This is a genomic window from Acinetobacter sp. AOR41_HL, assembly GCF_027854645.1.
Lineage (GTDB): Bacteria > Pseudomonadota > Gammaproteobacteria > Pseudomonadales > Moraxellaceae > Acinetobacter > Acinetobacter nosocomialis.
In genome coordinates this window covers 57,672-115,342 of record NZ_JAKTHZ010000003.1, presented here as the reverse complement: position 1 = coordinate 115,342, position 57,671 = coordinate 57,672, and the positions used below count along the sequence as shown (strand labels likewise).

The window sequence follows — 57,671 nt, the reverse complement described above, 5'->3', positions numbered from 1 at the left end:
ACTAAATAGTCAGCCCCTTGATCGGCTGCAGGCTGTAAAACCTCTTTTAATGCATTTAAACAAACAGGACTCATTTGCTGTCCTGCTTCTACACAAGGAACAAGCTCCAGATTGGTTAAAGTCATGACTTTAACACCCGCTGGAACAGCAAATTTTTCCACAACATCTTTAATGAGTTGCCCACGAAAAGTAGCAGGCGTTGCCAACACTGCAACTACTTTAGAACGGGTTTGTAATACGGCAGGTTTTAATGCCGGTACTAAACCAACAATGGGAAAGTGCTCGCCATAATGTTCACGTAAATGGTCAAGACTAAATGCTGAGGCAGTATTACATGCCACGACTGCAATTTTACAACCTTGGCGGTATAACCAGTCGACAGCGCGAGCGGTAAGCTCTCTAATTTCTTCATCAGAACGAGGGCCATAAGGAACATAGGCTGTATCGGCATAATACACAATATGTTCGTTTGGCAAATATCTGGCAATTTCTGCTGCAACTGACATACCTCCAATACCTGAATCAAAAATACCAATTGGGGCATCTGCCGATGCTTTAGGCATAGATTCTAATTCGGTAAATAAAGGCTGTATGGCTGTCATGGCAGTACTAGAGAGTGTCAGAAAATTTCACTCTATAAAGCTTAAACCTCAAGTGCCTAATTGCAAGTGCAAATTACCACTTTTTAACTGCAAAATGGTTTCGCCTTTATCATTTTCGACCAATGTTCCATAGTTCACGAGATGATAGAAAGCCTGACGTTGAATAAGCGCATTAATACCAAATCGGACATGCACGTATGGGCGTAATTCTCCTGCATATTCGCGCATAAAAATCGGGTGTTCTGCATCAACTAAAATCACATCTTGATTGGTGGTAGTCAGTTGCAAAAACTGATCACCTGAAATTTCAACCTGATCGACCTGATTGACCAATAAAGGTTCATCTTCAACTTCGATTTCAATTTGTTCTACAGGGGTTTTCAGGTAGAATTTACCCTCTTCTTTCCATAGGACTTTGGTAAACAAATCCAATAGGGCTTGGCGCTTGATTAATTGACCTTCGTGCCACCATTCTCCATTGGCTTTAACCGTTAAATCCATTTTACCGCAATGCTTTGGATGCCATTGCTCTAAAGGTGGGATTGACCTTTTGTGACTTTGCTGTACACCTTTTAAGTATTGTGCAATGTTCATTAAGTTTTTATCATCAGATAACGGTATTTTTCCCATATCCGATGGGGAATTATTTTGATTTACCATAGTTTATGCCTTGCTGACGAGAAAATATGACGACTCAGCCAATTGGCTAGATCATGGTTTAAAACTATACTAGCCAAAACGATAAAAGGCACAATAGCATATTTGCGCCTATGGATTAAAACTCACGGCAGCACCGGATGATCTGACATTACGGTTGCCACCTTTAAGTATTGAGGAGTCCTACATGGAACACATCGAACGCGAATCGATGGAGTTTGACGTTGTCATCGTAGGTGCAGGACCTGCAGGTCTATCTGCTGCGATTAAGATCCGTCAATTAGCGATTGAGAATAACTTACCCGATCTTTCAGTTTGTGTAGTTGAAAAAGGCTCTGAAGTAGGTGCGCATATCTTATCTGGTGCTGTACTTGAACCGCGTGCTATTAATGAACTTTTCCCAAACTGGAAAGAAGAAGGTGCGCCTCTTAACGTGCCTGTAACTGAAGACAAAACTTTCTTCTTGCTTTCAGAAACTACGTCTAAAGAAGCACCTCACTGGATGGTTCCAAAAACCATGCACAATGACGGTAACTATGTTATCTCGCTAGGTAACGTTGTTCGCTGGTTAGGTCAAAAAGCTGAAGAATTAGAAGTTTCTATTTTCCCTGGTTTTGCTGCATCTGAAGTGCTTTACCATGAAGACGGTACTGTAAAAGGTATTCAAACTGGCGACATGGGTATTGGTAAAGATGGCGAACCAACGCATAACTTTACTCCGGGTTATGAGCTTCACGCTAAATACACCCTCTTTGCTGAAGGTTGCCGTGGTCACTTAGGTAAACGCCTAATTGCAAAATATAATCTTGATAAAGATGCTGACCCTCAGCACTACGGTATCGGGATTAAAGAACTTTGGGAAATTGACCCAGCAAAACATAAGCCGGGCTTAGTGATGCACGGTGCAGGTTGGCCATTATCTGAAACTGGTTCGTCTGGTGGTTGGTGGTTATATCATGCTGAAAACAACCAAGTGACTTTGGGTATGATTGTGGACTTGTCTTATGAAAATCCACACATGTATCCATTTATGGAAATGCAGCGCTGGAAAACTCACCCACTTATTAAACAGTATTTAGAAGGTGGTAAGCGTATTTCTTACGGCGCACGTGCTGTAGTGAAAGGCGGTTTCAACTCATTGCCTAAATTGACTTTCCCAGGTGGTTGCTTAATTGGTGATGATGCAGGCTTCTTAAACTTTGCAAAAATCAAAGGCTCACACACTGCCATGAAATCAGGCATGTTATGTGGTGAAGCTGTATTTGAAGCGATTGCTGCTGGTGTAGAAAAAGGCGGTGACCTTGCGATTGCTCGTGTTACTGAAGGTGAAGATTTATTCGTTAAAGAATTAACTTCATACACTGACAAATTTAACAACAGCTGGTTAAAAGAAGAGCTTTATAACTCTCGTAACTTTGGCCCAGCAATGCATAAATTTGGTCAATGGATTGGTGGTGCATTTAACTTTATCGACCAGAACGTCTTTAAAGTTCCATTCACTTTGCATGATTTGAAACAAGACTTCGCTGCATTGAAAACTGTTGATGCAACGAGCTTTAAGCCAAACTATCCAAAACCAGATGGCAAGCTTACATTTGATCGTTTGTCTTCGGTGTTTATCTCAAACACTGTACATGAAGAAAATCAGCCAGCTCACTTGAAGCTTACTGATCCTTCAATTCCAGTGAATGTGAACTTACCAAAATGGGATGAGCCTGCTCAGCGCTACTGCCCTGCTGGTGTTTATGAAATCATGGAAAATGATGATGGTTCTAAACGCTTCCAGATTAACGCAGCAAACTGTGTTCACTGTAAGACTTGTGATATTAAAGACCCATCTCAAAACATTACATGGGTAACGCCTGAAGGCGGCGGTGGTCCGAATTACCCGAACATGTAATTCCTTAAAAAAACTCCCCTCAAATGAGGGGAGTTTTTTTATTAGAATATCTTCGATTTTTTACTAAATACCATAACTGTTGGCCCAATGGCTGTATGTGCAGCACCATAGTCCTGATGAATCTCAATTCGGTAATCATCACATTGATAAATATATTTATTGTTCTTTTGCACCCAGCCTTTTTGGGGCACCTTAAAATTTTTGAGAATTCTACTTTTAAAAAGATCTAAATCCGTCTCATAACTTGCCATAGGGCCATCAAGAAAACTTAAACTAAATGAAGTAATCACTTCACTATCCAGATCGTAAGCAATATGATCAATCCAAGTCACGCCTGTTTTTTTGATCTGGGCATCAACCCCATCGGCAAACTCTAAATGGTAACTATCTCCTCCTAACACCACTTGCCTTACTGAAGGGTGAAGCTTTTGAAACTCACGAATATTTTGCCCAACCTTTAAACCTGCGACATTCATAGTTTGTATAGGAATTTCACAGGTTTTTGCATATGCGATTGAATTAAATAAGGCACAAATAGCAAGCCCTAAGCATAGATGAGAACTTTTCATCTTTACGTCCTGAAATGAAGTGTATTCAGTGTTTTAGTTTTTATTAGATTCAAGAACATGGAGCTAAAGCTTTAGATATTTGCTTTAACCCTTTTTCACCAGATAATGAAATTCTTTATGACCATTTTCATCTAAGCGTTCTTCTTGTAAAAGCAACTCGTGACCTAAATGCATACAAAATTTAGGAATATCCCACGAAGTCGAATTGTCTGTTGCGAAGACCTCAACCACATCTCCAGACTTAGATTTACGAATGGCTTGATGTAACATCATGACAGGTTCCGGACAACGTAAACCACGCGTATTGAGTTGTACAGTAGGTGAAATAGGTTGTTCTGACATAACAAACTCGAACAAATAGAATTTTCACATTTTAGCATAAACCGATCACTGACTTATGAACTGTAACTGGTGTTTACATAACAATATGTGTTTTGTCTTTTACTTTGTTTTATAGATGCATAAGGGCCTTTTCTTCGGTATGATCAATGTATTCATTTGATACATTGAGTCTTTAGGAAAGATCATGCAAGAGGAACCGAGTCCGTCGTGGGGAATGCGAGGCTTACGAAAGTGGTTAGGTACAGCGCCCGAAACCCGAGATGAATTATTAAAACTAGTCCAAAATTCACGTCGTTTTTTAGAACCTGATACTGTTGCCATGCTTGAAGGTGTTCTTGACCTTCCTGCTACAAAAATTCGTGAAGTTATGACGCCACGAACAGCAATGATCAGTATGCAAGAAGATGATCAGTTACTTGATATTCTTCACGTATTGGTTGAGTCTGCTCACTCACGTTTTCCAGTTTTCTCAGCTGACCAACCCGATAACGTCGTCGGTATTTTATTGGCAAAAGATTTACTGCCATTTTTGACTGAACCGAATACCAAATTAGATATTGGCTCGCTTATGCGCCAGCCATTATTTGTGCCTGAAAGCGCACGTTCAGATCAAGTTCTTCGTATGCTTAAACATACCCAAACCCATATCGCAATTGTCATTGATGAATATGGCTCTACGGCTGGTCTTGTTACGCTTGAAGATATTCTTGAAGAGATCGTTGGTGAAATTGAAGACGAACATGATACTGCTGATGAAGATGCACAGTACATTGTTCCAGATAACGACCATACTGTAGCGAATGCATGGATGGTGCAGGCACTTACACCAATTGAACACTTCAACACTGTTTTAGATGCTGATTTTTCTGACGATGAAGTAGAAACTGTCGGCGGTTTATTGCTTCAAGAAATTGGTCTAGTCAGTGATTTACAAGGTCAGACAGTTGAACTTGGAAAATGGTTATTTACGATTGTTGAAGCAGATGCCCGCACTATTCATCTGATTCGAGCTGTACGTCAATGAGAGCATACTTTGAAAAGCTGTTAGATTCTTCGCAACAACAAAAACAGCTTCCTTTAATTTTTCCATTGCTCATTGCTTTATTTTCAGGTGCCTTGTTCAGTTTTGCACTGGCACCTTATTATTGGTGGTGGCTGGCAATTTTGTCTCCTGCCCTACTCTATGCGACATTGCATAAACGCTCAGCTAAACAAGCATTTGCGATTGGCTGGAGTTATGGTTTTGGTTTATGGTTTGTAGGGGCTTTCTGGCTCTATACATCTATCCATGTATATGGCGATACCAATGCCTTTTTAAGCGTATGTATGATTGCTGTTATGGCTCTTGTGATGGGGTTATTTACAGCATTTCAAACTTGGGTTTATCGACGCTTCTTCCCTGAAACACCGCTGACTTTCGCCCCTCTCTGGATTGTTTTTGAGTGGGCTAAAACTTGGGTGTTTACAGGTTTCCCATGGCTATTTGTAGGGTACGCTTTTACCGAACGTTTACTTGATGGCTATGCACCGCTATTTGGTATTTATGCAATTTCTTTCGTGGCAATTGTACTAGCATGTGCTTTAGTTGAAGTTCTGCGTAAGCGTATTTTCTGGGTTATTCCTTCTGCCCTATTAGTTTTAGGTGCATGGGGAGCATCATATATTCAGTTTGTACAACCTAAAGCGGCTAAACCACTGAGCGTTTCGCTTATTCAAGGTAACATTCCACAAGATTTAAAATGGCTAACCGAGTATCAAGTTAGAACATTAGAAATTTATGCAGGTTTAACTCAATCTGAATGGGGCCGTGACCTCATTGTATGGCCTGAGTCTTCAATTCCACTCTTCCAAACCGACATTGAACCGTTTTTGGATGCCATGGATGCACAAGCGAAAAAGAACCATACTGCTTGGGTAACCGGTATTCCTTATTGGGATGTTGCAAAATCACATCAAGTCGGCAGTCCTCTGTATTACAACAGTATTATGGCGTCTGGCAGCGATTCAAGCGGCCTTTATAAAAAGCAGCGTCTTGTGCCGTTTGGTGAATATATTCCGCTTTCAGGTTTACTCTCTTGGGTATTACCAGCCATGCAAAATGATATTAGCATGAGCGGATTTACACGTGGTGAGAGCAACCAGAAACCACTCTTAATTAAAGGGCATGCGCTTGCTGCTGCAATTTGTTATGAAGTGGCATATCCAAACCTGACACGACGTAATGCAGAAGATAGCGACTTCTTGGTGACTGTATCTAATGATGCTTGGTTTACAGGTACTGCTGGCCCATGGCAACATTTACAAATGGTACAAATGCGCGCGAAAGAAAATGGTCGCTGGTTTATTCGTGCAACCAACACAGGTGTAACAGCATTTATTGATCAAAATGGTCATATCACTGAACAAGCACCGATTGATAAAGAGTTTGTCTTGAGAGGTGATTTACCGGCTATGCAAGGCCAAACTCTCTATAACCGTTTAGGTGATTATCCAATTTTAGGATTTGCAGTATTACTGTTGGTTTTAGGTTGGATCTATCGTCCACGTAAAGTTGATGTGTCTTATAAATCACGTCGCTAAGTTATAATAGCTTTGTACCCAGAGGAACTTCAAACTCTGGGATACAAAGTGCTACATCCCCATCTGCGTTATGAAACCCTGTCACTAAGCATTCTGACTGAATAGGCCCTATTTGCTTTTTAGGGAAATTCACGACCGCAACCACTAATTTATCAATCAAGTCCTGCGGTTGATAAAGTTTAGTAATCTGGGCACTCGATTTACGTACACCCAATTCTTCACCAAAATCTACATGCAGAATATAAGCAGGTTTACGCGCCTTTTCAAAAACCTCAGCTTGAATAATTTTACCTACACGAAGCTCTACTTTTAAAAAATCATTCCACTCGATTTGTTCCATTTACTTTTCTCATATTCTTAAATATCTGATTTGAAGCATATAATATGTACAAATAAAGAAACACCCTCTTTTTATTTTCAGCTCTCAAAATTCATGTTAAATTAAATCTGCTGATTCAAAAGCCGTAAACGTTTACGTCAATCAACGTGCCAACATACCTCCAACAATGCTTGGAGCTATTTATTCAAAATATTTTTATATTTTGAATGGCACGGGCGTTTGTTGGTTTACGGAGTTAGAATGAAAAATTCAAAATCTTTATCTAGTTTTAGAAAACTTCCAAATCGCTATACCTCTATCGTTTTACCCTTTCTTTTATCGATCATTATGACTTTTGTGGTTTCAATGATTAGTACATTACGAAGTTTGGGATTAGAAGAATTTTCCCTATATATATGGATGTCGGCATGGGCAATTTCTTGGATAATCGCTTTTCCAACATTACTTTTAGTCTTACCGATCGTCCGTAAAATCACGACACTATTGGTACAGCCTGCTTAAAAAAAAGACGTAGATTTAATATCTACGTCTTTTTCAAAAATGAAGTTAGCTATCAGTATTAAAAAGCGCTAGATAACTGCAAAGATAAATAAGCAACTAGACTTGATAAAAAAACCATTGGTACATAGCGATAAGCTTTAAAAACTAATTGCTCATATTTAGATGATATTTGTTTCGCTTGCCATATGCTTGCTTTTAATGCAGTGAAAAAGCTCACCATTAACCATGCACTGACAATACTTAATGCGAAGAAACCAATCATGATTTGGCTGCTACCTTCTGTACTCAGCCATAGTTTTAATGAAACTTCAGAAATTGGTAATAATGCTAAAATCAATAGGACAGACTTAAGCATCGCCCAATGAAACTGATTCAGTTCATCAAGTACGAGAAATGCTTTCATTTAATCTCTCCCATAGTTTTATAAAGTGGTTTTTATTTATTATGCAAAGCTTTTATTTAAATATATAGCTTATTTTCTCTCATATTTTAACTTTCTTGTAACTATTAAATATGGGAATAATTCTTATTTTAAATCTCAAAATTAGATATTAACTTTTTTACCTTATTTTCAATTAGTTATTATATTTTTGTGATTAAGAAAGATTATCAATTCGGATTATCGTTTTATCATATCAACCGAATCGATAATCTCTCTTATATTTTAATTAAGGTTGGTAGTAAATATCGGCATCGTTGCCCTCACCACCTTCTTTACCGTCTGCACCAAATGAATATAAGTCAAAAGGATGACCGTCTTTTCCTGGAATGACATATTGAATATCATTTTTCCAACTGTCTTTAGGATAACCACCTTTCACATAACCACCTGGCATCCAGTTTTTTGCTGTAGCAGGTTGATTAATAAGTGCATCTAGTCCGCCTTCTTGCATAGTTGGGAAATGTCCGTTATCGAGCTTGTACTGATCTAAAGCACCCGCTACCCCCTTCAACGTAATTTGAGTGGTATCGATTTTAGCTTTTTCACTACGACCCATGACGTTCGGCACAATTAAAGCCGCCAACACACCTAAAATAACAATCACGACCATGACTTCAATAAGGGTAAAGCCTGAGGCACGTTTCATTCGAGCACCGCTCGAACGTGCCGAAAGTCTGAAAGCTACGCTTGAGGTTTTTTGAGCATCCTTAACGTGCTCTTTTTGTTTCATGACCATCTTCATCATTATCTCTAATATCAAAGTTATTAAATCATATTGTTCATATTTACGATTGGCAGCATAACCGCAATTACAATAACCAACACAATGCTTGCCATTAATACCAGCATAAGCGGTTCAAGTAATGCCAATAAGGTTGAAATAAATGTCGTCACCTCACGGTCTTGCATAGTTGATGCACGTTCCAGCATACGGTCAAGCTCACCTGATGCCTCACCACTTCGAATCATTTGTACCATCATTGGTGGGAAATAACCACTGCGCTCCAATTGCGTACCCAAGTTACCACCTTCGGTAACACGCTCAGCAGCATGGGCAATAGAGTCACGGATGACCCAGTTATTGGTCACAGCAGCACCAATTTTTAGAGCATCCACCAACGGCACACCCGAACGAGTCAAAATAGATAAAGTACTGGCAAAGCGTGCAGCATTAATACCACGAGACAGTTTACCGAATAATGGCAATTTGAGTGTTAAGCGATCAAAAGCATAATGACCAGCCGTTGTTTTTAAAAACCGTACAAACGCAACAACGCCTATAACAGCAAAAAGGATGATAAAAACCCACGCATGGCGAATAAAATCACTCGCTTTCATTAAAGCGACTGTAATCCATGGTAAGGCATCTTTGCTTTGATCGAAGGTTTTTACAATCTCTGGAACCACATAGGTCATTAATCCCATCACAATACCAAATGACATCAGCATTAAAATGATCGGGTAAATCATGGCACCTTGAACTTTCTTTTGCATGGCAAAACGGTTCTCAGTGTAGTCTGATAGCTGATCTAAAATAAGATCTAAGTGTCCTGAACGCTCACCTGCCGCAACCGTTGCAATATAAAGGTCAGGAAAACGACCTGACTGTTGCATGCCTTGCGCAAGTGAGTGCCCTTCTAATACTCTTGAACGAACCGAGAGTAAAAGATTTTGCACATGTGCTTTTTCACTTTGTCTGCTCACGGCGCGTAAAGCTTCTTCTAGAGGAATTGCAGCAGCAACCAAAACGGAGAGTTGTCTGGTCATCAGTGCTAAATCATAAGCACTAAACTTTTTCTGGAATAACCCGTGGCTTTGATGCTTATCTTTTTGCTCAACAGGGTCAACGCTAATCGGAGTCCATGCTTTATCGCGTAATTGTTGGCGAATCTGACGTGCTGAGTCTCCTTCAAGCACCCCCTTTTGCTGCTTCCCTGAAGCATCAATAGCAGTAAATTGATATGCAGGCATGGTAATGTTCTAATTTTCCAAAAATAATAGTCGCTGCTGTTGCATCTATGCTACGCAATCATTCATATTCATTCTATAGCCTGTGTAGAATACCCAAGTCCTCTTCACGACGCTATGCCGTTTTTTAAAATTGACGAAATGAGCCTCTATGACCATAACGCCAAAGCCTGATTCAGTTGTTTATCGTGTGCGTGTTGCCGTACCTGTGCATCTGTACGACACTTTTGACTATACACTCACCAAAGCACAATATGAACGGGCTCAAGTAGGTTCACGCGTCGCAATTTCATTTGGACGGCAAAACCTGATTGGTATCATTACTGAAAAAGTTGACCCACAAGAATCATTTACAGGTAACTTTCAGCTTAAAGCCATTTCTGAACTTTTAGATGATGAGCCTATTTTAGATGAACAAGTTTTAAATTTATTGACATGGTCAGCACAATATTACCAATTTCCGATTGGTGAGGTCATGCAAACTGCTTTACCTGCGTTATTACGTCAGGGTAAACCGATGGATGTTTTATTTCATCTATGGAAAATCATTCCATGTGACAATGTTGAAGCTCTGCTAAAACGCTCAATCAAACAACAAGACGCTTATCAAATTTTAAAATTACACCCTGCTGGAACTACAGAAAATATTCTTAATTTGAGTGGTGTAGAAACTGCGACACTTAAAGCACTTCAAAAGAAAGGTCTCGTAGACTGTACGCTTGAGCCTCATGACTTTAGCCCAGCACCCGTACAATTGGCGCAAATGCCACTCACGCTAAATGATGACCAAAAGAAAGCCACTCAGCACGTCATTAATACACAGCATCAATATCAAGCGTTTTTGTTAGATGGTTTAACGGGAAGTGGTAAAACTGAAGTTTACCTGCACATCATGCATGAAGTGCTAAAGCAAGGTAAGCAAGTATTGGTGTTAGTTCCTGAAATTGGTTTGACCCCTCAAACCATTTCGCGCTTTAAGTCTCGTTTTAACTGCGACATTGCTTTATTACATTCGGGCTTAAATGACTCTAAACGCTTACAAGCATGGCAACAGGCACAGACTGGAAAAGCCTCTATTATTTTAGGGACGCGTTCAGCCATTTATACACCACTGCCACGTTTGGGCCTTATCATTTTAGATGAAGAACACGACCTGTCTTATAAACAGCAAGAAGGCTTCCGTTACCATGCCCGTGATGTCGCGCTTTATCGAGGACATTTACAAGGCTGTCCTGTTCTTTTAGGTTCGGCAACCCCAAGCATTGATAGCTATCACTTAGTCGAAACTGGCAAGTTAACTGCACTTCAGCTGAACCAACGTGCAGGCCATGCACTTTTACCAAAAATGCATTTGATTGATCTTAAAATTGTCAAAAAACAACATGGTATTAGTCAGCCTTTAATCGAACAGATTAAAAATACCTTAGCAAGAAAAGAACAGGTTTTAATTTTTTTAAACCGACGTGGTTATGCACCTGTTCTGGTCTGTGAAAGTTGTGGTTGGCAAGCGAATTGTCCGCATTGTGATGCGCATTTTACGTTGCACACTCAGCCCTACTCTTACTTACATTGCCACCACTGCGGCACAGTTCATCGCTTGCCAGATCACTGCCCTGAATGTCAGCAAAAGAGCCTCAAAACTTTAGGTGCCGGAACAGCCAAGGTTGAAGAGCATTTACAAGAATTATTTCCAGATCATGATGTGATTCGGGTCGATCGTGACAGCACCAGCCGAGTCGGTAGCTGGCAAAAAATTTATGATCGCATTCAGCAAAATAAACCTTCGATTTTGCTTGGTACGCAAATGTTGGCAAAAGGTCACCATTTTCCGCATGTGACCTTGGTTGCTATTTTAGACATCGATGCAGGTTTATTGAGTGTCGATATTCGAGCACCAGAGCGTACTGCTCAATTGATTGTACAAGTGGCTGGTCGTGCAGGTCGTGGAGAACATAAAGGCCATGTTTATTTACAGACTTTAAGGCCAGATCACCCTTTATTAACCACGCTTATTGAAAAAGATTATCGGGCAGTCGCGAAACAAACATTGGCTGAACGTAAAGTTGCATTACTGCCGCCTTATCGCTATGCCGTACTTATACGCGCTGAATCGAAAGATCGCGATTATACCTTGCATTTTTTAAATGAAGCTGCCGAGCAACTTCGCCAAATTGCAGGTGATATTGTTGATATCTGGGGGCCAATTCCAGCACCAATGGAACGTAAAGCGGGACGTTACCGCGCACATATGGTGATTTTGTCTGCTGACCGCGCTCGTCTGCATTTTTATTTAAGACAATGGTGGGCTCAGTTGGTTCATGCACCAAGACAGCATCAACTCCGACTCTCTATTGATGTTGACCCGCAAGAATTTAGTTAGATGATTTGAATATCATGGTGTGAAGAAACCTTTTTGGCTTTACACTTAAAAAGATCAATACATTCGGGGTAATGAATGTCATTCCTACTGCAAGCAACTATTTTTCTTGGAGCTTCTCTGATTTTAGTCCCTTTGGGTAAACGCTTGGGGATTGCAACAGTTTTAGGTTATTTATTTACGGGCATACTTCTTGGCCCAAGTGTTTTAAATATTGCCCATGACCCTGAAGCCATTATGGAATTGGCTGAGTTTGGGGTCATCTTACTTATGTTCCTGATTGGCTTAGAGTTACGTCCACAGCGCTTATGGGAAATGCGTGACTCTATTTTCGTGATGGGAAGTTTGCAAGTGGTGATTACGGGCATAATTCTCATGCTCACCATATTCCTGCTATTTCAACAACACCTCGCTGCGAGCTTTGTGATTGGTTTTGCGCTTGCGCTATCTTCTACGGCTTTTGTATTACAGCTTCTGTCTGAAAAACAACAGCTCAATACGACTTATGGCCAGCAATCATTTTCAATTTTACTGTTCCAAGATATTGCAGCAATACCTTTACTAGCAGTCATTCCCCTCTTGGCAGGAACCGAATCTACCCATCATGGTATTGCTTATTTTGCTGCCATCATCGCAACATTTAGTGGACTATTCCTATTTAGTCGTTATGTGATGCGTCCATTTTTTCGTTTTGTCGCAAAAAGTGGTGCGACCGAACTGATTACGGCTGTAGGGTTATTTATTATTCTTGCTGTTGTGCTACTTATGGACACTTTAGGAATTAGCACGACACTAGGCGCTTTTCTCACTGGGGTACTTTTAGCCGACTCAGAATTTCGTCATGAACTTGAAGCAAGTATTGCTCCGTTTAAAGGGCTATTACTTGGTTTGTTCTTTATGACTGTGGGCATGACCACACAACTGTCTTTATTTATTGAAATGCCTTGGCTCATTATTGGCGGAGCGATTGGCTTACTGGTTATAAAAACCCTCGTGTTGACCGCTATTGCCCGCTATAAAAAATATAGTTGGAACAATAGCCTGCTGCTTGGAACATGTTTAGCGCAAGGTGGTGAATTTGCATTTGTCATTTTAAGCCTTGCTAAAAGTGAAAAAGTTTTAACTGATGCTTTATTAGAACCTGTTACCCTGATTGTGACATTGTCGATGGTCCTTACCCCAGTGATTTACTGGATTATGGCAACTAAAATCATTCCTTTGTTTAATAAAGAACGCCCACCTGAATATGATGAAATTCCGCAACAAGATAATCCAATTATCATTGCTGGGTTTGGTCGCTTTGGACAAATTATTGCGCGTATTGCCCGCTTGCAGCACTTAGGTTTTACTGCCATCGACAACAACCTTCACCAAGTGGACTTTGTGCGTCGATACGGCGGTAAACTCTACTATGGAGATGTCACCCAACCTGACTTACTTCGCTCGGCAGGCATAGAAAAAGCCCAAGTATTTATTCTCGCAATAGACGATGTCGAAGACTCTATGAACGTTGCACGGCATTTAAGATTGAACTATCCACACATAAAGTTACTAGCACGTGCACGTGACAGACACCATGTACATCTATTAAGAGACTTAGGTGTTGAACATATTTGGCGTGAAACCTATTTATCATCATTAGGTATGGCTTATCGCGCTTTACGCGAACTTGGTATTTCCGATGAACAAGCCTATAACAATATCGAAATCTTTCGAGATTATGATGAGAAATTACTCATTCAGCAGCAAAGCATTTATACCGATGAACAAAAGGTTTTTGAAACTCATCGTAATGCGCTGGCTGAACTTGAACATCTCTTTGAAAGCGATGCACAGCAAGCCACATCAAGACATGACGTGAATTTAAAGCGTCATTTACAACCAAATCGTATCGACATTACACGAGATCACGAAGAATAACTTGAGATTTCGCAAAATGGCTATATTAAGGACTTATTCACATTGCCTAAATGATTGCGACAATCGGTACAAGAGTTACCGATGTCCTGCTTGCAGCCACGCTGCATTCCCTAAGCTTGATTAAACCGAAGTTGTTATAATCTGCTTAGGGCCCTGGAGAATATTATGTCTGATTTACGCCAACGCTTTTATATAGAGGACTTTCCTGTTCGCGGTGAAGTAGTTCATCTGGAAGAAGCATTACAAACTATTTTAGCTCAACGCGACTACATGCCTGCGGTTAAGATTCTATTAGGCGAGATGTTGAGCGCGACTGCATTACTTGCAAGTACTTTAAAAATCAAAGGCCGTATCAGCTTGCAAATCCAGGCTAGCGGCTCTTTCAAATGGGCCATGGCTGAATGTAATCACTTAGGTGAAGTTCGTGCTTTAGCAGATTACGAAACAGATCCACGTTTTGTTGAAGCAACTGACAGCAGTACAGTCCTTGGTGCTTTAGTTAATCCAATTTTATTTATTAACATCGAACCTGAGCATGGTGAGCGTTATCAAGGGATCGTACCTCTTGACCAAACAAACTTAGCTGGCTGTTTGATGCAGTATTATGATTTATCTGCTCAAATTCCAACTCGTATTGTATTGGCAAGTACAGCTAAACGCTCTGGTGGTTTACTCATTCAGTTGTTACCTCGTCATGATGAGGAAGAGCAAAAACTGGTTGATGAAGATTTATGGCCACGTTTAACCATGCTGACTGAAACGCTCAAGCCTGAAGAACTAACTGAGCTTTCAGCGAATGAAATTTTGTATCGTCTCTATAATGAAGAAGAAGTACGCTTGCCAGAGGTTGAACATTTAAAATTTGGCTGTACTTGCTCTAAAGAGCGCTGTGCTAAAGCACTCATTCAAATTGGTGTTGATGCTGTTCATGAAACATTGGAAGCACAAAACCCGATTCAAATGGATTGCCAGTTCTGTAATACTCGTTATGAATTCACTGCCGAAGAAGCATTAGGTCTGTTTGGTGAACACTTGAGTTAATCCCTTACTTTATAAAAAGGCGGTCAAACCGCCTTTTTATTTATCTATAATTTTTGATGATAATTTTCAGCATGTTATTTTAAATCAGTTAATATGAGCTTACTTGATAACCCAATAAATAAGATGCTTATATTTCATGAATTATTTTGATTATTTTCTCTTTATTTTCAGTGTCATTATTATGATTGCGACCCCTGGCCCTGTCATGATCTTGGTGGCAAGCGCCGGACTGAAAGGCGGATATAAAAAAGCACTGGAAACCATTTTTGGTACAAATCTCGCCTCACTGGTTTTAATTTTTATTTCGGTACTCGTACTTAAAGGAGTACTCGGTATTAATGAAAGCTATTTAAATATTATTCGTATTTTAGGCTGTCTCTATATTGGCTATTTAGGACTTAATATTCTCAAAGAAGTCATCCAAGCCCCTCATCCGGAAGCAATACAAACCGTTTCTGCCCAAAATGGTGGTTTTAAAAAAGGCTTTTTAGTGGGTATTTCAAACCCTAAAGATATTATTTTCTTTTCAGCTTTCTTTCCTCAATTTGTCTCTATTTCACCTAACCTAAATTTCAGTTTGACCCTTCTTACACTGACATGGATTGTTTTAGATTTTTTAACCCTATCTTTAGTTTATGTATTCTTCCGTCGCCTTTCTAACAGCCACTTATACCCTAAAATACTCGGCTTATGCGGCCTATTGCTTTTATTAATTGCCCTATACGGTTTATATCAAACTTTCATATAAAGAATGAGAGGCATAGTCCTAATTGACTTATGTCTCTTCCACCTAGTCTCCCATTTTTGTAAGAGAACAACTCTTATACAATCTAGCTCATTGAAAGCCTTAAAAATTGTTTCATAATGAAATAAACAACACCATCGTGATAAAACATTATGGCCAAAAATTATTATGAAGAATTAGGGGTTAAACGAGAAGCCTCTGCTGATGAAATTAAAAAAGCATATCGCAAATTAGCTCGTAAATATCACCCCGATATCAGCAAAGAAAAAGATGCAGAAGAAAAGATGCAGGCTATTAACGTCGCCTACGACACCTTAAGTAATGCCGAAAAAAAGGCTGAATATGACCAAATGTTAGACCACCCACAAGGTTTCAACGGCTTTGGCCAAGGTGCAGCTCAAGGTGGATTTGATGGTGCACGCTTTTATCGTCAAGGCTTCTCAGGCGGCGGTGAACAAGCTGACTTTAGCGGCTTTGAAGACTTATTTGGTCGTTTTGGTGCAGGCTTTGGTGGTGGACAGCAACAATACCAAAGGCAACAACGTAGTTATCGGGGTGAAGATCAACATGCCAGCATAGAGGTCGATCTTGATATTGCCTATCATGGGTCAACACAACAGATTACCTTGCAAATTCCGACTGTGAATGTTTATGGTGAGCCTGAGGTACAGCGCAAAACCCTACAGGTGAAAATACCTAAAGGGATGAAGGAAGGTCAACAAATTCGTCTAAGCGGACAAGGACAAAGTGGCATCAATGGTGGTGCCAACGGCGATCTTTATATCGAGATTCAATATAAAGATACAAATCGTGTTCATGTAGAAGGCAGTGATGTATATTTAACTGTAGATGTAGCGCCATGGGAGGCCGCATTAGGTCAAGGTATTGAAGTAAAAACACCTGCAGGACCTTTACATGTCAATTTACCAAAAAATGCAAAACAGGGACAACAGCTACGTTTAAAAGACAAAGGGATACCAAATAAAACGCCAGGCCATCTTTATTTAATTTTAAATATTGTATTCCCACCTGTGCATTCTGAAAAAGAAAAAGAAGCCTATCAGCAATTGGCAGAAGCCTTTGCTTCATTCGAACCTCGTTCATCTCATTAGGGAGCAAGATCATGACAACCATCCATTATCGAGAAATTGTATGTGACGGCCACACCTTTAGTGCTGAAGTCGTTGATGAACAATGTACATTTGATCTGCAACAATTTGCTCAAGCCTGTGGTCAAAGCCCGGACTGGATTCTAGAGCTCATTGAGTACGATATTTTAGCGATTGATACTCCACCTGAAAAACATCAGTTTATGGGTGAAGATGTTATTCGCGCTCGTAAAGCCTATCGTTTGCAACGTGACTTTGATGCAAGTTTGGCAGCAGTTGCGGTGATGTTAGATTTGATTGATGAAGTGCAACAACTTAGAAAACAGTTGAAGCATTTCCATTAAGATTTTTTCTTCTAAATAATCTTTAAAGTAGGTATGAACTAACGTGATGGGCGGCATGGATGCCGCCTTTTGGACTGCGGTAACATGGATGTACCGTCAGTCCAATAAAGGGGTTTTGTTACTTTTGCCCAGTCAAAAGTAAGGATATGCCTATACAAAAAATATCTAATTAATCCATATATTTGAGGCAGTACTAACAAATCAACTTTACTGATCTTTGAAAATTCCTATTACTTCAACCGAGTAATCTTCTCCACTTCCTTCAAAGTCTGCTTAATCGGTTCATATTCCAAAAACCAGAACAAATTCATACGCTCTTGGCGGTGCTGCTGAGCCAATAAATCAATAACGCTTTTCTCACCACGCCCCACTAAATGCTGTCTATAGAAGTAGTACAACAATAAAACTGTACTGAGCAACATGACACCGAGCATAATCCAGAAACCCACTGGCGACTTAAGCCCCGGAATAAACTCAAAGTTCATTCCGTAAATACCAGTTAAAAGCGTAAGTGGTGCAAACACAGCGGTAATAATGGCAAGAATACGCATATTTTCATTGGTCTGGTTTGCAATCGCTGAGAAATGCAAATCTATTGCCGATTGAATCGCACTCCGTAAACGTAAAGTATGTTTTTGAATACGCTCGACATGACTCATTAAATCATTCAAACGAACTAACAGAAGATCTTGTGAACTATGCGTACGCTCACCAATCACATGATGATAATTTTCTACAATTTCATCCCGAAACTCTTGTAGGGTTTCGATTTGTTCTTCACACAAGTTTTCGACCTGCTGAAAGGCCATGTTTTCATGAAACAGTTGATGCCATTGTTTAAAACGACGATTGCCCTGTAATAGTTGTTGTTGCCAGTGCTCGACCCTTCTGGTTAAAGGCGAACGAATATCAAGATAACCATCCACCATGCTATTGAGCAGACGTAAACATAAATCTACAGGCGAATTAGGCAACTTACGGGTTTTATTTTGTTCTTCTAAGGTTTTACATAAAATATTTTCAAGACGCTGAATATAATTTTCAATCGACTTGTTGCCCTGCTCACGTACACTAATCAGAACTTTAGGGGTAAAAATAAAACTAATTGGCGTGGTAGCTAAGCCAAACACACTCTCGTGTGTTTCTCCATTTTTAATTTCATCATCAGGTGTAACAAGCTTTTTGAAAATGAGCAGGTCATATTCTTCAAGCGTATCAAAGGCACAAGGATGCTCAATATTGGCAATATCTCGCATATGAAATTCATTAATTGCGACATCTGAAAGCTGCTGAATTTTTTGTTGCCACTCTTCATTATGGTTAACAACGTCAGATCTCACACTATCAATCCAGAAAAATTCCAGAACATGTTCAGTGTGCTTTTCTCGGCTCAAAAAAACATAGCCATCCTTTTGATGACGATAAAAATAATAAACCTGCATACCACGTCGATCTATTTGTGTGTTACTTGCATCATGCCATAAAAAAAGCCCGCATCAAGCGGACTTTTTTAGTGAGTTAAGCAATTATGCTTGCTCAATATCTTTCATAGTCAATTTGATACGACCACGGTTGTCAACATCAGCAACTTGTACTTTCACTTCCTGACCTTCTTTAAGAACATCAGTTACGTTCGCAATACGCTCATTAGAGATTTGCGAAATATGAAGAAGGCCATCAGTACCTGGCATAATGTTTACGAATGCACCAAATTCTACAATACGGATAACTTTACCGTCGTAGATTTTACCTGGTTCAACTTCAGCAGTAATCGCTTGGATTTTTGCAATTGCAGCTTTAGCAGCAGCTTTAGTTTCACCAAATACGCGAACTGTACCGTTATCTTCAATATCAATAGCAGCTTTAGTTTCTTCAGTAATTTGGCGGATTGTTGCACCACCTTTACCAATTACATCACGAATCTTGTCCGGATTAATTGTAATTACTTCGAATGTTGGAGCATGCATTGAAATTTCAGGACGAGCGCGTGAAATTACTTTGTTCATTTCATTAAGGATGTGCATACGACCAGCAAATGCTTGGTTTAACGCAACTTCCATAATTTCTTCAGTAATACCTTCGATCTTGATGTCCATTTGAAGTGCAGTAATACCGTTTGCAGAACCTGCTACTTTAAAGTCCATGTCACCAAGGTGGTCTTCGTCACCTAAGATGTCAGAAAGTACAGCAAAACGATCGCCTTCTTTCACTAAGCCCATTGCGATACCCGCAACTGGTGCTTTAAGTGGAACACCTGCATCCATAAGAGATAATGACGCACCACATACAGAAGCCATTGAAGATGAACCGTTAGATTCAGTAATATCAGATACAATACGAATAACGTATGGGAAGCGGTCAGCAGCAGGAAGAACAGCTTGAACACCACGACGTGCTAAACGACCATGGCCAATTTCACGACGCTTAGGACCAGACTCACGACCTGTTTCACCTACAGAGTATGCAGGGAAGTTGTAGTGCAACATGAAGTTGTCAGTTTTAGTACCAGAAAGCGTATCAACCATTAACGCATCACGAGTATTACCCAAAGTTGTTGTTACTAACGCCTGAGTTTCACCACGTGTAAATAATGCAGAACCATGTGCACGATCTAATACGCCAACTTGAACGTCGATCGCACGAACAGTTTTAGTATCACGACCATCAATACGCGGCTTACCTGACAAGATGTTGTCACGTACTGTACGATATTTAAGGTCTTCAAATAATTCGTTTACTTCGTCAGCAAGACCAGTTTCGTCATTTTCAGGAACGAACTGAGCTACAGCTTCTGCATAAAGTGCATCTAATGCTGCATAACGATCTTGTTTAACCGCAATCGTATACGCTTCAGAAATTTTAGCTTCGAAAGCTGCTTTTAATTGCTCACGAAGTGTTTCATTTTTAGCTGGAGCAACCCAAGTTGATTCCACTGCACCGGCAGCAGCAGCAAATTCTTTAATTGCTTGAATCGCGATTTGCATTTCGTCATGACCGAAAAGCACTGCACCAAGCATTTGGTCTTCTGAAAGTTCTTTTGCTTCAGATTCAACCATTAATACAGCCGCTTCTGTACCAGCAACTACAAGGTCAAGGTCAGACTGAGCCATTTGTTCAAAATTCGGGTTTAAAACATATTCGCCGTTAATTAAACCAACACGAGCTGCACCGATTGGGCCACGGAATGGTGTACCTGCAATTGCTAATGCAGCAGAAGTACCTAACATTGCAGCAATATCAGCTTCCATAGTTTTGTCAGAAGAAACAACTGTTGCTGTTACTTGAATTTCGTTGAAGTAACCTTCTGGGAACAATGGACGAATTGGACGGTCAATAAGACGTGAAATTAAAGTTTCAGCTTCAGAAGCACGACCTTCACGCTTACCGTAACCACCAGGGATACGACCAGCTGCATATTGTTTTTCTTGATAGTTAACTGTTAACGGGAAAAAGTCTTGACCCGCTTTTGCTTTAGATTGAGCAACAACTGCAACTAAAACAGTTACGCCGCCCATTGTAATTAAAACTGTATTTGCTTGACGTGCAACGCGACCCGTTTCTAAAACGACTTGATGTTGACCGAACTGGAATTCTTTACGAACGATGTTAAACATTGACATGTATTGTATTTTCCTAATTTTATTCTAGTGAGACCCCTAAGGTTTGGCATTCAGACTACAACTATTGGTAGATAAATGACAAAGCTTAGAAGCCATCACACTAGACCAAAAATTTTAAATAATATTAAACGCAAAGAAGGAGCGCACAAGCGCCCCTTCTATAAATCGCCTAACGGTTGATTAGGCGAAACTTTCTTTCCAGAAACAAAGCATAGCAACATGCGATAAACCGAAAACAAAGCAAAATCGAATTAACGACGTAGACCTAAAGCACCGATCAAAGCAGTGTAACGCTCGTGGTCTTTACCATTTAAGTAGTCAAGTAATTTACGACGTTGGTTAACCATACGGATCAAACCGCGACGGCTATGGTGGTCGTGTTTGTGAGCTTTAAAGTGACCTTGTAAATCATTGATTTGAGCAGTCAATAAAGCTACTTGTACTTCTGGTGAACCAGTGTCGTTTTCAGCGCGAGCAAATTTAGCAATGATCTCTGCGCGGTCTGCATTAGTTAAAGCCATTCGATTTCTCCGAGATGCTTAAAAAATAAAATGATATGAATCAGTTGAGCGCAACTGACTGCCGTGCATCACTACAGCAAGTTGCCTATTTTAAGGTATCTATATATGGATTGCAAAATTGTTTTCAGTTACCTGTCATTTTAGACACTGACATACGCATCCGAACCCTGCACACTTGACCGTCAATAAAAAGAAAGAAACGCGAGGGACGTGTGAAAATATTTTCGACCAACACCTGTCCAGTACCAGACGATATGGGATCGATCATTCATCACAAAGATGAGATACCTGCTGAACAAGGTGGAATGAGTGAACGTCAGGTTCAAAAGATCTGGAAGAGTATTGAATCGCTCTATAGAACCGGGAACTATCCGCTCATTACTTTTTGTTTACGTAGACAGGGGAAAATTTTATTAAATCGAAGCATTGGCTATGCTCAAGGGAACTCTCCAGAAGGTTTGCAAAATAATGCCCTCATCGCAACGCCGGATACTCCTGTTTGCTTATTTTCAGCATCCAAAATGATTACTGCCATGTTGATTCATCTTTTAGATGAAAAAGGTGAAATCAACTTACTTGACCCCGTCAGTTATTACATTCCTGAATATGGTGTAAATGGGAAGCGCCGTGCGACCATCTTTCATTTGTTAGCACATCGGGGAGGCATTCCTTATGTTGATGGAGAAGTCACTCCTGAACTGCTTTTTGATAAAGATGAAATTTTAAAGCGCCTATATGCAGCAAGACCTGTTTCTCCAGCAGGAAATCACCTCGCCTATCATGCAGTAACGGCAGGTTATATTTTAGGTGAAATTATTGAGCGAGTCACAGGGCAAGACCTTCGCCAATTTATGCATGAGACCATCGAGAAGCCGATGGACATGCCTTATTTCAACTATGGTTTGAAGCCAGAGTATCGCTCCAAAGTTGCACTCAATTGTGCAACAGGTTTACATCCTCGCTTAGGAACAGATCATTATCTCAATCATGTACTAGGTGGCGGCTTACAACTCGCTGTAGATGTCACTAATGATAGCCGTTTTATGGATACCATCTGCCCTGCTGGTAACATTTATACCAGTGCCGAACAAGTTGGACGCTTCTTTGAAATGCTTTTAAGTGGGGGAAGCTACCAAGGCAAACAAATTCTAAGTGAAAAAACAATTTTTAGAGCAACTCTACCGACCACAGGAGTTAACATTGACCGAACCTTATTAATACCGATGCGTTATGCACTAGGTCCCATGCTCGGTAGCAATCCAGTAGGTTTATTTGGTCCAATGACTGGACAAGCTTTTGGTCATCTCGGCTTTTCTAATATTTTATGTTGGGCCGACCCAGAGCGAGATATTAGCGTTTCACTGTTAACCACTGGAAAGTCCGTAGTAGGCACTCACCTTCCGGCTCTAGCCAACTTGCTCTATCAAATTTCTAGCCAATGCCCACGAATTCCTAGAGATCAGCGTCGCTCATTGTTTGGTAGCGATTCACATGAAACAGATCTAGTCTAAATCGTAACAACTTAGCGCTAAAATAAAAAACCCAAGCATTTCTGCTTGGGTTTTTGGCGCTGTAGTTCTTGTTTATCGGGTTTATCGCTGTTCTTATTGTTATGTGTGAGATGCTTTCCACATCCTTCTTCTCGTTTTACTCACTTCCGTTGTTTTTATTTCTATTTCCTTATGTGATGTATTTTGTCATATCCAATTATGAAGAAAAGTAGTATTTTTCTTATCATCATGTAAGCGAAAACGTACAGGTCTGTCTAATATTTAGCGTTTATCTGTAACAGCTAAATAACGTACGGTTCTGTATAACATTTAACTTAACAATTCACGCGAAAAATGCCCATTTAAGAATCATATTACAAATAAATATATTAATATGCTTGAGTTAAATTATTGATAATCAGAATAAGAAATAGCGTGACGCAAACAAGAGGTTATTTAATTTATTTAACGTGATAAAAACTCAAAATATAAAAAAGCCCTGTAGTCTCTCCCAAAACTACAAGGCTTAGCGGCTGTAAGTTTCCTCTTTATTCACCTACTTCATTGTAAGTTCGCAGTCTCTCGACTTAAGTTGTTATTATTGTGCGATTTTGCCCGACATTCCTTGCCAAGCTCGTTGTGCGTTTATAATCTCAAAAACAGGGTATGTTCTCTAGCAGCAAATATCTCGAATCCATGTAAGCTTTTTCTTACAAGGGTAAAAATATTAAGTTTGCCTTAACGAACTAACCGATTAACTTTTTCAACTAAACCGCTTTTTCTGGTCGTACGAACTGTAAAAGATTGTAATAAAGCCTCTGGGTGAACCAACAGACTGACTACTTTTTTCGCTCGTGTAATCGCAGTGTAAATTAACTCTTGGCTTAACAAATTCTTAGCGGCCTGATCGAGAACAACAGCAGTATGTGTAAATTCAGACCCTTGCGATTTGTGAATGGTTAAAGCAAATGCACTTTGAATACTTTTAGGTAATCGGTTTGCAGCAACCCACTTATTTAAACTTGGGAAATAGACTTCAAACTGTTGAGGCTGGGTTCTATGTTCAAAACATAAACCAATGTCACCATTTGAAATACCAAGCTGGTAATCGTTATAAGTCATCATGACCGGACGGCCTACATACCATCCTCCTAAAGTCACAATACCTAGCTGTTGTTGTAACCAGCGTTCGGCATATTGATTAAGTTGCTGCAAGCCAAATGGCCCATGACGAACTGCCGTTAAAATACGGTAGTCATCGAAGGACTTAACGATATTTTCAATATGCTCAAGTGATCGATCATCTTGTAAATAAGCTTTTAGGCTTTGCACATAGCCTTGAAAGCCCACCATCAATTTTTGATAGTAAGCTTCCAGCTCTGTAAATGATCCTTCAGGTAAATATTCAAGCTGAACTACATCGGGCATATCAGCTTCTAAAGGAATTGAGCGTAATTCTGAAACCTGAACAATATCAATTTCAAATTGTTGTAAAACTTGCTCATGGTTGATTTGACTAGTTTGCATTTGAATAAATCGAGCAACCTGACCAACCAAAGCACCTTGTGCAAAACGACGGCTGGTTTGAAGGTGAACACGGTTTTCAGATAAAGCCTCTATTTGCTGTAAATCTGCAAGTACTGCTCCAACATCTACAGAAGCAAGCTGGTTGGCATCACCTAATAAAATAATTCGACACGACTCAGGAACAGCTTCAAATAATAACGTTGCCAGATTTAAATCCAGCATAGAGGCTTCATCCACCACAATAACGTCATAAGGCAACGGCTGTTTTTGATTAAACCGTGGAGTTTGACTATGCCCCATACCTAATAACCGATGGATAGTTTGGGTACTTTGGTTTCTTAGCTCATCACTTATTAATCCCGACTCAAGCAGTTTGGGATCATTAAACGAGTTTTGTAAGGCTTCTTGCATACGTTGTGCAGCTTTACCCGTCGGAGCAGCCATCGCCACACGAATATGCGGAATTGCCTGACTAAGCACAGCAATAATACGAGCGAGCGTATAGGTCTTACCTGTACCCGGTCCACCTGTAATAATACTTAAGCTCTGCCGAGTCACCATTTGCAAAGCAGCTTGCTGATGAGGATCAGTGAGTAAGTCTAAATGCTCTTCACATGAAACAGGTTGAATTGGTTGTTGCTTTAATCGGCGAATTTGCTCAGCTAGACGTTGCTCTAGGTTCCAATATCGGTATAATGCCAACCCCTGCCCGTCGTGGACACAAGGGGCAACTTGAGACTTTGCTTGTTCAGCAGATATCACCAGTTGGCCAAGTGTTTCTATTTGCTCTGGGCTAATCTCAATACAACTGTCACCCTGCAAGCTCGCTTCAATCAGCTGCTGCAAAAAATAAGCTGCCTCTGGAGCTTGTGTCTGTGCAGTAAACGGGGCTTGATTTAGAAAGGTACTCCAAGTCATTAACCAGCTTAAATCGCTTTGTTCAGGGCTATTTAGATTGTCCACACACTTATCCACCTAGTTTTCCACACGCTTGTCCACATGGTTATAGACAGGCTTATCCACACCCCAAGTATTTGTTAATTCTAAAATTAGATCATTTATCAGCATTTTTTATGCAATTTTATCCTCAGCAAAGTACCCTAAAATAGCATCAAGGCGTAGAACAAATTCTGTACTTGGCTGCCAATAATAATAGCCTTGCTCAGCTTCGCCATTCATACCGCGTAAGTAAAGATAAGTTGCCCCACCTAAGTGTTGTTCAATATCATAATTCTGCATTTTGACTTTTAAATAACGATGTAACGCAACCAAATACAGGCCTGCTTGTAGCCAATAGCTGGCTAAAGACATACTTTGTGCAATGCTTTCTACACTGTAATCGGCAAGGTTTTCACCTAAGTAGTTACTCTTATAGTCAGCAATGTGATAACGCTGCCCATCAAAATAAACCAAGTCTATCGAACCATTTAAATAGCGAGCAGAACGAGCCTCTAATAACTCTGGCATTTCCATACCATATTCAGCAAAAAGTTGATGAATACGTTTCATGGCTAGCACACGATCTGACAGTGCTAAATAAAAAGGACACTCTGATAAATAGTGCTCTGGCTGTAACTGATTTAAACGAAAACCTTGATATAACGGCGTACTTAGAATCTCTTGCAACCATTCGGCCACAGCGTGATAAAGCGAATATTCCGCTTCTTGTTCTTCGGGAAAGCTTTCTTGGTATTTGATTAATAAATCTTGCCACAAACTACTGTAGTCATTTTTAAAACGACGGCGTATTTCACTTACCCACTCATCTGAACATTGAAAATCAATATGTTCAAAAATTTCATGTAAGAAATTACCTGCGAGCGTCCCTCTCGGAAAATTGCTTTTGATCCAGCTAATTGGCTGTGCTGCGGGCGCCTCAACAGAAATAACCTGATCGAGTTCATCCTCGGCTAAAACAGCTTCATGGCTCTGGCTCGCAAGTAAATCTGTACCTACTTTATGTCTTAAATGCTGTGCCAGATAACTAAAACTGGTTTTGCCTCTTGAATAAAAGCGCTGATCAGGAAAATGCTGTGCCTGTATCTCAATAATATTGATGTTTTGATTTAAATGCCTTGCAGCAGGTGGTTGCTCCAAAATTATTTCATCGGTACAACAACGGTGCTGGAATGGTTCAGCTCTGTTTTTCCAAAATGCCAAACCTGAAACAGACTTGCCATCCGTATCTTGTAAGAGCGCATAAACACGATGACTTGCCCGGGTTAAAGCAACGTACCATAGACGATTTTGTTCCGCTAAAGCCCGTTCTTCATGCTGCTTCAGCTCGGTTTCGTTTAAATATGTTTTATCGGCAATCGCAACGACACGTTGTGTTAGAGTTTGAGCCGACTCTGGAACCGTTATATCTTGGGTCGAGAAGTTAAGTGTCTTGTTATTTTCCCGAAATGGCTTGTCGGCCCCGAGCAAAAAGACAATTTTAAACTCAAGACCTTTTGACTGGTGAATGGTCATGAGCTGTACGCCAGCTTCACTCGACAACCTACGTTCTAACTCCCATTCACGGTCAAGCGGTGACTGTAGTTGCCTGAGATACCAATGATAGAGATTTTGCGCACCCTGATATTTCTCGCTATGTTGGCTCAAAATTTCGGTCAAATGACGCAAGTTCACCACAACCCGCTCATTATCTTTACTCTGGACAGCAACCAGATTTTTCCAAATGCCAAATTGGTTTAAACATTGCTGCCATGCTACTAAAAAGCCCTGAGCTGACCAAAGCTCACGAATAGCATCAAAACCAGTCATAAACTGGCTTAAACCTTCGGCCGTTTGTTCGAGTTGCAATAGCTGTTTAAGGTCCATAGCAAATAAACGACTAATCAAAGCTCGTTTCACTTTGGCCTCATCGTAAGGATGGAGTATCGCTGTGAGTAAGGCCCCAACATCCTGAGCAATTGTGCAATCAAAAACGCTTCGTTTTGATGGCCGGTTAACTCGTATTCCTAAACGTTCTAATTCAAATTGAACTTTATCAAGACCATCATGATTACGCGACAAGACTGCAATATCGTCTTCATTTAAGATTTGAGTCTGGGCATCTTTTTGAAAATAAAGTTGTCCTGCATGTGACTGATTGAGTAAATCACGTATTTTCCACGCGACTTGCTGTGCTTCCGTTTCCTTGTCTTTTAGCATAAGCCAACGTAAAGGATGCGGATTAGGCTGGTTTTGATCGATTAAAACCGGATGAGGTCGAGTCCCTGCCCGAATCGGGTCATATTGAACCTGTTCACCAAAGTCGATTTGCCTTTGAAATAACGCATCAACCACTTCAACCAAGTCAGCGACTGAACGGTGGTTATGAATTAACTTATATTCACGGCCATGCTTTGCCTGAATATCTTTGTAGGCATTTAAAAAGGTGAGCATATCCCCACCACGGAAACCGTAAATTGCCTGCTTACGGTCCCCCACCATAATCATGCAACCTTTTTGGTAACGTTCTGGATGACGCCAAATGCTGGCGAGCATGTCATCTTGGTCTTGGTTGGTGTCTTGAAACTCATCAACCAAAATTAAGGGGTATCGAGCCTGCACAAATACGGCGAAACGTTGCCCCTGCTCGCCCTTTAAAGCTTCTGACAAAGTGCGAATTTGCTGAGAAAAAGTCGTCTCGCCCTTGTTTTGTAAAACCTGTGGTAAACGTTTTTTAACCTCTACACACAAATAAGCTTTTAAATAAATATGAAGCTGATCGAACTGTTCAGCGTAGTTTTTCAGCACACCAAATAACTGCTGAATCTGCTGAATACAAGGATGCTGATAAAATCCATCCGAAATTTCGGCGGGACATTTCTTGAAAACTTTCTGATCGGCAAGCTGGCCTAAAAACTTAAAAATGAGTTCGCGTTGTACCGCTAAAGACCCATCAAAAACTAAAATACTGTCGCTTTGCTTTAAAACCTGTAATAACTGTGGCACACATTCACTAAATAACTTATTAAATGCGCCATTACGAAATATTGTGCCGCTTACATGTTTATAGTGTTCGCCATCAAGCAAGTAATACGGTTCTAGAAGACTGATATCAATTTCTGCTGCCAACTGTTTGAGCTGAGCAAGCTGTTCAAACTGAATGGTAGGCTTTTCGGGAAGTTTAAAATGAGCCGAACTAAAATTCAGTGAGTCTTCGACCAGTTTGACAAAACTATCAACACTTTTTAACTCACCTGCCAGATACAACGCATCAATCACGGTTTGAGGCTGAGACTGTATCCATTCACGTAAAACATCATGAATCAGTTGACGGCTATAGGTTTTGGCATCATCGGTAATTTGAGCACGTTCAATTTTGCCACTTTCAAAGGCAAACTCACGTAATAGCTTTTGGCTAAAGCTATCGAGTGTTCCGACAAACAGCTCATCTAACTGATCAATAACAAGCTTTAAGCGCTCACAGGCATAGGCAATACGTGTCGCAAAATGCTTTAGAACATGTTGCAGTAATAAGTCAGATTCTTGCTCGGCCTGTAAAAGGATCTCTTTTTCAGTCAAGCTCCGCTTGGCATCTAAGTAACGGTAGGTTTCGACCAAACGCGCACGAATTCGGCTTTTTAACTCGGCAGCGGCAGCACGGGTGAATGTTGTTGCAATGACTTGGCCCGGTAAATATTTCTCAAGAAAAATACGGACCATTAAACTCGACAGTGTATAGGTTTTCCCGGTACCCGCCGAAGCCTCAATTAAATGCAGTCCACTAAATTCAATATCAATAATAGGTTGATAAGACACCTGTACTCTTGAGTTCATGCCTTACTCCGAATGTTGAAATTGAAAAACCGGATGATACAGGTCATAGGCAAACTCATCACAAGCATGTTGAAGTAATGCTTGTGCATCTTGTTCTTGCAAAATGAAACGCCAGTCTTGATGTAACTTGCACGCTTCATTTTGTGTCATATCGATAGAGGTAAATGTCCCCGTTTCATTCCAGTATTTTAACAGCTCCGCATAGCTCTTCTCATCGAGTTTTATTTTTTCTGTCGGATTTGTTGTTTCCCACTGATATGCCTTAGCTTTTTCAAGTGGCTTTAATAATAAAGCTGCTGGTAACACGAGTGGCTGCTGTTGAGCATAACGCCAGATTTTAAACCAAGGCTGTAAATACTGCCGAGCTTGCTCCGAACTAATACCTTTACAGATGACGGTTTGGTCACTAAAAACCACAATACGGCGTCTTTCAGTTCCTGCACTTCCTACATTTAAATAGGCCAACCAAAGCAGGTACTCTAACCAGACTTTTGCACGTCTTTTTGCCCGAGCACTTGATGCTTCCATACTGACCCAATCCTGAGTTTCAGATTTTGGCACCGTAATATTCATATGAAGCTGTTTGGCAATTCGCCACACACGCTGAGTCGTTTGTGTCACGGCTGATGCATAGTGATGAAGACGCTCAAGCAAACATTCCTGTTCAAAAATGCCCTGTTGCCATGCGCTGTATTGAACTTTGCCTACAGGCAACTGATCAAGTAGAGCTTCTGGCTGTGCCTGCTGTTCATTTTGTTGTAAAAAATGTCGAATAGCATAGCGGCCCAAACCATCTAAAAGCAGAGGTTCATTCTGATCTAGCTCCCCAACACTTCCCAAGTTTTCTACACCTAAAGTTTTTAAATATAGGCGTGCGGGGAAAGTCACATCCTGTATCCACTGATGACTGTCTAAAACCAACATGTCAGGTATTTCTAAAGGATAAGATGTATTCGCCCAAGGCTTAAGAACACCGGAAGCTTGCTGAATTTGCATAGCTACATTAAACCAGTGATCTTGGTAGCGAATATAACTTTTCTCGGCCATAAAACCCTTCGGGTCAAACGGCTGTAAATAATGTAAGTGATAGAGCTGTTTTAATTGAGACGGAATTTCAATGCCTTCAATCACTTCACGGTCAGGTGCATTTGGCTCCGGTTTTACAATAAGCGCAAGATGCTCACGGAACTCTTGAAGAATACTAGAAGGATCTCTCACCTCACCGTCATTAACATCAAAACCGTTATAAAACAGCCATAAGTTTTCTTGGGCTAAAAGTAAGGCATCCAAGAAAGCACCTTGATCATCCTCAAGACGGGAACGGTCACCTAGTTGTTGACGTAAGGCATCCATCAAATCAAATGGCACGTGGGTATCACGGTTTGGAAACTGCCCTGCATCAAGGTTAAACATCACAATTAAGCGATAAGGTAAAGGACGAATTTGTCCAATCTGGGCAAAGGTAATCTGTCCGGTCGGTTCAGCTTGGGCGGTCTGATTTTCTAAAGTTCGCTGAATCTCATCCAGAATATAAGGCAAAGGCAAGGTGATTTTACGTAAGGTGCCTGTTTCTGTCTCGGCATAGTAGCTTGCGAGCGTTAACATACGCTCTTGTTTTTTTACAATTTCTCGCGCAGTTTTTAAAACAGCCACACCGGCCTGCTCAAACTCGATAATATCTTGCGAGAGTATTTGCAGCCAGTATTCCACCGTATGATTTTTTTTCTGCTCATGCATAATGAGCCAGTCACGGCGTTCATTTAAATCTTGATAAATCTGAATGAGCGTACCAATAAGCTCAAAATCACTCGGTTGGACCTTAGCGTAACTCAGCACCTGATTAAATGTAGCGTGTTCAGGAATTGCTATACCGAGCGCTAACCGCTCTAAAGCAAATTTAAAGCTATATCGATAATCATCATCGCCGTCACATAAACTACGTTTCAGATGCTCTGCATCAAGCCCACGTTTAAACCCTGCATCAACAAGTAAATTTAAAATTCGCTCTACTTGAGCATATTCAAGTGCATAACGCTGCTGCGTCGCATGCAAACCAAGCCAGTCAGCAAAGTCATCAAAGCCAAATCGCCCTTGCATGAGGTTAATTCGGCCAATTACGGCACGCCATGCATTGAGTGCATCAAGTGAGGCAACACCTGCTATTTTGACAGGCAAATGCACGCCTTGCTCAGTCGCTGTAGCAGGAAAAACACTTCGTATTAAAGGCTCTACCTCAGCCAAATTAGGAACCAAAACCAAAATATCATTTGGACGACGCGGCTGTTCGTGCGGTTTTGCCAACCAGCCAATCAATTGTTCTTTCAATACTTCAAGTTGCCGTAATGTCGAGTGGCAAACATGAATCTGAATTGAGTCATCGTGAGGGGCAAGCTCATATTGCTTGGCTTGGGGCTCCACCAAGTGCAAAATATCTGACTGAACTTTACCAAGTAAACTTTCTGGAAAATCATCTACAAAGGCATCCACCCACTTACCTTCTTCACCTGTAGACAAGTTTGAGAGTAATGAGAAATGGTCGCGGGCTTGTTTCCCTAATCTGGTTAAAAGTGGATGTCTTGACTCACGCGCCTCAGCATTAAAGTTAAGCGTAAACTTATTAAAGAAATCGGCAATTTCCGCATCGGTCGCTTGGGGATTCTTCGCTATAAAACGCTCTTTTACCCCTAAGTCATAGCGCTGTTTCCAGAGTGGGTCGACACTATCGGCCCAATATTCTTGCGAAGGGTTATAGTGCAAAATCAACACATCAATGTATTGCCCTAAACGGCGCAAAAACTGAAGCTGGCTAGGCGGTAAGTCTAGCAAAGTAAAAATGACTATTTGCTCCGGCAAACGAGCCAATGCCTTCTTCTGGCGCTCAGGATGCTCTAACTCTTGCCAAAACAACTCATCAATTTGCTGCATTTGCATAAAATCATCATGAAAATGCTGCTGCCATAACCAGCGCTGCCAACGCTCTAACTCTTGTGTTTGCTGTAAAGTAAATGCCGAAACTTCTTTATCTTTCTGCGCAATATACTTTTCGATATCAAGTGATCGACCTTGTCCCCACGCTGCTAACCAGTTATTTGGACAAGTACAGGTATTTTCACAACCACGCTGGCACTGTCCCCGATAGACCATGTAGTTACTAAATAAATCGGCAACCTGCTCGGCAACCCAATACAACATTTTTTGTTTTTTTAATTGCTTCTCTATCCCTTGTTCAAGCCGATCTGCGCTGTCATAAATACGTTGAACAATAGAATGCAGTGGATGAGAGCCATCTATACTGATCTCATCAGGCTGAATAAATTCTTGTAAGGCGTGATGTACACGCCATTTAAAAATCAAGCGTGGAATATTGGCTTTACGAACCTGTTCCTTATGCGCCGTGAGGACCTGTTGATAGGCATACCACTGAAACCCGCGCACACGTTGATGGAACTGGTAGTTGGCGCTCATTCCTTGTTGTTCTGCAAGTTTTTGTATCAGCCACTGCTCGATGGCAGGACTTGGCACAATGAAATGCTGGGCTTTCAAAACCTGTAAAGGATGCGTTGAAGGTTGGGACGTAGATGCCAGTACGCCCTGCAACAACACATCAATACGTTGACTTTGAATAACATGGATGCCCATTTATTTCATATCCTACTCGCATAATTTATGCACAAAATCATAAACATTCATTACTATACAACTGAATCTGACTATGTCACGTTGGTTTAAACACAGCATAATCTAACTTTAGGTGTCACTTACCTTATGTTGGCAAGACACCTTTAAGGAACCCATTACAGGTAAACATTATGAAAATTGATAACATTCCTGACTATATTGATCCTAGCCTAAATCTGGAACAAATTCGCGATGAGTGCCACGATCTCATTCAAAAAAGAGCTTACGTCTCTGCTGGTGCAGCAATTGTACCCATTCCTTTTTTTGACGTGGTAGTAGATTTGGGAATTTTGTCACAGCTTATTCCCGATATTAATTCCCGTTTTGGTTTAGCGCCTGAACATGTCAGCGTCTATGATCCAAAAACAAAAACCATTCATTGGGATGAATTGCGTAAACGTGGCTTTCAATTTTCAGGTTTTGTGGTCGCGCGTACAACCGTTAAAAAAACCTTTAACGGTTTCTTTGGCAAAATCGTAACGAAACAGGTGACGAAATTTATTCCGTTAGGCGGACAAATTGTTGCAGCAAGTTTAGGTTATTTTATGATGAAAAAAATAGCCCAAACTCATCTAAATGACAGCTACAACCTTGCTAAACGTATTCAACAAAAAGGACGCAGCTCAACAGTACTTGAGCATTAATATAGTCCTATCATAATTTTAAGGCACATGACTGTGCCTTATTTTTTACTTTTAAAATTTACACAATAAAACAAAAGATATATTAAAAACTTTAATCTTCACTTATTTTTTTAAGTTTTACTAAAGTTTAAAAGTCTATTATTCAGTTTACAATGCCAAATGAAATACGGAGAGCCATTGTGGAATATGGACAATCAACATCCCGTTTACGTGCCATTTTTAATGTGACCAGTGGCAACTTCCTAGAACAATATGACTTTTTTCTCTTCGGTCTGTATGCAAAAGCGATAGGTGAAACTTTTTTCCATTCTGATAGCAGCTACGCCGCACTAATGAAAACTTTTTTGGTATTTGCCGTTAGTTTTTTAATGCGACCAATTGGCGCACTCGTCTTAGGTCCATATGTCGATCGAATTGGACGCCGGAAAGGATTGATGGTCACCTTAAGTATTATGGCAATTGGCTCATTGTTAATTGCACTAACACCTGGATATGCCACTATCGGCTTTGCAGCCACTGTCTTAATATTTGTTGGCCGTTTAGCCCAAGGTTTCTCAGCTGGCGTTGAGTTAGGTGGTGTTTCGGTTTACTTATCTGAAATTGCGGAACCACATAACCGTGGTTTTATTACCAGTTGGCAATCTGCCAGCCAACAAGTTGCTGTAATTTTTGCTGCTACATTAGGCTATTTAGTCAGTCTAGCCTTTACAAAAGCTCAAGTTGATGCCTGGGCTTGGCGTATTCCATTTTTTGTCGGCTGTGCAATTATTCCGTTTATATTCTGGTTACGTAAATCCTTAGCCGAAACTGAAGCTTTTTCATCTCGAAAAGAGCATCCAACTACTAGACAAATTATGTCAACGCTTGCAGCGAATTGGAAAATTGTAGTTGTTGGAATGTGTATGGTTGCAACAACCACAACCATGTTCTATTTCATTACAGTTTATACCCCAACTTATGGAAAAGAAGTCCTACACTTAACAAGCACAGAAAGCTTATTTGCAACAGTGATGGTGGGAGCAAGTAATTTTATTTTATTACCTATTGGTGGTTATTTATCAGATAAAATTGGCCGAAAGCCATTATTAATCACCACAACCATTTTAATTTTTGTAAGTGCTTATCCTTTATTAAGTTGGCTAACTCAAAACATTAGTTTGGGACACATGTTACTTTCACTACTATGGCTATCTCTGCTCTATAGTTTCTATAACGGCGCATTGGTCGTTTCCCTAACTGAAATGATGCCAAGCTCCGTAAGAATTGCTGGTTTTTCTGTAGCGTATAGTCTTGCCACTTCTATATTTGGTGGGTTAACACCTATGATTGCCACATATCTTGTACAAGAATCTGGCAGCAAAAGTATGCCTGCTTTCTGGTTAATGTTTGCCGCAATCATTAGTTTGATTGCAACGCTTATTGTATTTCGCAATCGACAAACTCTTGCTACAAAATCCTCTTCAATTGAGGATCAATTTGTACAACCAACAGTTCAATAATATTCAAACAGTTAAAGGAGACATTAGTCTGCCTTTAACTGTTTTAAAATCGCTCTTAACACTTCTAAACGCGCAGTATATTTATCATCAGTGGCAACAATATGCCAAGGAGCATATTCGGTACTGGTTCGTTCAAACATATCTGCTGCTGCTTTTAAATAATCATCCCATTTGTCACGATTACGCCAGTCTTCTGCGGTAATTTTAAAGCGTTTATGCGGTGTCTCTTCTCTGGCTTTAAAACGTTGTTCTTGCTCATCTTTACTAATCGCTAGCCAAATTTTTACCACAATCGTTTGGCTATCAAATAAATCTTTTTCAAAGCGATTAATTTCGTCGTATGCTCTTTGCCATTCCAAAGGTGACGCAAAACCTTCAACACGTTCTACTAGCACTCGGCCATACCAAGTACGGTCAAAAATGGTAATTTTTTCGGCTTCATTAATGCGGTTCCAAAAACGCCACAAATAAGGATGCCTTGCTTCGAAACGTTCAGGTGCTCCAATACAATGAATATCATATTCACGTGGGTCTAGATTTTTGACAATTCGCTTAATGGCACCCCCTTTGCCCGAAGCATCCATTCCTTCAAAAGCAATCACAAAATTACGTTTATCAAAACGCATGGTATCGGCAATTTTTTTGCTGAGTTTATCGAGCTCTTTTTTGTACTCAGCTTTATCAAGCTGTTCTTGAGCAGGTTTTAATAAACTCTCGGGAATCTTGGCCTGCTGCCATTTCCCTTTGACTTCACTTTCATGTTCAGGTAGCTGACGCATATGTTGTAAAAGATACTGAGCAAAAAATTGATCGCGCTGTTTTTCATCTTCCCCATCAATAATGTACCAATCGTCGGTAAAGCGGCGGCGTAACTTTTGCAAAGTGTCATATTGTTTTTTATTACGCCAGTCTAGGCCGTGGAGTTTATGCCAATGTTGTTCAGAAGGGTCTATTTTATCTAAACGTTTTTGCAATGATTTCCAAGAAAGATCAAACCAGACTTTAATCACATCGACATAATTATTTTTTAGGTCTTGTTCAAATGAACGCATATTTTCCACATATGCATCAAAACGTGCCTCATCCAAAGGCTCTGACACATGCGTCGCGGTAACCAACAAGTCACTATACCAATTGCCAAACATCACCACAATTTGGCCCTCAGTCGGAATAAACTCTGAATATGACTGCCAAAAAGCTTCTGTATCTGTCAGCACACGCGGTGCATCTGCTTTTACCCTTAAATATCTCGGATCTAACCATTCTCGAAGCTGTTTAACAGCCTCACCTTTTCCGGCCAGTTCGATGCCACTCATTAAAATGAGCGTACTTTTAGCATTTTTTTTACCGCGACTATCTTTTAAAGCATATTGTGCTTCAATCAAATCGACCGAAAGCTGTTCTTCGTCTCGAATTTCAAATTTTGGTTGTTGTTCACTCATAGTCCACTGCTCTAATCTTTTATTGTTTAATTTCGTTGTTATTTAACTTATGCGCTTAGATGATGAATTGCTATACAAATTATGTCATTGCAGCAAAATTCTGTCTAAAAATTGACGCATAAATCATTTTTTTTACATCTACTCGCCATAGTAGAAGGTTACAATGCCTTTTATGATTTTTTGCAAATAGCCCAATATTAGAGCCTTAAATGTCTAAACTCGCTGCTTTTGATGATCTTTTACAACAATATAAAACATTTAATTATCACGATAATCCAGTGCTTGCCCAGCGTTTGCAAGATGTACAAACATGGTTAAAAGAGCGGATGAAAGAAACGCATCACGACTTTTTTAATCTGCCAGAGCACAAGCTCATGTCAGAGTATTTTTTAAACCGTTTATATGGTGGCCCAGAGTTTGATGCGCTTGCTGCACAAATTGAACGATTATTGAAATATGCCCATAAAGCAGAAAAAGTCCTACCTGAAAACGCAATTAAAACAGGAACAAAGTCGGTAAGTTTGGCTGTACTTGCCACGCAACTTGATGAACAAGTGGCTATGCAGCTTCTTGAAGACTACCCAGCAGATACAGTACTCACTGATGAGATCATGCGTTTAACCTTAATCAAGCTTGATCAGGCCGAAGCCCGTTACCAGCAACTTGCCCTTCTTGATGACTTAGGGATAGCACTCGATAAATACATGCGTTCATTTATGATGTTCACTGCTTTTAAAATGTGTAAAGGTATTGCACAAAAATATCACTTCGAATTGATGTATGATTTTATTCAAGATGGTTTTACCGCAATGAAACCATTAAAATCAGCAGAGGCTTTTATTAAGAATTTTACGGAAAAAGAACGTCAGATTGTTGAAAAAGTACATTCAGGACATCCGAATCCGTTTAGAGTGTGATAAGGTCGGCACATAGAAAAAACTCAACCTCGCGAAGTTGAGATTTTATTCATTATATTTGCATGATGATGCCTGTAAAAATAGACAAAATCTGTCATTATGCAGAACTTATTCCGTTTCACTTGAGTTTGAGTCTAGGAGAGACAATATGTCTAACGAAAACCAAAAGCCAACATCTCCAACTGAGCAGGCACAAAGTTCAGACAAAGTTAGCCCATTCCTAAGCTCACCTTTACCGCAAGGTACCCCTCAAGGGCAACAACAAACTTTACAGCAAACCTTAACAGATACACCTGTTAGCGGTTCTGTACCAAAATATAATTTACCACGTGGTGCAGGCAACACTGGCAACGTTGGTGAAACAACTCACTTTGGTTACTCAACAGTTCGAACCGAAGATAAAGCTCAAAAAGTTGCTGAAGTTTTTCACTCGGTTGCAAGCAAATATGACCTTATGAATGACTTGATGTCATTTGGTATTCACCGTTTATGGAAACGCTTTGCAATTAACATGTCTGGTGTTCGCCGTGGTCAACACGTGTTAGACATTGCTGGTGGTACAGGCGACTTAGCAAAAGTATTTAGCCGTGAAGTTGGTCCTCAAGGTCATGTGGTACTTTCAGACATTAACGAATCTATGCTGAATGTTGGCCGTGACCGTCTGATTGATGCAGGCTGTACCAATGTCGATTTCGTACTTGCCAATGCTGAAACTTTAGAACCTTTTGCAGATAACAGCTTTGACCTTGTTACCATTAGCTTTGGTCTACGCAACGTAACGGATAAAGATGCTGCGCTTGCTTCTATGTTCCGTGTACTTAAACCAGGTGGTCGTTTACTGATTCTTGAGTTTTCTAAACCAGTATTTGAGCCTTTTTCAAAACTTTATGACCTCTACTCATTCACCGCTTTACCGATTATGGGTAAATTGGTTGCCAATGACTCAGAAAGTTATAAATATTTGGCTGAATCAATTCGTATGCATCCAGACCAACGTACCTTAAAAGGCATGATGGAAAATGCTGGCTTCCAGAACTGTGACTATCACAACCTGACTGGCGGTATTGTTGCTGTTCACCGCGGTTTCAAACTGTAAGGGATAGCGATATGTGGTCGATTCTAGCACTCGGTGCAGTCGAACGTATCATTCATCATCTGATCGATCTGGATGCATTAACCCGCATTCAGCTCAATCAGTTACAGGGCAAAATGTTGCGTGTTGTCATCGATAGCCCGCAGCTTTCTGTCGATGTATTCTTTGACCAAGAAAAAGTACGTCTTGAACCTACTGCAACTGGGCACAGCGAAAAACCTTCTATTTTTGAACAACGCCCTTTTGATCCGCAATTTAAAATTTCTGAAGCAACAGCTACTTTACATGTCAAAGATGTTGTTGAACTCATCAAACTATTGGTGAGCGATCCCGACCAGATTGGTAATATCCCGCTACAAGGTGACTATCATCTATTACAGGATATTCAAAAAATTATGCAGCAGGCTGAACCTGATTTAGCTGCGCATTTATCAAAATGGGTTGGTCCTCAACTCGCTCATGAAATTGGCAAGATTCAACTTGCACCCAAGCATCTAAAACGCTCTCTTCAAAGCCATCTATTTTTCGCTGAAGATGCTTTAAAAGAAGACAGCGGTTTATTTGCCCCACGTTGGGAAATGGACGATTTAAATCAAGCTACGCGTAAGCTTAATCAAGATATTGACCGTCTTGAAGCTAAATTACAGCAGCTCAATGCACAACTACAACCCACTCAAGACTAGGTAAGACCGTATATGATTCCGCACGTTTCACGTTTACTCGAACTTTGGCGTATTGCAGCGCACTATAGACTCGATACGTTGTTCCCTGCGGATGAACTACCAGTTAAAGCTAAACATGCATTAAATATTATTAAAATGCATCCAGCAGCATGGTCGAGTCGTGAACGCAAGAATCCTTTAAAGCTTAAAGAAGCTTTAGAAGACATGGGACCACTTGCAATTAAGCTTGGGCAGTTACTGTCAACTCGACGTGATTTGATTCCACCTGAAATACTCGCTCAATTGGTTTTACTTCAAGATCAGGTGAAACCTTTTGATAGCAATGTTGCCAAACAACGTATTCAAGACTCTTTAAAAGCAGACGTAAATACACTATTTGCTCGCTTTGATGACCAACCCCTTGCTGCTGCCTCAATTGCACAAGTTCATACAGCGGCACTACATGATGGCCGAGAAGTTGTTGTAAAAGTCACTCGTCCAGATATTCGTAGCCAGATTTTACAAGACTTTGAAATTTTGGCATGGCTAGGGAATACGCTAGAAAGCCGCCTTGAAGCTGCTCGTGCATTGCATCTCAGCGAAATTATTCAAGACTACCGCCAGATCATTTTAAATGAGCTGGACTTGAGTATTGAGGCAGATAACACTCGTCGTATGCGCCATTACTTCACTGGTTCGACCATGATGTATGTGCCAGAAGTCTACATGGACACCAAAGATGTTATGGTGGCTGAACGTATTACTGGTGTGCCTATTTCAGACACGGCAACCTTTGACCGTTTAGGCATGGACCGCGCACAACTTGCAGAAAAAGGCTTAACGATTTTCTTTACGCAAGTATTCCGCGATAACTTTTTCCATGCCGACATGCATCCCGGTAATGTCTTTGTAGAAACCATCAACCCAAGCAATCCACGCTTTATTGCACTGGATTGTGCGATCATGGGTGAGCTTTCTAAGCATGACCAAATGACGGTTGCCCGCATGTTGCTTGCTGTCATGAACAGCAACTTTATGCAGCTTATTCAAATTGTGCATCAAGCTGGCTGGATTCCACCGGGTACCGATCAAGACGCTTTAGCACGTGAGATGCGCCGTACTGTTGGGCCAATGGTGTCTAAACCAATGGATCAACTTGATTTTGCAGGTATCTTAATTCAAGTGATGGACATTGCCCGTCGCTTCCATCTTGAGATTCCACCACAGCTCATGCTGCTGCTCAAAACTTTAGTGCATGTAGAAGGCTTAGGTACGGACCTTTATCCGCAACTCGACATCTGGAAATTGGCAAAACCTATTTTGACAGAATGGGTTAAGTCCAACATGAACCCAGTCAAAAATGTAAAAGAACTTGGCCAGCAATTACCTGACTTGCTTTTAGGCGCTCAAGATTTCCCAAGCTTAATTATTGATAGCTTAAATGGTTTAAAGAACCAATCTGCTTGGCAGGACCGTCAGTTACGTGAAATTCAGCAACTTCGTTTGCAAATGGAACATCAACAGCGTCGTAGCTGGATGTTTGGCAGTACCATGCTGATTTTACTAACCATTGCCATTATTAGCCCTTGGTTTGTTTCCATTATTTTAATTGTGCTGAGTAGTTTACTAGCGCTTTGGCGTGTGTTGAAATAACTTCCAAGTCCCTTGCCCTCGCAAGGGATTTTTTATGCCTAAACTTTAATTTAAAAAAATATAGATCGTTTATTCGTTCATTGCTAAATTGAAGCTGTAAATGCTTGAAAAGAACAAACAATGAAAACACCTCATTTTGCCATTGTTGGTGCAGGTACAGCAGGTTTAGCCACTGCCATTTTGCTCGCCCGTGAAGGCAACAACGTTACTATTTTTGAACAAGTTGATGAGTTATCCCCGGTAGGTGCTGGGTTATTACTACAACCCGCGGGCTTAGCTGTATTTCAACATTTAGGTGTACTCGACAAAGCCTTAACCTTAGGTGCGAGAGTCACAGGCCTAGAAGGGCAACTTCCGGACAAGCGTCTTTTAGTTAACAGTCACTATCACGAAGCATCAGCAAATCTTTATGGTTTAGGTATACACCGTGCCACTTTGTGTCATGTACTCACTCAAAAGCTTAGCGAGTATTCAAGCCAGATTACTTGGCATATGAACCATTCTGTTGAAAAATTTGAAGAACATAACGAAGAGGTTCGAATATCCGGAACTCATCAAAACCAAAAGTTTGATGTATGCTTTGATGGCCTACTCATTGCCAATGGTGCTCGTAGTCAATTACGCCCTAAAGCATGGGTAAAAGTCGACCAAGCCTACCCTTGGGGTGCGGCATGGAGTATCGTACCTGAGTGCCAAGTTCTCGATTCTGAAATTCTGCATCAATTTTATGATCGCTCGAAAATTATGATGGGAATTCTTCCTACAGGAGCGATTCCAACCGAACCTCAACAGCGCCTTTCAAGTATATTTTGGAGCTTACCTACCACACAATTACAAAGCTTTTTGCAAGATGAACAAGCTAAACAGACTTGGTTAAAGCAAGTCTCAGAACGTTGGCCTACAGTTGCAGAGTGGCTCAAAGAAATTTTGTATAACAGTCAAACTCAGCCCAAATGGTTATCTGCCAACTACCGTGATGTCGTCATGACTCAATTTGGTCAAGGTCGAATTGGGGTAATTGGAGATGCAGCTCATGCAATGAGTCCTCAGTTAGGACAAGGCGCAAATATGGCATTATTAGATGCTTGGGCTTTTTCTCAATCATTGCGGCAAGCTCAAAAGAACCAAAATATTAATTGGTCCCTGCTCTGGCAGCATTATCACCAGCTTCGCGGTTCATCTACCCAGTTTTATCAATTTCTTAGTCGCTTACTAACACCACTATATCAATCTGACCATTGGTGGGCGGGAAGTTTAAGAGATCTAGTTTTCCCTTGGATGTATCAAATTCCTTATTTTCGAAAAGAAATGGCAATTACGATTTCAGGCTTAAAGACAGGGCCATTCCAACATTTTGAATATGATCAAATAGCTCAATTACCTAAAGAAAGCAGTGCGTTTCATTTAAAAAATGAATCTCTGTCTGACTATTAACCCATCCAAATGATAGTGAATAGCATATGAAAATCAGCCATCTTGATCATCTTGTTTTAACTGTTGCCAGTATTGAGAATACATGTAATTTCTATCAAACCGCGCTGGGGTTTAAAGTCATTACCTTTAAAGGTGATAGAAAGGCTCTACAGTTTGGAAATCAAAAAATAAATTTACACCAGCAAGGTAACGAGTTTGAACCTAAGGCATTACAGCCAACTCCCGGATCTGCCGACCTGTGTTTTATTTCAGATACTCCCATTTCAGAAGTGGTTGCACACCTTAATCAGTTAAATATTCAAATTGAAGAAGGCCCCGTTGAACGTACTGGTGCAATGCACCCTATCCTTTCAGTTTATGTTCGCGATCCAGATCAAAATTTGATTGAGATTTCAAATATTATAACGACTCAGCCACCTAAATAGGCTCTTCATAAGTAAGAAGTGCAAGCTATTCATTACGTTGACAAAGACAAAAAGAACAAAGAATTTTTCCGCAAAGTGGCGTTGATGCCGTACACTATACAAGCTATTTTTTAGCATCTGACAGAAATCAATTTATAGTTCATATTTCTTTGGTGATTCCTCATGAATAACACGCAATGGCTCGATGAAGTAAAATTTAACGAACAAGGTCTTATCCCTGCCATTGCTCAACATCATCAAACCGGACGTATTTTGATGGTAGCGTGGATGAACCGTGAATCACTTGCGCTCACAGCAGAAAAAAATCAGGCTGTATACTTCTCTCGTTCTCGCCAAAAACTCTGGCACAAGGGTGAAGAATCAGGCCATTTCCAAACAGTTTATGAAATTCGTCTGGACTGCGATGGTGATGTAATCGTTTTACAAGTTGAGCAACACGGCGGTATCGCGTGCCATACAGGTCGTGAGTCTTGTTTCTACCGTAAACTTACCCCACAGGGCTGGGAAATTGTCGATGCACAATTAAAAGACCCTACTGCAATTTATGGTGACAAAGCTAAAACTGAAAGTCACGATCATGCTCACACGACTGAACAAGTTGATGTGCTTGCTCACTTAGGGCAATTGATGCAAGAGCGTAAGCAAGTAGAAGCAGACACTTCATATGTTGCAAGCCTCTACAAAAAAGGCATTAATAAAATCTTAGAAAAAGTTGGCGAAGAAAGCGTAGAAACTATTATTGCTGCAAAAGACTACGCTGCTCAAAATACAGAAAGCAATTTAAATGACTTGATTTATGAAACTGCCGATTTGTGGTTCCATAGCATTGTCATGTTGGGTTATTTCGATCTTAATCCACAGCTTATTATTGACGAATTAGCTCGTCGTCAGGGTTTATCTGGTTTAGTTGAAAAAGCTAACCGCAATAAGGTTTAAAATCACTCAGTGTCGAATATCGAAAAACCTAAAGCCACCTATGAGCAAGCAATCGCCATAGATACCGCACGTCTTGGGCAATCATTTAAAGTGATTGCCTATGCGGGTACAGGTAAAACTACTACCTTACAAATGATTAGTGATGCCATGCCTGAACGGCGTGGAATGTATTTGGCATTTAACAAAGCCATTGCAGGCGAAGCTCAGAACAAATTTCATCGCAATGTAGACTGCCGTACTTTTCACTCACTCGCGTTTCGTAGTGTGCCACGTGGTGTGACTGATAAATTACGCTTACCTCGCTTAAGTCCAAGTTTTATTGCCAAAGAATATCGACTAGAACCGATTACCTTACGACGCATGATGGGTGGACGTTATGAAAAATACGTCTTAATGCCAAGTCGTCTGGCGAGTCTTGTTGCCAATGCGGTGAGCTATTTTTGTTCAACGAGTTCTCAATATCCTGCTCCTCGACATATTCAGGCGCCAAACTGGTTACATCCAGACGATATTACTGAGCTACAGACCCACCTTTACCCTGCTGTAGAACGTCGCTGGTTAGAGTCCATCGACCCAAATCATCAGGCAGGAATTGGTCACGATATTTATCTGAAGCTTTGGGCATTGTCTGAACCTAACATTCCTGCCGATTATGTCTTATTTGATGAAGCACAGGATGCTGACCCTTTAATGTTGGGTATTTTGCTTCGTCAAAAAAGTACGCAGGTTATTTATGTAGGCGATGCACATCAGCAAATCTACGCGTGGCGCGGTGCAGTAAATGCCATGCAACAGCTGCCTTTGCCAGAGTCTCGCCTCACCACTTCTTTCCGTTTCGGAGAGGCAATTGCCGATGTCGCCAATGCTTTGCTAGGTGGCTTAAATGAGACAGTTCCTTTACTTGGTAATCCGAACCAAAAATCAAGTGTCGTTAATAAGCCTCATACCAAAATGCGTGATGCGATTTTATGTCGTACTAATGCTCGCGCAATGGAGCTGTTATTGGCAGGCTTGGTACACGGCGATAAAGTAAGCTTGCAGGCAGATCATCAAAAATTAAACCGTTTTGTAGATGCTGCAAGCCTCTTGAAGCAAGGAAAACGGGTCACGGATGTTCCGGAACTGGCTTGGTTCAATTCATGGCATGATGTTCATGAATACTGTGAAACCAATGAGGGAAGTGATATTAAACCATTGGTTAAACTGGTGGATGATCACGGTACCGATCCACTGAAAAAAGCACTTGCAAAGATTACCCCACTTGAGCAAGCTGACTATGTCATCTCGACTGCCCATAAAGCAAAAGGACTAGAGTGGAACCGCGTCCATATTGAAGATGATTATCAATTTAAAATTAATGGTTTAGAACACAAGATTACAGATGAGGAATTAAGATTACTTTACGTGGCCTGTACTCGTGCTAAAGTAAGTCTAAACATCCATCATCTTTATGATCTGATACAACAATTAAAAGTAAGGGCGCCTTTAAGTCTTCGTAAGTCGGTTGGTTGAAGCGCTCATAATTAGGTGAGCCTATGAGACTTCAATCCATCCAATTTAAACATGTTGCTCTGTTTCATGACCTAAAGATCCAGTTTCAATATGATAAGCAACCGATTACTTTAATTTTAGGTGAGCAGGCAACCGGTAAAAGTATGCTACTTAAGCATATTTATCATACTTTAACGTGGTTTCCTGCGCGTCTTAAAGATGTCCGCACTCCGGGTGTTGTCATGCCCGATCAAGACATTACTCATTCTCGTTTACAATCTAAAATAGAAGTGAGTATCCATATTCCTTCAGAGTTCGGGCAATTACCTGAAACTACATCTGCACAGCAAACCGACACATCCGTTTGTAGTTGGAAACTATTTAAGACCTTAAATGCAACTGGTGTGGGTATTAGTCAAGTTGAAACTCAGCAGCTCGATCAAACTGTTACGCTTTATCATCAAGTCACCAGAAAAGACCCGCTTCAAGGACTTCCTCTACTTGCCTATTACCCATCTGAACGATTTGTTAACGATATAAATTTACTCAATAAAAACCTTCCAGGTATTACTCAGTCTATTTCTGCTTATGAAATTAGTTTAATCCCGTTTACAACTTTTACTCGCTTTTTTGAATGGTTACGTGAAATTAGCGATATTGAAAATGCGCAAGCAGCGCAGGTTGTACAACGAATTATTTCAAAACAATCTAATCCACAAAATCAGGAAGAACTTTTACATCAGCTTCAAATCGAATTGGCAGGGCAACCTAAACAGCTTCCTTCACCAAATCTATATGCGCTTAAATCAGCGTTAAAGATTATATTTCCAGAACTTGAAGACCTTTACCTACAATATCATCCACGGCTTCAACTCATGGTACATTACAAAGGTGAAGCTTTAGCATTTCAACAACTTTCCAATACCACAAAAACATGGATCGCACTCGTAGGGGATGTTGTACGCAGACTTTGTTTGCTCAACCCACTCAGCTTAGATCCTTGCCTTGAAGGCGAAGGAATTTTATTAATTGACCAGATCGATTCACAACTAGATGCTCAACATTGTTCAGAAATTTTAAATCGACTTCATCAAGCATTTCCGCGTTTACAAATCATAGTGACTGGGAGCCGTGAAGAATTACTTGAGCATGCGACTGCTTATCAATGTTTTAAATTAGAATATGGCAAAGTAGGTCAACTTGATTTAAATACGACTCAGCAGCAGCTCGAACACCTTTATACCCTCTTGCATCGAGATGAAGCTTTAGCACCACATATAGATACTTTGCCACCTGATACTGAACCTACAACAGCCCAGATCGACAATTTGTACCAACAAATTCAAAACTTAAATGAACAACAAAAAAATGAATTATTACGTATGATTCATGCAGGAGATACTTCGGAAGAAACCTCATCTCTGTAGACGTTATTATCCATATAGCTCAATTTTTATAATAAAAACCGGATTCGCTAAATATACGATGAAATCTGTTTTTTGAGCTGAAAAATCACTAGATGTTGTTACCACATGTAATAACATCAGATTTTTAATGATTTTTTAGTGTACAATAAATTTCATTTTGCGTTTTTATTATTCAAGTTGCGCAATACAACTTGTTTCTCGCTTTATTTTTCTAATTTGGTCGGGTTTTCAGAATATAAGCTTTGGAAATCTCTTTGAATTCCTATCTATTCTGAAATGAAAATTTCACCTTTAGGCTTCGGTCTAAATTATATATGGATACGAGTGTGCTACCGATAATTATCTTATTACCGTTAATATTAGGCACCACCCTTGTTTCATTGCTTCAACGGTTTTCACGTGGAGTAACGGCTTTAGGGGCGATCGGAGTCAGTTTAACCAGTTTTGGTTTATTACTGACTCAGGCTAAAACTGTGCTTGGTGGTGCAAGCATTCAACAAAGTTGGGATTGGTTACCGCAATTAGGAATTAATCTGAGCTTTAGACTTGATGCCCTTGGTTTATTATTTTCTCTTCTTATTACCGGTATCGGTACACTCATTTATATTTATGCCTATTATTATTTAGGCCCTAAAAACTCATTAAGTAAATTATATTTATTACTCATGCTGTTTATGGCAGCAATGCTGGGTATTTCCCTTTCAAATAATTTAATTATTTTATTAGTGTTTTGGGAACTTACCAGTATCTCATCTTTCTTATTAGTGGGTTACTGGAGTCATTACGAAGCTGCTCAACGTGGCTCGCGCATGGCACTTACCATTACAGGAATGGGTGGACTCGCCATGCTAGGTGGATTTGTCTTATTAGGGCAAATCACAGGAACCTATGAAATTAATGATATTGTCGGAATGAAAGAGCTCATTCAAAGTCATCATCTTTTTGTTCCGATGCTTTTGCTTATCCTACTTGGTGCTTTTACTAAAAGTGCTCAGTTCCCTTTTCATTTTTGGTTACCCAATGCAATGGCAGCACCCACCCCGGTGTCAGCCTATTTGCACTCTGCCACTATGGTTAAGGCAGGTATTTTCTTATTAGCACGTCTTGCACCTATCTTTATTGGTGCGGCACTTTATCACAACATTGTCACGTTTGTCGGCCTATTCACGCTTTGTATGGCGGCATGCTTTGCTATCTTCAAAGAAGATTTAAAAGGATTATTAGCCTATTCCACTATTAGTCATTTAGGTCTTATTGTCTGCTTGTTAGGTATTGGTTCACCTTTAGCGGTTGCCGCTGCAATTTTTCATATTATTAACCACGCAACCTTTAAAGCTGCCCTGTTTATGATTGCAGGGATTATTGACCATGAAACAGGTACACGTGATCTTAGAAAATTAAGTGGTGTTTGGCAGCTACTGCCGTTTACCGCAACGCTCACTATGATCACTGCAGCCTCAATGGCAGGTGTTCCTCTTACCAATGGCTTTATTTCTAAAGAAATGTTCTTTACCGAACTGTTAGCGAACCTTTCAGGATCGGCTGTTATTTTTGCCAGTATTATTGCGACCCTTGCCGGTATTTTTGCAGTGAGCTATTCAATTCGGTTAGTTCACGGCGTATTTTTTGATGGCCCATTGGGTAAACAAGTTCCAAATAAAAATGCCCACGAGCCGCCTATCGGCATGAGAGCACCAGCTATATTGCTCGCGACACTATGTATTTTGGTCGGTATTTTCCCTGCCCTACTGGTCGAGCCTTTAGTTAACAGTGTGACACGCGCAAGTCTTATGCAGCCTGATTTTGCAGGAACTCATCTTGCAATTTGGCATGGATTCAATGCGCCATTAGTCATGAGTATTATTGCCTTGGCTGGAGGTACGCTTTTCTATTTTGCCCTAGCAAAAGATGGCATGATTCGTAAGATCGACCTTGACCCAAGACTCGGTCGCTTACAAGGCCGTATTTTATTTGATTTATTCTTAAAGCATTTATTATTAACGAGCCGAAAAATCAAACAAAAAACCGAAAATGGTTCTTTGCAAAGTTACCTGTTTTTAATCATTGCTTTTAGCACCATCATGGTGACCATGCCTTTGCTCAATCAAGGGCTTACCACAGGTACACGTGAGCTGACTCATGCCCCATGGATTGCAGTTGTGCTTTGGCTAACCTTATTCTCAGGTTGCTGGATGATGCTCTGGTTTCACCATGAACGCATCAAAGCTGTACTCATTAGCGGTGCAATTGGTCTCGTGGTGACCATGGTGTTTGTTACCATGTCTGCACCTGACTTAGCACTTACTCAAATTACGGTAGATGTGGTTACGACTGTTCTTTTGTTGATGAGTTTGTCTTTACTACCACAGCTGACACCTTATGAATCTACTCGCTCAAGACGTTTAAGAGATGCATTTTTAGCAATTATTGGTGGCTTAGGTATCGGCTGGATTACGTGGCTCATTTTAACGCGTGACCATAATTCGATTTCATGGTTCTTTGCTCAGCAATCTTTACCACTTGGCGGTGGTTCTAACATCGTGAATGTTATTTTGGTGGACTTCCGTGGTTTCGATACCTTTGGTGAAATTACCGTATTAGGCATTGCTGCGATTGGTGCGCTATGTCTTATGGATGGCATGCGCGTACACGGTACCACCATGACACAAGGCCTCACCTACCGCTTTAACCCATCTCCGCTTATGTTCCGTATTACGGCCTCTTGGGTTTTACCTTTAGCGCTGGTGGTAAGTGTCTATATCTTTATGCGCGGACATAACTACCCTGGCGGTGGCTTCATTGCAGGTTTAATTACCTCAATGGCACTTATTATTCAGTACATTGCTTTAGGTCAAGATCAAGCAGAACAAATGTTAAAAGCACAATCTGGTCGTCTTTATGAAATCTGGATTGGTTCTGGTTTAACAATTGCGGGCTTAACTGGTATTGCCGCATGGTTCTGGGCACGTCCATTCTTAACTAGTGCTCATGTCTATGTTGAGTTACCAATTTTAGGAAAACTACATCTGGCTTCAGCAGCAAGCTTTGATTTGGGTGTGTATATCACGGTGGTAGGTGCCACTATGCTACTCATTTCTGTATTAGGAGACTCTCGCCACTCGAGTATGTCTGGTCCTGTACCTCATGGGGAGAAATCATCATGATCAGTTTAGAATTCTTACTGGCCTCTGCCATTGGGCTACTTGTTGCTACAGGCATCTATCTTATTTTGCGTGCGCGTACCTTTCCTGTTGTGTTGGGTTTAGCCGTACTAGGTTATGCGGTTAACTTATTTTTGTTTGCGATGGGCCGTCTGCAAGTCAGCTCGCCAGCTATCCTAACGGAGACCACCAATATTACAGATCCGCTTCCACAAGCGCTTGTTTTAACTGCGATCGTTATCGGTTTCGCAACCACAGCGTTTATTGTGCAACTGGCTTTACGCAGCCGTTATGAATCAGGTAGTGACCACGTTGATGCAAAAGAAGATATTTCTCCAACATACGACCCACGTGAGGATGAGCCGTGATGTTTGATTTTTTATCTTTTTGGCAAGCAAATACACCAATTTTCAGCATCCTCATCCCGGCATTTACTGGTTTTATTTTACTGCTTCTAGGCAATCCTGGCGCTGGTGCATTAAAAGAAGACTGGCGTCAACCTTGGCGACGTGGCATTAGCTTGCTCTCAGCAATCGCAGGTTTAGTCACTGCTGTTAGTTATCTGATTGTTGCTAATACAGGCCAAATTACTGTTTACCAGTTGAGCGAGTGGTCAGCACCATTTGGTATTGTGCTGGTACTTGATCGACTTTCAGCATTTATGCTGGTTTTAACCTATGCCTTAGCAGTCCCGGTTTTATGGTATGCAAGTGAGAATTGGGATACGAGAGGTCGCTATTTCCACGCTATATTCCATTTTCTTTTAATGGGCCTATGCGGAGCATTTCTTACAGGTGACTTATTCAACCTGTTCGTTTTCTTTGAAATCTTGCTTATGGCGTCCTATGTTTTGCTGTTGCATGGACAAGGCAAACCACGTTTTCAGCTTGGCGTACACTATGTCATTATCAATCTCTTAGCCTCTGCCCTATTCTTAATTGGCCTTGGTATGATTTATGGCAGTGTAGGCAGTCTAAATATGACTGACGTTTCACGCCTTTTACCAACTTTAGATGCAGATCAACATAAATTAGCAGTCGCTGGTGCCCTACTGTTATTTGTCGTGTTTGGTATTAAAGCAGCCATGCTACCAGTGGGTTTTTGGCTACCAAAAACTTATGCCGTTGCAAGTACACCTGTCGCAGCGATCTTTACCATTATGACTAAAGTGGGCATCTATGCCATTTTGCGTGTAAATGGGACTGTATTTAATGATGTACTTAGCCAAGAAATCTTTAAAAGTTGGCTTCTTCCAATTGGCTTAATTACGTCTCTATACGGTGTGGTTGGAGCAATCGGTGCAGATCGCCTTAGACGTTTTGTTGGTTTTATGGTGCTGTCTTCGATTGGTACATTATTGACTGCAATTGCTATGTCAAATACGCAAGCGTGGTCAGGGGCACTATTCTATTTAGTCCACAGTACACTGATCGGTGCTGCATTTTACTTGTTCTGTGGTTGGATGACTTCGCAACGCGGTGATTTCAAAGATCACTTAAAAATCGCACCAAGAATTAAGCAAGAAAAAGCAGCCATGCTGACTTATTTCTTAATTGCCATGATGCTCGCTGGGTTACCACCTTTTAGTGGCTTCTTTGGAAAGGTGTTTATTTTACAAGCAACTGTTGAAACAGCATATCAAGGCTGGGTAATTGGTATTGTGCTTGTGGTCAGTCTATTAAGCATTATTGCGTTAACACGTGTCGGATTTATTTTATTCTGGCGTGCCTCAGCACCAGAAGAAGATCCGATCAATCCTGCTTATATTATTTATCGGGCTTTACCTGAACGTGCACCACCACGTAATGATTCAGTGATTTATATTTTGCTTGCAGGTTTAGTGGCTTATGTCGTATTTGCTTCACCTGTGTTGCACTACACCACAAGCACTGCTCAGCAAATTCAAAATCACGCCTTATATCAGCAATCTATTCTTAAAACTGATCAAAATGGCGAAATCATTAGTGTGCAGCCTTATGATTCAACTTATTTACCAGAAACAAAATATGGTGGAGAAGTTGAAGATCATAATGCCTATCTGATACCTGACATTATTTCTAAAGACACATACAACGGTGTACATATTTCCGAATACAAACACCGCCAAATTCAGCAGCAAGAAAAATTGCAAACCCCAACCATTGCTGATGAAAGTCAACTGAAACCTATGGAGCCATAACAATGCAGCTATCTAAATTGCTTGACCGCTGGTTTCCGCATCCATTTGTTTCTTTTTTAATTATCGTTTTTTGGTTAATGCTCTCGCATAGTCTTGATGCAAGTGACCTGCTTATGGCTGTAATTTTGGGGCTTGTGATTCCTCGATTGGTTCGACCTTTTATTACTAGAACACCGCACATTCATTGGCAACCAGCAGTAAAACTATGCTTTATTGTACTGTGGGATATTATTGTTTCCAATTTTCGCGTTGCTAAACTGGTATTAGGGTCACCTAAAAAATTACATCCCAAATGGTACCGTGTTCCATTAGAAACAGAACATGAACAAGTAAATTCTTTACTCGCAATGATTATTACCACAACACCAGGTACGGTCTCTGCTGGTATTGATCAAGAGCGTGGTGACATTTTGGTACACTCGCTCAGTACAGAAAATACTGAAAGTGATGTGCAAGACATCAAACAACGCTATGAGGCTCCACTCATGGAAATTTTTGATGTGAAAAGCAAATTGGAGGACAACACATGACCATCCTACCTTATGCACTTGGCATTAGCTTGATTGCCATCACGATCTCTATGTTGCTCTGTCTGTTTCGCATGGTGATGGGACCATCAATTGTAGATCGCCTTTTAGCACTTGATACCCTTTTTCTAAATGCAACTTGTCTCATTGTTGTATTAGGTATTTATTGGACAACCACCTCTTTATTTGAAGGGGCATTATTAGTTGCCATGCTAGGGTTTGTATCGACAGCTGCTTTGGCTCGTTATTTTACAACCGGTCATGTAATCGATTAGAGGGAGGTCAAAATGCAAATTACAATGGAAATTATTGTTTCGATCTTTCTAGTTTTTGGTTCGTTCTTTATGTTAGTTGGTTCAATCGGCATGGTACGCCTACCCGATTTATTTATGCGACTACATGCGCCTACCAAATCGAGTACATTAGGACTAGGTAGCTTTTTAATTGCTTCAATGATCTTTTTTGCTTTTCAAGGTCGTTTTGGCTTTGCCGAACTTCTCATCACTCTGTTAGCTTTCATTACAGCACCTGTTTCAGCCAATTTAATTGCACAAGCAGCACTACATCTGCGTTTACGCTCATTAAGTGGTGAAGTTCCTGAAGCAATCGAACGTCCATTACCATGGGATCGCTATAAAATCGGACAACGCTTTTCACAAAACAAACCTCCGATGGAGCCTCCTCAGGAATAAAAATGTGAACAAATAAAAAAGCCACCCAAAGGTGGCTTTTTTATTTTGAGTATAAATTACTCTTCGTCATCTGACTTACGTTCCGGTAAATCTTGTACCGCTTTTTCAATAAGACCAAACATATAATTACCATATGCATTCGTCTTATCGTAATGGAAACGTAAGCGAGGCGTAATACGTGTTTTGATACGACGACTGAGTTCATGACGCAAGAAACCAGAAGCTTTATTTAATACATCTAAAGTTTCTTTATTTGCTGCTTCACTCTGCTCATCACCTAGCTCACGCCCCATAACAGTAACGTAAACTTCAGCGTATCCCATATCCGCACTGACTTTCACGGCTGAGATGGTCACTAGACCACCCAGACGCGGATCTTTTAACTCCTGACGGATTAGATCAGACAGCTCACGCTGTACTGAATCCGCCATTCGCTTTAAGCGTTGGCTACCCGCCATTAAAGACTCCGTTTAATCAATTGAACATCATATACTTCGATCTTATCTTGTACTTTGATGTCTTTATAACCTTTAACCGCAAGACCACATTCCATACCAGCACGAACTTCATCAACTACATCTTTATAACGACGTAATGATTCAAGTTCACCCTGGAACACAACCACGTCATCACGTAATACGCGAATCGGTTTATTACGGTGTAATGTACCTTCAAGTACCATACAGCCTGCTGCTGCACCAAACTTACTTGAGTGGAATACTTCACGTACTTCAGCAACACCCAAGATTGTTTCACGGTGTTCAGGAGCAAGTTTACCGCTCATGGCATCTTTCACATCATCAATCAATTCATAGATGATGCTGTAGTAACGAATATCGATACCGTCTTGGTCACTTCTCTGACGCGCAGCTGTATCAGCACGAACGTTGAAGCCTAACAATACTGCTTCTGAAGATTCAGCAAGAATTACATCAGATTCAGTAATCGCACCAACACCAGAACTAATTACACGAACTTTTACTTCATCAGTAGAGAGTTCATATAAAGCTGCATTCAATGCTTCTAAAGTACCACGTACGTCAGTTCTTAAAACAACGTTCACTGTAGGAACATCTTTTTTGCCCATTGACGACATGATATTTTCAAGACGCATTGCACTTTGACGCTCAATACGTTTTTGACGCTCACGGTCAGCACGAGCATCGGCAACTTCACGTGCTTTTTTCTCGTCATTTACAACAAGAACTTCGTCACCTGCCATTGGAGCATCTGGAAGACCCAGAATTTCTACCGGAATAGATGGTCCTGCTGATTTAATTGGCTTACCGTTTTCATCAGACATTGCACGGACACGACCATAAGATGAACCTGCAAGAACAAGGTCACCAATGTTTAATGTACCGTTTTGAACAAGAATAGAAGTTACTGCACCACGGCCTTTATCAACACGCGCTTCAATAACAACACCTTGCGCAGCACCTTCAGCAGATGCTTTTAATTCCATCAATTCTGATTGAATAAGAATTAAATCAAGAAGTTCATCAATACCTTGTCCAGTATGTGCTGAAACTTTAGCAATCGGAACATCACCACCCCATTCTTCTGGAACGATTTGTTTCGTTGTTAATTCATTTAACACACGGTCTGGATCAGCAGATTCTTTATCCATTTTGTTGATTGCAACAATAATTGGAGTACCTGCTGCACGAGCATGGTCAATTGCTTCTGCAGTTTGTGGCATTACACCGTCATCTGCCGCAACAACCAATACCACGATATCTGTTGCTTTAGCACCACGTGCACGCATTGAAGTAAACGCAGCATGTCCCGGTGTATCAAGGAATGTAATAATCCCTTTGTCTGTTTCAACGTGATACGCACCAATGTGCTGGGTAATACCACCTGCTTCACCAGCCGCAACTTTCGAACGACGGATACGGTCAAGCAATGATGTTTTACCATGGTCAACGTGACCCATAATCGTAACAACTGGTGGACGAGTTGTTTGCTCACCACGTGCTTCTTCAGCCGCTTCAAGCAAGTTATCTTCCGCCTGTGTATCAGAAACTAGAACAGGGTTGTGTCCCATTTCTTCTACAACAAGTGCAGCTGTATCTTGGTCAATAGCTTGATCTTGATTAACCAACTCACCCATTTTCATAAGTGTTTTGATAACTTCACGTACTTTAATCGCCATCTTTTGAGCAAGATCGGCAACAACAATACTTGAACCGATTTCTACGTCATAGACTTGCTTTTTAACTGGCTTTTCAAATCCATGCTTGTTTGCTTGGCTTGATTTTAAACCACGTTTGTTATGGTTAACGAAGCTTTGCTCTTCTTGACCACGACGACCACCTTTCTTACCCGCACGCGGGTTAGTAGTTGCGCCACCGCGTTTAATTTCACGGTCTTCTTGCTTAAATGAATCTTCATACGCTTGACCAACAAGACCTGAAGCAAGTGGAGAATCATCAATTACACGAATTGTGGTAGTAGCATCGTCATTTGAGTACTTAGATGCCATTTTGCGCATTTGTTCAAGCGTACGTTGCTGAGCTTCTTCAGCCGCTTTACGACGTGCAGCTTCTTCAGTTGCTTTTAACTGAGCTGTTTGAGCTTCACGCGCTTTCTTTTGCTCTAATGTTTCTGCTGGTTTTGGTGCAGGTTTTACTGTACCGCCACCACGTTTTTTCACTACAACGGCAGCTTTAGGAGCTGACTGTGCAGCGCTATCTTGTTGATGAGCAGCACGCATTGCATCTAAAGTTGCTTTTGCTTTTTGCTCTGTTTGAAGACGCGCTTTTTGCTCTGCAGTTTCACGCGCTTGTTGATCTGCACGTGCTTTAGCTTCTGCTTCTGCACGCGCTTTAGCTTCTGCTGCAATTTGTTCTGGGTTTGGTTTAGCAAAAACCTGTTTTTTACGTACTTCTACGTTAATTGTTTTTGCTTTACCTGAAGTACTTGCAACTTTAGCGGTACTGGTTGTTTTACGTTTCAACGCAATTTTTCCTGTGTTACCACTTTCCTGACCATGCACTTTTTTCAAATGATTGACTAAAGTGTCCTGTTGTTCAGTGGTAATAATGTCGTCTGCTGTACGTTGAGGCAAACCTGCTTCGCGAGCCTGTTCTAGGAGCTTCTCAACAGGACGTCCTACACTGAGAGCTAACTCTTTAATCGACTTGTCCGTCATATTTCATCTCCTAGTTAAACCATGATTCGCGAGCTTTCATGATCAATTGACCTGCTTTTTCATGATCAAGACCTTCAATATCAGAGATATCGTCAGTAGCCTGATCTGCCAAATCATCCACGGTAATAATACCGCGAGCGGCAAGCGAGTAAGCGATCTCAGAAGTCATGCCTTCCATTGTGAGAAGGTCTGCGCTCGGTTCTTGAATATTTTCTTGCTGTTTCAAAGCATCAGTAAGGGCTGCTTCTTTTGCACGACTTTGCAATAACTCAACCAATTCAGCATCAAGCTCAATTTCGTCAAAAGTTTCAGCAGGAACATAAGCAATCTCTTCTAAAGAAGTGAAGCCCATTTCTACCAATGCCATTGCTAAATCTTCTTCAATATCTAAACGTGATACAAACATGTCGAGATATTGTTGAGCTTCATTTTGCTGACGAGCACGATACTCTTCTTCAAGCATCATGTCGAGTTTGTAGCCAGTTAAATCAGAAGCTAAGCGAACGTTTTGACCTTGTGAGCCAATCGCACGAGCTAATTGATCGCTGGTTGCAAAAATAATATCGGCACTTCTTGCATCTTCATCAAGCACGATGCCTGAAACATCAGCTGGTTCTAATGCGCTAGCAATGTATTGAGCTGGATCATCAGACCAAACCACTACATCAATACGTTCACCGTTTAACTCCTGCTGTACAGCTTGAATACGCGTACCACGCATACCAATACATGCACCTACAGGGTCGATACGGTGATCATTTGTTTTAACTGCAATTTTAGCACGGACACCTGGTTGGCGTGCCGCTGCTTTAATTTCGATAATCTCTTCAGAAATTTCAGGAATTTCTTTTTTCATTAAAGCGATTAACATTTCAGGCTTAGCGCGTGATAACAATAACTGAGCGCCGCGGCCTTCACGGTTAACATTATATAAGATAGCGTTTACACGTTGCTTTGGACGAAGAATTTCTTTAGGAATCATTTCTTCGCGAGCAAGATAAGCTTCTGCGTTGTCGCCTAAATCAATGATGAAACCATCTTTGGTTTGTTTTTTCACTTCACCGTAGATTAACTCACCCACTTTAGATTCGTATGCATCAGCAACTAAAGCACGCTCAGCTTCACGGATTTTTTGTACGATAACCTGTTTTGCAATTTGCGCAGCAATACGACCAAACTCGATAGATTCAACTTCAAGTTCACGCACATCACCAATTGACCATTTCGATGGATCAACATCAGAGATCGCATCTTGGCAAGCTGGCATTTCATGATCTTCATCCGCCACT

At 40.7% G+C, this 57,671-nt stretch carries 46 protein-coding genes (2 of these 46 cut by a window edge); 28 read left to right on the top strand and 18 right to left on the bottom strand.

Annotated features, from left to right (window positions below):
• Window positions 1-602, bottom strand: partial view of a glutamate racemase gene (murI, locus tag MKL35_RS00700; protein ID WP_000125351.1) — the 5' portion only. 265 nt of this gene lie to the left of the window's left edge; 602 of the gene's 867 nt are visible here — the first part of the coding sequence; the start codon lies at window positions 600-602; its stop codon lies beyond the left edge, outside the window.
• A gap of 48 nt (window positions 603-650) precedes the next feature.
• Window positions 651-1,262, bottom strand: a complete 612-nt coding sequence (locus MKL35_RS00695) for a DUF1285 domain-containing protein (protein ID WP_002053462.1) — start codon at window positions 1,260-1,262, stop codon at window positions 651-653.
• 184 nt (window positions 1,263-1,446) lie between these two features.
• Here MKL35_RS00695 and MKL35_RS00690 point away from each other — a divergent pair, with 184 nt between their 5' ends.
• Window positions 1,447-3,159: an electron transfer flavoprotein-ubiquinone oxidoreductase gene (locus MKL35_RS00690; protein ID WP_002053275.1), complete on the top strand. Its 1,713-nt coding sequence runs from the start codon at window positions 1,447-1,449 to the stop codon at window positions 3,157-3,159.
• 41 nt (window positions 3,160-3,200) lie between these two features.
• On the opposite strand, the gene MKL35_RS00685 is transcribed toward MKL35_RS00690, so the two are convergent.
• Both MKL35_RS00685 and tusA read right to left on the bottom strand, forming a co-directional pair.
• On the bottom strand, window positions 3,201-3,728 hold the full coding sequence (locus MKL35_RS00685) for a hypothetical protein (protein ID WP_032009917.1): 528 nt from the start codon (window positions 3,726-3,728) through the stop codon (window positions 3,201-3,203).
• 84 nt (window positions 3,729-3,812) lie between these two features.
• Window positions 3,813-4,070 carry a sulfurtransferase TusA gene (gene tusA, locus MKL35_RS00680; protein ID WP_002053527.1) on the bottom strand — a complete coding sequence of 86 codons (258 nt, stop codon included), beginning with the start codon at window positions 4,068-4,070 and terminating at the stop codon, window positions 3,813-3,815.
• A 184-nt stretch (window positions 4,071-4,254) separates the two neighbouring features.
• Here tusA and MKL35_RS00675 point away from each other — a divergent pair, with 184 nt between their 5' ends.
• Both MKL35_RS00675 and lnt read left to right on the top strand, forming a co-directional pair.
• Window positions 4,255-5,094 carry an HlyC/CorC family transporter gene (locus MKL35_RS00675; protein ID WP_002156911.1) on the top strand — a complete coding sequence of 280 codons (840 nt, stop codon included), beginning with the start codon at window positions 4,255-4,257 and terminating at the stop codon, window positions 5,092-5,094.
• Complete coding sequence (lnt, locus tag MKL35_RS00670; RefSeq protein ID WP_033846395.1) at window positions 5,091-6,650, top strand: apolipoprotein N-acyltransferase; 1,560 nt, start codon at window positions 5,091-5,093, stop codon at window positions 6,648-6,650. Before MKL35_RS00675 ends, lnt begins: the two co-directional genes overlap by 4 nt.
• 1 nt (window position 6,651) lies before the next feature.
• Here lnt and MKL35_RS00665 read toward each other — a convergent pair whose 3' ends face one another.
• Entirely contained in the window at window positions 6,652-6,990 is a 339-nt protein-coding gene (locus MKL35_RS00665; protein WP_002156976.1) for a tRNA-binding protein, read from the bottom strand.
• 240 nt (window positions 6,991-7,230) lie between these two features.
• Here MKL35_RS00665 and MKL35_RS00660 point away from each other — a divergent pair, with 240 nt between their 5' ends.
• Window positions 7,231-7,491 (top strand): DUF2798 domain-containing protein, encoded by a 261-nt coding sequence (locus MKL35_RS00660; protein ID WP_081404370.1) that lies wholly within the window; start codon window positions 7,231-7,233, stop codon window positions 7,489-7,491.
• Between the two features lie 58 nt (window positions 7,492-7,549).
• On the opposite strand, the gene MKL35_RS00655 is transcribed toward MKL35_RS00660, so the two are convergent.
• From MKL35_RS00655 to gspF, 3 genes are all read right to left on the bottom strand, one after another.
• Entirely contained in the window at window positions 7,550-7,894 is a 345-nt protein-coding gene (locus MKL35_RS00655) for a hypothetical protein (RefSeq protein ID WP_006582257.1), read from the bottom strand.
• Window positions 7,895-8,159: 265 nt separating this feature from the next.
• Window positions 8,160-8,675, bottom strand: coding sequence for a type II secretion system major pseudopilin GspG (gspG, locus tag MKL35_RS00650; RefSeq protein ID WP_017393987.1), 516 nt, complete (start codon window positions 8,673-8,675; stop codon window positions 8,160-8,162).
• Window positions 8,676-8,698: 23 nt separating this feature from the next.
• Window positions 8,699-9,904 carry a type II secretion system inner membrane protein GspF gene (gene gspF / locus MKL35_RS00645; protein WP_004699003.1) on the bottom strand — a complete coding sequence of 402 codons (1,206 nt, stop codon included), beginning with the start codon at window positions 9,902-9,904 and terminating at the stop codon, window positions 8,699-8,701.
• A gap of 148 nt (window positions 9,905-10,052) precedes the next feature.
• Between gspF and MKL35_RS00640 the strand changes: the two genes are divergently transcribed.
• From MKL35_RS00640 to MKL35_RS00615, 6 genes are all read left to right on the top strand, one after another.
• Complete coding sequence (locus tag MKL35_RS00640; RefSeq protein WP_006580968.1) at window positions 10,053-12,281, top strand: primosomal protein N'; 2,229 nt, start codon at window positions 10,053-10,055, stop codon at window positions 12,279-12,281.
• 75 nt (window positions 12,282-12,356) lie between these two features.
• Complete coding sequence (locus MKL35_RS00635) at window positions 12,357-14,198, top strand: monovalent cation:proton antiporter-2 (CPA2) family protein (RefSeq protein WP_004710778.1); 1,842 nt, start codon at window positions 12,357-12,359, stop codon at window positions 14,196-14,198.
• A 165-nt stretch (window positions 14,199-14,363) separates the two neighbouring features.
• The gene (hslO, locus tag MKL35_RS00630) at window positions 14,364-15,239 is read left to right on the top strand and encodes an Hsp33 family molecular chaperone HslO (protein ID WP_004710781.1); all 876 of its coding nucleotides are present in this window, start codon (window positions 14,364-14,366) and stop codon (window positions 15,237-15,239) included.
• A 136-nt stretch (window positions 15,240-15,375) separates the two neighbouring features.
• A complete protein-coding gene (locus MKL35_RS00625) occupies window positions 15,376-15,987 on the top strand; it encodes a LysE family translocator (protein ID WP_002157001.1) in 612 nt (203 codons plus the stop codon).
• Window positions 15,988-16,136: 149 nt separating this feature from the next.
• Complete coding sequence (locus tag MKL35_RS00620) at window positions 16,137-17,096, top strand: DnaJ C-terminal domain-containing protein (RefSeq protein ID WP_032009927.1); 960 nt, start codon at window positions 16,137-16,139, stop codon at window positions 17,094-17,096.
• Window positions 17,097-17,107: 11 nt separating this feature from the next.
• Complete coding sequence (locus tag MKL35_RS00615) at window positions 17,108-17,437, top strand: chaperone modulator CbpM (protein ID WP_000207458.1); 330 nt, start codon at window positions 17,108-17,110, stop codon at window positions 17,435-17,437.
• 230 nt (window positions 17,438-17,667) lie between these two features.
• On the opposite strand, the gene MKL35_RS00610 is transcribed toward MKL35_RS00615, so the two are convergent.
• The 3 genes from MKL35_RS00610 to rpsO all read right to left on the bottom strand — a co-directional run bounded on the left by MKL35_RS00610 (window position 17,668) and on the right by rpsO (window position 21,578).
• On the bottom strand, window positions 17,668-18,879 hold the full coding sequence (locus MKL35_RS00610) for a magnesium transporter CorA family protein (RefSeq protein ID WP_004710786.1): 1,212 nt from the start codon (window positions 18,877-18,879) through the stop codon (window positions 17,668-17,670).
• A gap of 84 nt (window positions 18,880-18,963) precedes the next feature.
• Window positions 18,964-21,051: a polyribonucleotide nucleotidyltransferase gene (pnp, locus tag MKL35_RS00605; RefSeq protein ID WP_170318156.1), complete on the bottom strand. Its 2,088-nt coding sequence runs from the start codon at window positions 21,049-21,051 to the stop codon at window positions 18,964-18,966.
• A gap of 257 nt (window positions 21,052-21,308) precedes the next feature.
• Complete coding sequence (gene rpsO / locus MKL35_RS00600) at window positions 21,309-21,578, bottom strand: 30S ribosomal protein S15 (protein ID WP_001229357.1); 270 nt, start codon at window positions 21,576-21,578, stop codon at window positions 21,309-21,311.
• A 212-nt stretch (window positions 21,579-21,790) separates the two neighbouring features.
• Here rpsO and MKL35_RS00595 point away from each other — a divergent pair, with 212 nt between their 5' ends.
• Window positions 21,791-23,089: an EstA family serine hydrolase gene (locus MKL35_RS00595; RefSeq protein ID WP_032009928.1), complete on the top strand. Its 1,299-nt coding sequence runs from the start codon at window positions 21,791-21,793 to the stop codon at window positions 23,087-23,089.
• Window positions 23,090-23,806: 717 nt separating this feature from the next.
• Here MKL35_RS00595 and recD read toward each other — a convergent pair.
• The 3 genes from recD to MKL35_RS00580 all read right to left on the bottom strand — a co-directional run bounded on the left by recD (window position 23,807) and on the right by MKL35_RS00580 (window position 33,004).
• Window positions 23,807-25,558, bottom strand: a complete 1,752-nt coding sequence (gene recD, locus MKL35_RS00590) for an exodeoxyribonuclease V subunit alpha (RefSeq protein WP_032009929.1) — start codon at window positions 25,556-25,558, stop codon at window positions 23,807-23,809.
• A gap of 108 nt (window positions 25,559-25,666) precedes the next feature.
• The gene (locus tag MKL35_RS00585) at window positions 25,667-29,365 is read right to left on the bottom strand and encodes a UvrD-helicase domain-containing protein (protein WP_032009930.1); all 3,699 of its coding nucleotides are present in this window, start codon (window positions 29,363-29,365) and stop codon (window positions 25,667-25,669) included.
• 3 nt (window positions 29,366-29,368) lie between these two features.
• Window positions 29,369-33,004, bottom strand: coding sequence for an exodeoxyribonuclease V subunit gamma (locus MKL35_RS00580; protein WP_032009931.1), 3,636 nt, complete (start codon window positions 33,002-33,004; stop codon window positions 29,369-29,371).
• Between the two features lie 170 nt (window positions 33,005-33,174).
• Between MKL35_RS00580 and MKL35_RS00575 the strand changes: the two genes are divergently transcribed.
• Together MKL35_RS00575 and MKL35_RS00570 are read left to right on the top strand one after the other, a co-directional pair.
• Complete coding sequence (locus MKL35_RS00575; protein ID WP_017393997.1) at window positions 33,175-33,687, top strand: hypothetical protein; 513 nt, start codon at window positions 33,175-33,177, stop codon at window positions 33,685-33,687.
• Window positions 33,688-33,866: 179 nt separating this feature from the next.
• Window positions 33,867-35,186, top strand: a complete 1,320-nt coding sequence (locus tag MKL35_RS00570) for an MFS transporter (protein WP_032009932.1) — start codon at window positions 33,867-33,869, stop codon at window positions 35,184-35,186.
• A 23-nt stretch (window positions 35,187-35,209) separates the two neighbouring features.
• On the opposite strand, the gene pap is transcribed toward MKL35_RS00570, so the two are convergent.
• Window positions 35,210-36,628, bottom strand: a complete 1,419-nt coding sequence (gene pap / locus MKL35_RS00565; protein ID WP_002157012.1) for a polyphosphate:AMP phosphotransferase — start codon at window positions 36,626-36,628, stop codon at window positions 35,210-35,212.
• Between the two features lie 209 nt (window positions 36,629-36,837).
• On the opposite strand from pap, the gene MKL35_RS00560 reads away from it, so the two are divergent.
• The 15 genes from MKL35_RS00560 (at window position 36,838) to MKL35_RS00490 (ending at window position 53,225) form a co-directional block, all read left to right on the top strand.
• Entirely contained in the window at window positions 36,838-37,545 is a 708-nt protein-coding gene (locus MKL35_RS00560; protein ID WP_032009933.1) for an FFLEELY motif protein, read from the top strand.
• A gap of 148 nt (window positions 37,546-37,693) precedes the next feature.
• Window positions 37,694-38,641: a bifunctional demethylmenaquinone methyltransferase/2-methoxy-6-polyprenyl-1,4-benzoquinol methylase UbiE gene (ubiE, locus tag MKL35_RS00555; protein ID WP_002156970.1), complete on the top strand. Its 948-nt coding sequence runs from the start codon at window positions 37,694-37,696 to the stop codon at window positions 38,639-38,641.
• A gap of 11 nt (window positions 38,642-38,652) precedes the next feature.
• The gene (locus MKL35_RS00550) at window positions 38,653-39,321 is read left to right on the top strand and encodes a ubiquinone biosynthesis accessory factor UbiJ (protein ID WP_016803966.1); all 669 of its coding nucleotides are present in this window, start codon (window positions 38,653-38,655) and stop codon (window positions 39,319-39,321) included.
• Between the two features lie 12 nt (window positions 39,322-39,333).
• A complete protein-coding gene (locus MKL35_RS00545) occupies window positions 39,334-40,953 on the top strand; it encodes an ABC1 kinase family protein (protein WP_002156982.1) in 1,620 nt (539 codons plus the stop codon).
• Window positions 40,954-41,073: 120 nt separating this feature from the next.
• The gene (locus MKL35_RS00540) at window positions 41,074-42,387 is read left to right on the top strand and encodes an FAD-dependent oxidoreductase (protein WP_032009935.1); all 1,314 of its coding nucleotides are present in this window, start codon (window positions 41,074-41,076) and stop codon (window positions 42,385-42,387) included.
• A gap of 26 nt (window positions 42,388-42,413) precedes the next feature.
• Entirely contained in the window at window positions 42,414-42,812 is a 399-nt protein-coding gene (locus MKL35_RS00535) for a VOC family protein (RefSeq protein ID WP_032009937.1), read from the top strand.
• Between the two features lie 162 nt (window positions 42,813-42,974).
• Window positions 42,975-43,748, top strand: coding sequence for a bifunctional phosphoribosyl-AMP cyclohydrolase/phosphoribosyl-ATP diphosphatase HisIE (gene hisIE / locus MKL35_RS00530; RefSeq protein WP_032009939.1), 774 nt, complete (start codon window positions 42,975-42,977; stop codon window positions 43,746-43,748).
• A 9-nt stretch (window positions 43,749-43,757) separates the two neighbouring features.
• On the top strand, window positions 43,758-45,260 hold the full coding sequence (locus MKL35_RS00525; protein ID WP_032009941.1) for a UvrD-helicase domain-containing protein: 1,503 nt from the start codon (window positions 43,758-43,760) through the stop codon (window positions 45,258-45,260).
• 23 nt (window positions 45,261-45,283) lie between these two features.
• Window positions 45,284-46,666, top strand: a complete 1,383-nt coding sequence (locus tag MKL35_RS00520) for an AAA family ATPase (RefSeq protein ID WP_032009944.1) — start codon at window positions 45,284-45,286, stop codon at window positions 46,664-46,666.
• A 314-nt stretch (window positions 46,667-46,980) separates the two neighbouring features.
• Window positions 46,981-49,830, top strand: coding sequence for a monovalent cation/H+ antiporter subunit A (locus MKL35_RS00515; protein ID WP_032009945.1), 2,850 nt, complete (start codon window positions 46,981-46,983; stop codon window positions 49,828-49,830).
• On the top strand, window positions 49,827-50,195 hold the full coding sequence (locus MKL35_RS00510; RefSeq protein WP_000624229.1) for a Na+/H+ antiporter subunit C: 369 nt from the start codon (window positions 49,827-49,829) through the stop codon (window positions 50,193-50,195). Before MKL35_RS00515 ends, MKL35_RS00510 begins: the two co-directional genes overlap by 4 nt.
• Window positions 50,195-52,006: a monovalent cation/H+ antiporter subunit D gene (locus MKL35_RS00505; RefSeq protein ID WP_002156993.1), complete on the top strand. Its 1,812-nt coding sequence runs from the start codon at window positions 50,195-50,197 to the stop codon at window positions 52,004-52,006. Before MKL35_RS00510 ends, MKL35_RS00505 begins: the two co-directional genes overlap by 1 nt.
• 2 nt (window positions 52,007-52,008) lie before the next feature.
• A complete protein-coding gene (locus tag MKL35_RS00500) occupies window positions 52,009-52,536 on the top strand; it encodes a Na+/H+ antiporter subunit E (RefSeq protein ID WP_032009946.1) in 528 nt (175 codons plus the stop codon).
• On the top strand, window positions 52,533-52,808 hold the full coding sequence (locus MKL35_RS00495) for a monovalent cation/H+ antiporter subunit F (RefSeq protein ID WP_002053531.1): 276 nt from the start codon (window positions 52,533-52,535) through the stop codon (window positions 52,806-52,808). Before MKL35_RS00500 ends, MKL35_RS00495 begins: the two co-directional genes overlap by 4 nt.
• A gap of 12 nt (window positions 52,809-52,820) precedes the next feature.
• Entirely contained in the window at window positions 52,821-53,225 is a 405-nt protein-coding gene (locus tag MKL35_RS00490; protein ID WP_002157026.1) for a Na+/H+ antiporter subunit G, read from the top strand.
• Between the two features lie 56 nt (window positions 53,226-53,281).
• Here MKL35_RS00490 and MKL35_RS00485 read toward each other — a convergent pair whose 3' ends face one another.
• The 3 genes in view from MKL35_RS00485 to nusA are tightly spaced (at most 10 nt apart) and all read right to left on the bottom strand, a layout consistent with a single transcriptional unit that may run on beyond the window.
• A complete protein-coding gene (locus tag MKL35_RS00485; protein ID WP_002157043.1) occupies window positions 53,282-53,683 on the bottom strand; it encodes a ribosome-binding factor A in 402 nt (133 codons plus the stop codon).
• The gene (gene infB / locus MKL35_RS00480) at window positions 53,683-56,382 is read right to left on the bottom strand and encodes a translation initiation factor IF-2 (protein ID WP_002156968.1); all 2,700 of its coding nucleotides are present in this window, start codon (window positions 56,380-56,382) and stop codon (window positions 53,683-53,685) included. Before infB ends, MKL35_RS00485 begins: the two co-directional genes overlap by 1 nt.
• 10 nt (window positions 56,383-56,392) lie before the next feature.
• Window positions 56,393-57,671, bottom strand: partial view of a transcription termination factor NusA gene (gene nusA, locus MKL35_RS00475; RefSeq protein ID WP_002156952.1) — the 3' portion only. The gene runs 206 nt beyond the window's last position; 1,279 of the gene's 1,485 nt are visible here — the last part of the coding sequence; its start codon lies beyond the right edge, outside the window; its stop codon occupies window positions 56,393-56,395.

Bases quoted from the DNA above. Each gene is read 5' to 3' on its own strand.
- MKL35_RS00620 (WP_032009927.1), top strand. From the start codon at position 16,137: ATGGCCAAAAATTATTATGAAGAATTAGGGGTTAAACGAGAAGCCTCT.
- pnp (WP_170318156.1), bottom strand. From the start codon at position 21,051: ATGTTTAACATCGTTCGTAAAGAATTCCAGTTCGGTCAACATCAAGTC.
- rpsO (WP_001229357.1), bottom strand. From the start codon at position 21,578: ATGGCTTTAACTAATGCAGACCGCGCAGAGATCATTGCTAAATTTGCT.
- MKL35_RS00635 (WP_004710778.1), top strand. From the start codon at position 12,357: ATGTCATTCCTACTGCAAGCAACTATTTTTCTTGGAGCTTCTCTGATT.
- MKL35_RS00675 (WP_002156911.1), top strand. From the start codon at position 4,255: ATGCAAGAGGAACCGAGTCCGTCGTGGGGAATGCGAGGCTTACGAAAG.
- tusA (WP_002053527.1), bottom strand. From the start codon at position 4,070: ATGTCAGAACAACCTATTTCACCTACTGTACAACTCAATACGCGTGGT.
- MKL35_RS00535 (WP_032009937.1), top strand. From the start codon at position 42,414: ATGAAAATCAGCCATCTTGATCATCTTGTTTTAACTGTTGCCAGTATT.
- MKL35_RS00550 (WP_016803966.1), top strand. From the start codon at position 38,653: ATGTGGTCGATTCTAGCACTCGGTGCAGTCGAACGTATCATTCATCAT.
- MKL35_RS00610 (WP_004710786.1), bottom strand. From the start codon at position 18,879: ATGCAGGTTTATTATTTTTATCGTCATCAAAAGGATGGCTATGTTTTT.
- MKL35_RS00485 (WP_002157043.1), bottom strand. From the start codon at position 53,683: ATGGCGGGTAGCCAACGCTTAAAGCGAATGGCGGATTCAGTACAGCGT.
- MKL35_RS00490 (WP_002157026.1), top strand. From the start codon at position 52,821: ATGCAAATTACAATGGAAATTATTGTTTCGATCTTTCTAGTTTTTGGT.
- MKL35_RS00510 (WP_000624229.1), top strand. From the start codon at position 49,827: ATGATCAGTTTAGAATTCTTACTGGCCTCTGCCATTGGGCTACTTGTT.
- MKL35_RS00505 (WP_002156993.1), top strand. From the start codon at position 50,195: ATGTTTGATTTTTTATCTTTTTGGCAAGCAAATACACCAATTTTCAGC.
- MKL35_RS00655 (WP_006582257.1), bottom strand. From the start codon at position 7,894: ATGAAAGCATTTCTCGTACTTGATGAACTGAATCAGTTTCATTGGGCG.
- lnt (WP_033846395.1), top strand. From the start codon at position 5,091: ATGAGAGCATACTTTGAAAAGCTGTTAGATTCTTCGCAACAACAAAAA.
- MKL35_RS00500 (WP_032009946.1), top strand. From the start codon at position 52,009: ATGCAGCTATCTAAATTGCTTGACCGCTGGTTTCCGCATCCATTTGTT.
- ubiE (WP_002156970.1), top strand. From the start codon at position 37,694: ATGTCTAACGAAAACCAAAAGCCAACATCTCCAACTGAGCAGGCACAA.
- MKL35_RS00575 (WP_017393997.1), top strand. From the start codon at position 33,175: ATGAAAATTGATAACATTCCTGACTATATTGATCCTAGCCTAAATCTG.
- MKL35_RS00560 (WP_032009933.1), top strand. From the start codon at position 36,838: ATGTCTAAACTCGCTGCTTTTGATGATCTTTTACAACAATATAAAACA.
- MKL35_RS00690 (WP_002053275.1), top strand. From the start codon at position 1,447: ATGGAACACATCGAACGCGAATCGATGGAGTTTGACGTTGTCATCGTA.
- MKL35_RS00580 (WP_032009931.1), bottom strand. From the start codon at position 33,004: ATGGGCATCCATGTTATTCAAAGTCAACGTATTGATGTGTTGTTGCAG.
- MKL35_RS00495 (WP_002053531.1), top strand. From the start codon at position 52,533: ATGACCATCCTACCTTATGCACTTGGCATTAGCTTGATTGCCATCACG.
- hisIE (WP_032009939.1), top strand. From the start codon at position 42,975: ATGAATAACACGCAATGGCTCGATGAAGTAAAATTTAACGAACAAGGT.
- MKL35_RS00585 (WP_032009930.1), bottom strand. From the start codon at position 29,365: ATGAACTCAAGAGTACAGGTGTCTTATCAACCTATTATTGATATTGAA.
- MKL35_RS00665 (WP_002156976.1), bottom strand. From the start codon at position 6,990: ATGGAACAAATCGAGTGGAATGATTTTTTAAAAGTAGAGCTTCGTGTA.
- MKL35_RS00540 (WP_032009935.1), top strand. From the start codon at position 41,074: ATGAAAACACCTCATTTTGCCATTGTTGGTGCAGGTACAGCAGGTTTA.
- MKL35_RS00520 (WP_032009944.1), top strand. From the start codon at position 45,284: ATGAGACTTCAATCCATCCAATTTAAACATGTTGCTCTGTTTCATGAC.
- gspG (WP_017393987.1), bottom strand. From the start codon at position 8,675: ATGAAGATGGTCATGAAACAAAAAGAGCACGTTAAGGATGCTCAAAAA.
- MKL35_RS00640 (WP_006580968.1), top strand. From the start codon at position 10,053: ATGACCATAACGCCAAAGCCTGATTCAGTTGTTTATCGTGTGCGTGTT.
- MKL35_RS00660 (WP_081404370.1), top strand. From the start codon at position 7,231: ATGAAAAATTCAAAATCTTTATCTAGTTTTAGAAAACTTCCAAATCGC.
- gspF (WP_004699003.1), bottom strand. From the start codon at position 9,904: ATGCCTGCATATCAATTTACTGCTATTGATGCTTCAGGGAAGCAGCAA.
- MKL35_RS00625 (WP_002157001.1), top strand. From the start codon at position 15,376: ATGAATTATTTTGATTATTTTCTCTTTATTTTCAGTGTCATTATTATG.
- MKL35_RS00545 (WP_002156982.1), top strand. From the start codon at position 39,334: ATGATTCCGCACGTTTCACGTTTACTCGAACTTTGGCGTATTGCAGCG.
- MKL35_RS00685 (WP_032009917.1), bottom strand. From the start codon at position 3,728: ATGAAAAGTTCTCATCTATGCTTAGGGCTTGCTATTTGTGCCTTATTT.
- hslO (WP_004710781.1), top strand. From the start codon at position 14,364: ATGTCTGATTTACGCCAACGCTTTTATATAGAGGACTTTCCTGTTCGC.
- infB (WP_002156968.1), bottom strand. From the start codon at position 56,382: ATGACGGACAAGTCGATTAAAGAGTTAGCTCTCAGTGTAGGACGTCCT.
- pap (WP_002157012.1), bottom strand. From the start codon at position 36,628: ATGAGTGAACAACAACCAAAATTTGAAATTCGAGACGAAGAACAGCTT.
- MKL35_RS00615 (WP_000207458.1), top strand. From the start codon at position 17,108: ATGACAACCATCCATTATCGAGAAATTGTATGTGACGGCCACACCTTT.
- MKL35_RS00515 (WP_032009945.1), top strand. From the start codon at position 46,981: ATGGATACGAGTGTGCTACCGATAATTATCTTATTACCGTTAATATTA.
- MKL35_RS00695 (WP_002053462.1), bottom strand. From the start codon at position 1,262: ATGGTAAATCAAAATAATTCCCCATCGGATATGGGAAAAATACCGTTA.